This is a genomic window from Rhodococcus sp. 27YEA6, assembly GCF_044908235.1.
Lineage (GTDB): Bacteria > Actinomycetota > Actinomycetes > Mycobacteriales > Mycobacteriaceae > Rhodococcus_F > Rhodococcus_F qingshengii.
The window spans coordinates 912102-966598 of the sequence record NZ_JBIYCY010000001.1 but is presented as its reverse complement, the minus strand read 5'-3'; the positions used below and the strand labels follow the sequence as shown (position 1 = coordinate 966598).

The window sequence follows — 54497 nt, the reverse complement described above, 5'->3', positions numbered from 1 at the left end:
GCAGCGGTGTCGCCGTCTCGGCCCTGCATTTCTACGAACGAGAAGGCCTCATCGTCAGTCGCCGGACCAGCGGAAACCAGCGCCGATACCAACGAGACACGCTTCGACGCGTCGCCTTCATCAGAATCTCGCAACGCGTCGGCATTCCGCTGTCGGAAATCAGAGAGGCCCTCGGCACACTTCCTGAAGGCCGTACCCCGAACCGCGCAGATTGGGAAAGATTGTCGACCGGGTGGCGGCGCCACCTCGATCTACGCATCGAGCAACTGGAACGTCTACGGGACAACCTCACCGGTTGCATCGGTTGCGGGTGCCTCTCGTTGGAGGGGTGCGCCCTCGCCAACCCGCACGATCAACTCGCATCCGCCGGCCCGGGTGCGCGCGTTCTGGAAGTAGATTTCGGTGCAGGCTCAGGCGAGAAATGACTCGACGGCGTCCCGATCGCGCCCCAGCAAGTCCTCGACGGTCTTCTTCAGCAACTTCTCGATCTGGCCGCCGATGATCGGCATCTTCACCTCAGCCGTTCCGTCGACGACCAACCGCGTGCAGGACTCGGCGGCGGTGAGATCGAGCGTCGTCTCGATTCGGATCGGCAGTCCCCGCGCGATTCCGGTGACCGACCCTGCTGCACGCCCGTCTGACAGAGGTCCCCACCGATCGACCCGTTTCAGACCGAGCCGACTCGGCGCAACCTTGGCGACCAGGCTCGGGAGGGAGGCGGAGTCGATTTCCTCGGACACGGATACTTCGATCGATCCGTCTCGAACTTCGATGTCCGAGGTGGCATAAAGGTCTCCGAGTCTGCCTTTCCAATAATTCGGGTCGGTCAAAGTTCGATGCACGTCGTCGATCGGATATTTGAATTCGATATCGAAGTGAAAACTCTTCGGCATGACTTTGGTCCCTATTCGACTAGATAAAAGTCCCGGCGGAGTTAACGCTCATCGCTTGAGCAATTTACTGAACTGGTCGTTCGCTTTTTGCATCACGAACTCGTAAGGCAGGGCGAATTTGCGCGCCCACCAGTATCCGAATCGGATGTCATTGGACGTATATAAGAGGTACGTATTCTTCTCGATTCCCCGCAGAATGCACGACGCCACCTTCTCCGGGGAGACAGCACGCGCCTCGAACCGGTGCGTGAGTTTTTCGACCCGCGGGTCGTTCCTGTCGATACCCGCTATTTCCACGGTTCCCACCAATGGCGTCTTCACCCCACCCGGCACAACCAGACTGACCCCGATTCCGTGCCGCTTCAGATCGAATCGCAGCACCTCGGACACCCCGCGAAGGCCGAACTTGCTCGCACTGTAGGCGGCGTGCCACGGCAGGGCCAAAAGTCCGGCAGCCGAAGACACGTTGACCAGGTGTCCACCCTTGCCGGCACGAATCATGGGTGGAACAAACGTCTCCATGACATGGATCGGCCCCATCAGGTTGACGTCCACCATGGACTTCCAATGCCGATGTTCGAGGTTCTCGATAGTTCCCCACGCTGAAATGCCGGCGATATTCATGACGACATCCATCGAAGAAAATTGAGTGTGAATCTCGGTACCGAATTTCACGACCTCGTCGTAGTCCGAGATATCGAGTGCCTTCGCCATGCTGACCGTGCCGCCGCCGGCGCCGACCATCGCGACCGTCTCTTCCAATCCGATGCTGTTGATATCGGTGAGAAACAATTCGGCGCCGACCTCTGATGCACGCAGCGCAGTTGCACGTCCAATTCCACTACCGGCGCCGGTGATCAGGCATTTCTTGCCGTCGAGCGACCTTACAGACATGGATGAACACTCCCCCGCACTCGTACTGTGGACATGCAGGAAAGTCTACGCACGCACGGTGCGGCCGCCCTGAAACACGCAAGACGACCAGCGGGGCACGGCCGTCCTCCGCGCAAACACCGCACAGAGACGACCGCAGCGAGCACTAGAGACGCTGCATCATCTGCTCTTGATAGCCCTTGACCGTACGGTCGAGTTCTTCCGCCGCTACATCGTCCCCACGCTTGCGTGCGTCGTGGGCTCGATCCTGAATTTCACGGATTGCGCGGCGCAATTCATCATCGCTCATCGTGTGTTTCATGTCACAATTCTGCACCCACTCGGAGAGTTTAGCTAGCACAGATCGCAATCCGGCAAACCGTTCAAGGTTCAACCCCGAGGTGATCCGCATGACATCGCAACCAGCCACCCTGATCGCGACCCCAAACCTTCAAACATCGCTTGAACTGCAGTTTTTCAATCGAAATAGTTGTGAAAAACCAGGCTAACGCATAGCTAATATCGCCAAAACGGGTAAAAGGTTTGATATTGGGCGGATTGGCCAAGTACTGGAAGGTTCGAATAGCGCAGTCGTAGCTGCACATTTCCGTGTGGCGGAAACTCAATGTGCGCTGAGACATAGCTGAGCACTCATTGGCCGGACGAATCGAATCTCGGACACATTTGACAACTAGTCCACTAAACAGACTACGGTGAGCTACCGATCGGTTATCCGCGTGATACCGTAGGATTCACTGAACGGACAATTGCTAGCTAGAGAGGATTACGGGGCGGTTCACAATGGCTGACTTTGCAGAACGATTGAACAAACTGTTCGACAGTGTTCATCCTCCGGGGCGCAAACCCCATACCAACGCCGAGGTTGCGGCAGCGCTCATCGAAGACGGCCATCAGATCTCCAAGCCGTACATCTCGCAGCTCCGCTCGGGACAGCGCACCAACCCCTCAGACGAGACAGTCGCAGCCTTCGCCCGGTTCTTCAAGGTGAAGCCCGACTACTTCTTCAACGACATCTACGCAGCCAAGATCGATCACGATCTCGAACTGCTCTCACAGCTCCAAGGCTACGGGCTTCGCCGCCTCTCGAGCCGTGCATTCGACCTCTCGGAAGAATCGCAGAATCTACTCACCACGATGGCTGAAAAGCTCCGCGCGAGTGAAGGTTTGCCAGAGGTTCCGCCTGACGCGTCACGCTGATGTGAACGTGCTGAAGCACTGACTCGATCTCGAGCACTGCAATGACATGGAGTAGGTCGACTACGAACGTCGACCTACTTTTGTCGTTTCATCGAGTTCTTTCGCCAACAACAACACCCATCGGCGCGCCGACATCTTCTCAGGAGGCGCAATCCACCTGGTGTCCAACACATCCGAGGCCAAGGGATCGGCGATCCACCCCGCCAAAATCCCCGCGTGTGCAGTGACGGCCCGCGGCGGTTCCTGACCACCGACGTCGAACATCCCGGCGCCGGACTGGATGTACATCGCATCCATGATCTGCGCGATCATGTCCGATGCCCGCAGCACAGACGTACTCCCGGCGCTGTCCGCGTCGACTACCTCGGGGAATCGCTTGACGAGAAGCGCGTGCATCCGCCGCAGCCGGTACAGATCTCGTCGCGCACGTAACCAGGTCTCGAGAAGCACCCACGTGATGCCCAGCGCAATCAGAACACTCGAGGCAGCGATGAACCACACCCCTGCGCCCGTCCAGATATCCGATTCGAGTGCGCCGGTGCCACCGATCGATTCGACAAGCATCACGACGACCACGACGAGCAGGATCGACGAACCGGTCACGATCAACGCGATTCCGCGCCCCAACGGCGCCCACGCAACGTGCCGTAGCCCCGTCGAAATGACAAGGGACAGAGCGACGATGATAAAGATCAGAGCCGGCGCCGGGTAGCCGAAGAGAACCGCGATCGCCACCAGGAGCCCCACCGAGTACAGCACGGTGGCGAGGCCGCGCATAGCCGGACGTGACATCACCGGCCACGCAGACACGGCGCCGACTGCACTGGCCGCAGACAACGCTGTCCACAAGACGATGACGATCATCGCGGCGGCATGCTGCTCCGGCGCAATGCGATCGACGATGTCCCATACCGCAGGCACCATGACCGTCGACGACAATGCGACCGAGAAGCCGGCGAAGACCATCGACATTCGCAACGGCGTCGCGGTGCGCGCGACAACTCGACCCAGTCTCGCGCCGGCTGCAACCCAGACGAGAAGGGCCACAGCCCAAAAGATCATCCGATCGCCTCGTCGTACCGCAACACCGACAGCGGTGTCCCACGGCCACTCATCGTTCGCAGACGCATGATCAACATCGACGCAAACGTCTCGGCTTCCCACTCCGCGATGTCGTCCATCGGCACGGGTTCGTCGCGCCGCAGAGAACGTTGACTCAACATGTAGGCGATCAAATCGTCACTGACCTCGAGCGTCGCCTCGGCGATCTCGGCACCCTCGTGGCGAAACACTATGTGCCCCAACTCATGTGCCAGAGTTCGCTCGACATTGGGAAGTCCGGGGGCCAAGACGATGACGTCGTGGTCGTCGTAGGCTCGGCGCTGACCGCACACTCCGGTGGCGAGAGGGGTTTCCAGATCGATCTCGATCGGGCGCCCACGCTCGCGGGCGACTGTCTGCACTACCGTCAGCAGTGACACTGCCTCCGACGACGCTGCTGCGTCGCATACGGCATCCACCGCGGCCAGAACGCGGCGATGTGAACGTCTGTCCGGCACGACTCACGCACCTCCCTGTGATCCGGGTGCCAGGAATTCGGCACGCGCGGCAGCCAATCGTGCCTTCTGCAGCGATGCTCCGCGGAAAGTCAGTGCTCCCGCACCGGCCGCTACCACTGCCATTCCGCCTACACCGCCGGCGACGGCGGCGGCGTTGAGAATCGGCGGAAGCCCTTGAGTGAACGCCGTCGGAAATGCCTGCGGGTTGTCAGTCGGAGCCGCGACGTTCGGAACGTTCGACGGTGCCTGCGGAGCTACGGGTGCGGGTGCGGCCAGAACCTCGGGTGCGGAAGGGGCTGCGACTGCGCCCGGCGCAGCGTTTGCCGGTCCACCGGCAGAGGGTGCAGGCGCTCCGCCGCCCGCTGACGGTCCCTGCGGATCAGACGGTCCAGCCGGCGGAGCCGCTACCGCGGACGACTGCTCGGAACTCGGCTGCGATTCGGAAGGAGACTGTGTCTCGGAGGGTGCTTGGCTCGAAGGACTCTCGGTCTGCGAAGTTGCGTTGGTCGCGGGGGAAGCGCTGCTGCTCGGACGTTGCGACGCCGAAGGGTTGGTCGTGGGCTCAGTCGTCGTGGTCGGCTCAGTCGTCGTGGGCTCAGTCGTCGTGGTCGGCTCAGTCGTCGTGGTCGGCTCAGTCGTCGTGGTCGGCTCAGTCGTGGTCGGCTCAGTCGTCGTGGTCGGCTCAGTCGTGGTCGTCGGCTCAGTCGTGGTCGTCGGCTCAGTCGTCGTGGTCGGCTCAGTCGTGGTCGTCGGCTCAGTCGTGGTCGTCGGCTCAGTCGTGGTCGTCGGCTCAGTCGTGGTCGTCGGCTCAGTCGTGGTCGTCGGCTCAGTCGTCGTCGGCTCAGTCGTCGTCGGCTCAGTCGTCGTCGGCTCAGTCGTGGTCGGCTCAGTCGTCGTGGTCGGTGTCGGAATTACGGTCGTGCCGCAGTTGTGACGGTGACAATGCCAGCCATAGTTGCCGTTGCCGTTGTTGCCGCCACCGTTGCCGTTGTTGCCGCCACCGTTGCCGTTGTTGCCGCCACCGTTGCCGTTGTTATTGCCACCGTTGTTGCCGTAATTGCCGTTTCCATTGCCGTTGTTGCCACCACCGCTGTTGCCGCCAGGTTGGGCGGCGACGATGGCGGGGAAGACCGATACGGCAAGGACGCCGATACCCATCAGGCACATCACAGCAACAAGCATCATCGCTAGCCGTCGTGGCTGGCTCATCGACATTCCTCCCCGACACATACGTCCGACCTGCGGAAAACTGCGGCAGACTCACCGTGCCTATCGCACCGGACACACCCTCGTTACATTTCCGGCAAACATGTATCCGCCCAAGGATCATCCCTCACTTGGAAGCTCAACGGTCCGGATCAGCGGTCGCAATCGTATGAAACGGCGCACACTCAGATCGAATCTTCGCAATTCGGGCAGGCCCTGAAAATGCAGGAAAGGGTCGTTCAACTTTCGTTGAAAGACCCTTTTCGCTGGTACTTCTTGGTGGAGCTGAGGGGAATCGAACCCCTGACCTCTTCGATGCGAACGAAGCGCGCTACCAACTGCGCCACAGCCCCGTGCCACCGCCTCAGCGGTGCTCGGCAACTCTAACAGGAACGAATACTCCCGTTGGAATCACCCGACACGAACTTTCGGCCCGACAAGATCGGCCCAGAAGATCACTGACCGGACGCGCGACGCATCTCGGTGTGCCTGATCTCTTCTTCGTAGTGATCCAGGTGATCGAACACCGGATCTTCGTCGTCGACCTCGAGGACAACCGCTCCTGGCCGACGCAGTCGCGCCGGAATCAGGCGAAGCTCTTCGTCGGTGTGCGATTCGACTCCGAGTCGCGATCGGTTGAGGCGTTCGGTACGACGGCGGCGAATCTCTTGCTCGATCCGAACCTGCCGACGCAAGTACGCCATGTACCCGCCGAGGCCGCACACGGTCAGCGCAAACAACCACCACACCATCGGCGAGATGATCAATGCGAGAGCGCCCGAGAGAATCGCGACGAACGCAAGTCCCAGCAATGTCCGCTGACGGAATGCATACCGCGCCTCCCGGGCGATGGCATCCGCTTCGGGGTCGAATCCGCCTCGGCCGCGCCGAACCGGAACAAATTCTCCGACCGGTGCACGACCGCCGGCGTAGTCGTCTTCTGCGTGAGTGTCCATCTGGTCCTCCGCGTCGTAGCTGCTGCGCACTGGTTCTGGTTGCCAGTTCGGATCGCTTCGATGTCCTGCTGCCGGCCCGCGCTGAACAGGGTTGCTGTCGCCGCGGTGGAGTACTCGAGTCGCGAGTGCCGCGTCACTCGTCTGCCGGATCCTGGGGCGCTTGTTGACAAGCATCGGCACCAGGACGAACAGCCACACGGCCACCAGCCCGATCCACACGAATGAGCTAGGCATGCCGCGGCCTCCTCCCGATCACCTACCAGCACCTATGCCAGCCGTTGACGAGTCAAGGTTAACGGCCGACGCCCTCGCATCGTTGCCGACGCGCCGAACCCCACCATACTCATGTGTCACACGCGTACCGAACTGAACTTCCGGTTCAGTCCCAAAAGTCTCAAGTTCTGGTTGAATCAAAAACCACATTTTCCCGCCCGAAAGTAGGACTACTCAGCGGTAACTGCTGTTTAGCTCGCGTTTCTCACGCTTCTGGCGCCGTCTTCGTCACACCCACGAAGCACGTCCGGACCGCACCAATCTGTCGACGACGGTGGTGGGTACTTCCTCGATGGTCATTCCGACCAGAAGATGATCACGCCATTGGCCGTCGACATCGAGGTAGCGCTTGAGAAGACCTTCCTCCCGGAACCCCACATTTCGTAGGACTGCGCGACTCGACGCGTTCTCCGGCCGAACAGTGGCCTCCACTCGATGCAGACCGACCTTCGAGAATGCGTGATCGAGTGTGAGTGCAACGGCAGCTGTGGCTACGCCCCCACCGGTCACGTGCGAGGCGACCCAATAGCCCACCCAGGCGGACCGCAGAGCGCCGCGCACCACATTTCCGATGGTGACCTGCCCGCAGTACTTCCCGTCGAGTTCGATCACCAGGGGAAGGATCCTGCCCTTGCGCGCTTCGGAGCGAAGGTTTCCGCACAGGGACGGCCAGACGGTGATGTGGTGGCGAGCATCCCAGGGCGATTCTCCGGTGGGCTCCCACGGCTCGAGGTGCTCGCGATCGCGAATGCGGAGACGACTCCACACAGCAGCGTCACGGAGCTTCACGGGGCGGACGGTCACCACTCCCGCGGGCACTCGCAGCGGGCCGAGATCTTCCGGCCATCCTGGATGGACTGACATCACACCCCACTCGGGTCGGCGTTACCCACGTTGGGCGAGAAAAGCTACGTCGACTTCTTCACCGATGTGCACTTCGGTGACGTCTCGATCGACCAGAACCAAGCAATTGGCTTCCGCCAAGGTCGCGAGGAGATGTGAGGACGCACCGGGCGCACCCCCGAGGGCCTGCACCAGGTACTCCCCTGTCGCTTCGTCACGCATCAGCTGACCACGCAGAAAACCCTTGCGATCGGCAATCGACGTGATCGTTCCCACTGTCCGCGCCTTCACTACTCGCCGCATCGGCTGGCGGCGTCCGAGCGCGATTCTGATCAGCGGGCGAACCATGACTTCGAATACCACCAGTGCGCTGACCGGGTTGGACGGTAGGAGAAAGGTCGGAACCTCGTCCCTTCCCAGCTTTCCGAAGCCTTGCACCGATCCCGGATGCATGGCAACGCGCTCCACCTCGAGTGTCCCCAGGTCGGCAAGCGCCTCACGAACCTCGTCGGACGCTCCGCCGCCCACGGCACCGGCGATGACAACGATTTCCGAGCGAATCAGCTGTCCCTCGACTACTTCGCGAAGACGACGAGAGTCGTTGCCTGCGATTCCCACACGATTGACGTCGGCGCCGGCATCGCGCGCTGCGGCGGCGAGGGCATACGAATTGACGTCGTAAACCTGACCAGGCCCCGGCGTGCGATCCACGTCGACGAGTTCTCCACCGACGCTGATGACGGAGAGGCGCGGACGCGGATGGACGAGTACTTTGTCGCGGCCGACCGCGGCAAGCAACCCGACCTGTGCGGCTCCGATGATGGTGCCTGCCCGAACGGCCACGTCGCCCGGCTGGACGTCGTCGCCTGCACGGCGAACGTAATCGCCCGAACGCACCGGCTCGAAGATCCGAACGCGAGCGCGACCGCCGTCGGTGTTCTCGAGCGGAAGAACTGCGTCGGCCAGCGTGGGCAAAGGCGCGCCGGTGTCGACTCGGACGGCCTGGCGAGGTTGCAAGCGGATCGGTTGGCGTGAGCCCGCCGTCACCTCACCGACCACCGGCAAGCTGAGGTCGGTAGGCTCGCCGTCCTCGCCTCGGAGGTCGGCTCCGGCGCCGGCGACATCGACACTGCGAACCGCGTAACCGTCGATGGCAGCTTGATCGAATCCCGGCAATGGGCGTTCGGTCACCACTTCCTCGGCACACAGCAGTCCCTGCGCCTCCGAGATGGCGACCCGAACCGGACGGGGTGCCACTGCAGCAGCGGTAACCCTGGTCTGCTGCTCCTCAACCGACCGCATCTGGTCCGCGTCCTCCTGTGTCTGGAAATTCGGTGATATCCGTCAGCTCATGATGCCTTGCCGCCGAAAAGGGACAAGCACATTGATACTGCGTTATCGGGCGATCAACCACCGTGGCGACACGCTCAGCGGTCGAGCCGATCCGCGAGCCACTTACGCAAGGACGGGCCGTAATCGTCACTGTCGAGTGCCAGGTCCACCGAAGCGCGGAGGTACCCGCCGGGGTTGCCCAGGTCATGACGCGTTCCGCGGTGCACCACCACGTGAACCGGATGGCCCTCGGAAATCAGGAGAGCGATGGCGTCGGTGAGTTGCAACTCACCGCCGGCTCCCGGCTCGATGCGACGAAGTGCGTCGAAGATCGCACGATCGAGCAGATAGCGACCTGCAGCGGCAAAGGTCGACGGCGCGTCTTCCACAGCCGGCTTCTCGACCATGCCGACGACCTTGAGGACGTCGGGATTGACCGCGTCGGGAACGATCTCGACGTCGAAGACGCCGTAAGCGCTGACTGCGTCTTTCGGGACGTCGATTGCACAGAGAACGGACCCGCCGCGCTTGGCCCGAACTCGCGCCATGATCTCCAGGACGCCACGCGGTAGTACGAGATCATCGGGCAGAAGGACCGCGATGGCATCTTCGTCGTCGTCGAGAACCGACTCGACGCAACCGACTGCATGCCCGAGGCCGAGGGGCTGCTCCTGAATCACGGAGTCGACTTCGAGCAAACCCGGCGCTTTGCGCACCTTCGCCAGGGCAGCGAGTTTTCCGCTTGCTTCCAGCTTGCTTTCGAGTACGAGATCCTCGACGAAGTGTGCAACCACGCCGTCTTTGCCCGGGGACGTCACGATGACGAGCCGCTCGGCTCCCGAGTCCGCAGCTTCACCTGCCACCAGTTCGATACCCGGTGTGTCCACGACCGGCAGCAATTCTTTCGGAACCGTCTTGGTGGCAGGCAGGAAACGCGTACCAAGTCCGGCTGCGGGTACCACGGCCGTACGGAAGGCCCTCGTGCTGCTAGCGACAACGTCTGTCATGCCAACACCTTAGCCGCCGCTTGTTACCGCTCGGTCAGCACGACGAATATCGTTGCGGGGTGACACCTCAGACAAAAGCACAATGGCGACAAATCACACTCGCAGCACGTGATGAAGTCTCCGAGCACACTCGAAACACGGAAACTGCGGCGTTGATCACGCACATACGTTCAGTGATTGTCGACGGCTCGGTCGTCTGTGCGTACGTCCCCACCCGCACCGAACCAGGATCCACCGATTTGCTCGACGCCGTTGCCGAGATCGCTCAGCGTGTACTACTTCCGATCACCGGGGAGCCGGGACCGTTGTCCTGGGTCGAGTACAGCGGCGCGGACGGTTTGCGCTCCGCGAAGTACGGCATTCGGGAGCCTGTCGGACCCGTCCTACCACCGGAAACCCTGTCCGACGTGGAATGCATGCTGATCCCTGCTCTCGCGGTGGATCTTCGTGGAACACGCCTCGGCCGTGGCGCAGGCTTCTACGACCGGACGCTCGGGTCGGTCGGACCACAGACTCGGCTCGTGGCAATTGTCAGAGACTCCGAACTCGTCGAGGCCTTGCCTGCCGACGACCACGACATTCCCATGGGCTGGGCATTGACGCCGCGCGGCGGCCTCACGCAACTCAAAGGCGATTGATCTGCGGGAATAGATCCCTGATTAGCGCTGTTGGCACTGTCACTTGTAGAGTGCTAAAGGCTGCGGTGTAAATACGCGGCTGCTCGAACATCACAGTGCGGAGGAAGCCCGGTGCCCACCTACTCATACGCATGTACGGAATGTGACAACCGTTTCGACATCGTCCAGTCCTTCAGCGAAGATTCGCTGACGGTCTGCCCAGCTTGCTCAGGCAAGCTCCGCAAGCTGTTCAACTCTGTTGGCATCGTGTTCAAGGGCAGCGGCTTCTACCGCACCGACAGCCGCGGCGGCTCCGGGACTGCGAGCGAGCCGGCCAAGAGCGATTCGGCACCCGCTGCGAAGTCCGAGTCCAAGTCGGACTCCTCTTCGACATCGAGTTCGTCGACCAGCACGCCGGCGCCCGCAAAGGCTGCCGCGAGCTGATTTCCACAACCTCCGGGTTGTCCACAGGTTCACATTGTTAGGGCCGGAAGCACCGCTTCCGGCCCTAACGTGCATGAATGCCGTCAGCACGTTCTCGCTCGCCGAGGCGCTCCGATCCACTGCGCGCCCAACTCGATCTCAGCCCGAGCACCTTCGATCGCGTCGTCGAACTGACACGGGGCACACGATTCCGCACGGCGACAGTCCGTAAGATCGCAGCCGTTGTCCTCGCCACACTCGGCGTTGTTCTCTTCTTTCGAGGCGATCCCACGACCGATACGGTCGCCGTAGTTGTCTCGAGCCGCGATCTCACTCCGGGGCAGGTGATTGCGGATTCGGATGTCGAGATGCGAGAGATCGACTCGAAACAACTTCCCGAAGGAGTTGTCTCCGACACCGACCTGGTGGTCGGAAGAACCGTTGCCGGCCCGATTCGCTCCGGAGAAACCGTCACCGACGTGCGCGTTCTCAACCGACGGCTGGCCGGGTTGTCGGTAGGAACCGACGACGCCCGCATCGTCCCCGTCCGATTGGCCGATGCGGCCGTCGCGGACATGTTGCGGAGCGGGGACGTCGTCGACGTCCTGACCGTCGGCCCTGACACATCCCGCCCAGACACGCCCCACCCCGACACACCCAACGAATCAGTTGCAGACAAGGCCCCACAAATTCTTGCGGCAGGAGCGGTAGTCGCGTTGGTCACCACGTCGGAAAGTGCACGTAACCAGCAGGAACAGGTGATTTTGCTGGCCCTGCCGACACCAGCAGCCAACGTCGTAGCCGCGGCATCTCTGTCCAATGCGATCACCGTGACATTCCGCTGACCGCACAAAGCGTCCGAAGCTCCTCTAGGATTTTTCCAGTCGGTTCGGTATCAACGGACCATCTGGCACTTGCCATCGGAGACTCGAGGGGACACCGACATGCTCAAGGGATTCAAGGACTTCCTGCTTCGCGGAAACGTGCTCGACCTGGCCGTCGCAGTGGTCATCGGCGCGGCCTTCACCGCCATCGTGACTGCCTTCACCAGCAATATCATCAACCCACTTGTCGCTTCGATTGGCGGAGCCAACGAATACGGGTGGGGCATTCAGCTGACGGGTGACTCCGCTGAGACGTTCCTGAACTTCGGTGCGGTCGTCACCGCGATCATCAACTTCATCATCATCGCAGCGGTCGTCTACTTCGTGCTGATCGTCCCTGCGAATGCGGCGAAGAAGAAGTTCGTCTCCGAGCCCGAGGACAAGGAAGCCAGCGAAACCGATCTGCTCATCCAGATCCGCGACATCCTCTCGGCCAATGCCGGTGGCGGCGACACGGGAGCGCACGCCAAGTCTCTCGAATAGGCAGTGCCCACAGATCAAATCAGGCCCTCGGACAATTGTCCGGGGGCCTGATTTACTTCTCAACCGCCGTGGTGCGGGGGCCGCTGACTGCGCAGCCAGTCGTCGTCCGAGGACCGCGAGGATCCTTCGGGACCCCGCTCGTCCGACGTCGTCTCGGGAAAGACGTCCCCGAAGATGCGCGCCAGGCGCTTCTTGTCGACTGACGGCTTCTTCGGGGTATCTGGTTGCTCCGACAAGCTGTCTCAGCCCTCGAGGCTGGACAGCTCGGCGATCACGTGACTCGCCAAAGCTGTCAGGGTTGCCATGCCGTCGCGAATTGCCGGCCTGGTCGACGCCAGATTGGCGACCACGGTGCTTCCCGAAACCCCGACGAGGCCGCGGGACAAGCCTGCTTCGAGCGATCCGGCCGAAAGACCGGAAGCACGAAGTGCTTCGGCAATTCCCGGGATCTCGCGATCGAGAACCTCAGCGGTCACGTCAGGAGTGACGTCACGCGGGGATACCCCGGTACCGCCGACCGAGATGACGAGGTCGACGCCACCGATGACTGCGGTGTTGAGAGCGTTGCGGATCTCCACTTCGTCGGCGGCGACGGCGACCGTCGCATCGACGAGAAAACCCGCTTCGTTCAGCAGTTCCGTGACCAGTGGACCGATGGAGTCGGTGTTGTCGCCGTGGGCTGTGCGATCGTCGACGATGACGACCAGAGCGCGGCCGGCCGATGTGGCTTCGAGTTCCATGACTCCTACCGTAGTGTCCGATCCCGACGCCGTTGCGATCTGGCCGAAGATCGGGTCGATCGTCTGCTGATCGCCGAACATCATCGACCGCCCTGCGCTGCCGCGGTTCCCAACGTGACGTCGACGGTCTTGGTCTGCCCGCCGTCGCTGTACGTGATCGAGACCTTGTCGCCAGGAGCATGTGAACGCACTGCCGCGATCAGCGAATCACCATCTGCGACAACACGATCGTCGACCTTGGTGATGACTGCACCCTTCGGGATACCGGCCTTGGCGGCCGGCCCGTCAGCAGTGACATCCATGACGGTTGCGCCGTCGGCGTTGTCCTGCGACGGCACGGTCACGCCGATCATGGCCTGAGTCGCCTTGCCGGTCTTGATCAGTTCGTCGGCGACGCGGCGTGCCTGATCGATCGGGATGGCGAAACCGAGGCCGATCGAACCGCCTTGGGTACCCGACGACGCTCCGAGCGAGGCGATCGCCGTGTTGATGCCGATCAGCTGGCCGTCCATGTTGACGAGGGCGCCACCGGAGTTGCCGGGGTTGATCGCTGCGTCGGTCTGCAGAGCGTCGATGACGGTGTTCTGGTTGCCGGACTCGCCGCTCGTGGAGACCGGGCGATCGAGTGCGGAGATGATGCCTTCGGTGACCGTGCCGGCCAGGCCGAGCGGGGACCCGACGGCAACCACCTGCTGTCCGACCTGGACGTCGCCGGAGTTGCCGAGATCGATGGGCGTGAGGTCGTTGCGACCGTCGACCTTGATCACGGCGATGTCGGAGACGGGGTCGGCACCGACCAGAGTGGCCGAGGCCTTGGTTCCGTCGGAGAACGCAACGCGAAGTTGCGCTCCCTGTGCGCCGGCAACGTGGTTGTTGGTCAGGATCAGACCGTCGGAGGACAGGATGACACCGGAGCCCTCACCCCCCTGTCCCTGCGCGGTGGCTACCTCGATCTGCACGACGCTGGGCACGACCTTCGAGGCAACGGCCTGAACCGAGCCGGCGGGAGCGTTGGACGTGTTGGTCGCAGTGGGCTTCGGAGCGTTCAGAGAGTTGGTGACCGTCGCAGTTCCACCGTTGCGGTCCGCGACGACGGCGCCGACCACGCCACCGACACCACCACTGACCAGGACCAGGGCGAGAGCGCCGGCAACCAGCGCCATGCGTCCCGACTTCGGCTTGGTGGTGGTCGAACCGGAGTTCGGCCCCTGCAGCGGTGCGGGGATCTGGTTGTGGCCGCCGCCCGGGCCGTTCGGACCGCCGGGGCCACCAGGGTTGGGTGCGCCGTACGGGGCGCTCTGCTGGTACGCGGCCTCATGGGCACCGTGCGGGTGGCCGAAAGCCTGCGTGGGCTGCTGCTGCTGCTGCGCCTGCCCGAAGGCTTCGGTGGGCCGGCCTTCAGTGGGTCGGGCTTCGGCGGGTCGGGCGAACGATTCGGTCGGCTGGTACGGCTGCTGAGGCGCCTGCCCCTGAGGCTGCTGCGGCGGCACGGGAGGCTGTGCCTGAGGTGCTGTCGGCTGTGCTTGAGGTGCTGTCGGCTGCGCCTGGGTGGTGGGCTCGCTGTTGGGCTGCTCGGGCCGGGTCGGCCCGACGTTACGGTCCTCGGTCATCGGCTCGCTTTCGTCTACGGTGACCACCGGACGGGCAGTCACAACTGTTCTGCCGACAATGCTGCCTTGCGCTGCTGAGAAGGCGCTGAGACGTGCCTGTCACTTTACCCAGAGTTCGACGTGAAAAACCGGTGTTGTCGGTTCGGCCCGAAAGACTTTCGGGCCGAACGCATTAAGCCGTGACGTCAGTCACCGAAGCGAGGGACCAACGGGTCTACAGAACACACTACTCGGCACTCGGCCCCGGTTCACCGGGAAGCACGATACGAACAAGCGCTCCCCCACGATCGGATTCGTCGATCGCGATGGTGCCGCCGTGCTTGACGACGACCTGACGCACAATCGCAAGTCCCAGACCCGATCCCGGCATCGAACGTGCCGCAGTCGACCGGTAGAAACGATCGAACACCAACTCCCGATCCTCCTCCGGAATGCCAGGTCCCGCATCACTTACGGTCAATTCCAACAATCCTTGACCCACCGGTCGCATTTCGACGCGTACCTGTTCGCCCTTCGGACTCCACTTCGCAGCGTTGTCGAGGACGTTCAGCACGGCACGCGACAGGCCCGCTTGATCTCCGTAGACGTACCACGGAGTGGTGACCGCCTCGAACTCGATTTCGTTGCGCCTGCGCCGCGCTCGTTCGAGCGCACGCTCGACGACGTCGCTGACGTCGACGCGCTCGTACACGGTTTCGGGTGCGTCTTCACGGGCCAGGTCGACGAGGTCGCCGACCAGAGTCGACAGTTCCTCGATCTGCGCGACGACGTCGGCACGAAGTTCTGCCATGTCCTCGTCGGGAATCTGCGGCGCACCGGGGCGACTTGACGCGATCAGCAATTCCATGTTGGTGCGCAACGAAGTCAACGGCGTCCGCAACTCGTGTCCGGCGTCCGCGACGAGGCGCGACTGACGCTCACGGGACTCGGCGAGCGCCCGCAGCATCGTGTTGAAACTCTCTGTCAGGCGCGCCAATTCGTCGCTGCCGGTAACGGGGATCTGCGTCAGATCGTCGGTCCGAGCGACTCGTTCGGTGGCAGCAGTCAGCCTGGCAATGGGTCGTAAACCGGTGCGGCCCACGGTAGTACCCGCCACTGCCGCAAGTATGACGCCACACCCGCCGACCACGAAGAGCACCCAGGCCAGACGGTCCAGTACCGCAACGGTCGGCGCGAGCCGCTGACCGATCACCAAAGTGCTGCCGTCATGGGTTCGTTGAGCCAGCACTCGCTGACCGTCGACGGTTCGCAGCGAGGAATCCGATTCGCCACGCGCTACGGCGTCTTCGGCTTCACCGATCGGCACGTCGGAACCGGGCGGCTGGTACGTGCTCAGGTCCGAGAAGATCAGGGCCACACTGATGTCGGTGGTGTACAGCGTCGCACCGGAGATGTAGCGAGGATCGAATCGCACGACATTGCTGTCGATGAGCACCGCTGCCCTGGTACGCAACTGGTGATCGACGTCCGCGTAGAGCGCACGCGAAACCACCGCGTAGGCAGCGATCGCCATGACTGCGACGGCAATGGCCACCACCGACGCGGCGAGCAGCGTCACACGCCAACGCAATGACACCGAACGGGTCAGTGGCATCGGCGGGCGCATTTCGACGGACGCTTGGGTGGTGGAGGATTTCTTCGGTTCGGCGTTCTTGCCGAACGGAGCGGTGATCACGGAGGCGTCTCCCGCAGGACGTAGCCGACTCCGCGGACGGTGTGGATCAACCTCGGTTCGCCGTCGGCTTCCGTCTTGCGACGCAGGTAGCCGACATACACCTCGAGGGCATTGCCGGACGTCGGGAAGTCGTATCCCCACACTTCTTCGAGAATGCGTCCACGGGTCAGCACGCGGCGTGGGTTGGCCATGAGCATTTCGAGGAGGGAGAACTCGGTGCGCGTCAGGCTGATCGATCGTTCGCCGCGCTTGACCTCACGGGTGACCGGGTCGAGGGTGAGGTCCTCGAACGCCATCATTTCGGAATCGGCGTCCAGATCGGGCGCGGTGCGGCGAAGTAGTGCACGCAACCTGGCAAGCAACTCTTCCAAAGCGAAGGGCTTGGGCAGGTAGTCGTCCGCTCCGGCATCGAGACCGGCCACTCGCTCGCTGACCGAATCGCGGGCGGTGAGCACGAGGATGGGCAGGTCGTCGCCGGCACTGCGAAGACGACGGCACACTTCGAGTCCGTCGAGTCGCGGCATCATGACGTCGAGCACGACGGCGTCGGGCCGGTTGGCGAGGATCTTCTCGAGTGCGTCGAGCCCGTCGACCGCGAGCTCGACCGTGTAGCCGTTGAAGCTGAGCGACCGCCGAAGCGACTCGCGAACCGCCCGGTCGTCGTCGACCACCAAAATACGCATACCGACAGTTTGGACTGAAGTGCTGAGATGCGGCTGAGAGGGTCCGATTCCGGCCTCCGGCGTGTCGCGGTCAGTCCCGGGTTCGCCTCGGCCCGGGCAGGCTCCAATGACGCCATAACGCAAGCAGTCTGAACACCGCGGCGAACGCCGTGCCGCACACCAGCGCGGCGTTAGTGGACAGTCCGGCTTGCGAGACTGTGACCACCAACGCAGCGCCGAGCAGTGCGGGAACCGCGTACAGGTCCTTGTGCAGGAGCAGTGGCACCTCGTTGACGAGAACGTCGCGGATCACGCCGCCGCCGATCGCCGCGGTCGCACCGATCAACGTCGCCGCCAGCGAACTGGCGTTGTTGTCCAGCGCGATGACGGCGCCGGTGCTCGCGAACAAGCCCATCCCCAGTGCGTCGAGCGCCAGGATTTCACGACGCAGTCGATTGAGCGGCTCGTGGAGGTAGAACACGGCGAGTGAGGTGGCGGCGGCGGTTCCGAAGTACGGCCAACTGCTCAGAGAGCTGGGCGGATGGACGCCGAGGAGAACGTCGCGGACGATACCGCCGCCGATGCCGGTGAACACACCGACCGAGCACACCCCGAAGATGTCGAGTCGCTTGGTGACGCCCACCAGGGCACCCGAGGCCGCGAACGCCACGATGCCCACCAGTTCGAGGATCCTCAGCAGCACCGGCCAAGGATCGCACGGTCAGATGCGGCTCGGGTCGATCACCCCGAGCCGAACTGCTTTGACCAGTCGCCGAGGCACCCGGTGGGTCTGGCCGAAGGCCGTGACCTCGACCAGATCGGGCGCCGTCGCCTTCCACTGGGCACGACGGCTGCGAGTGTTGGAACGGGACATCTTCCGCTTGGGAACGGCCATCAGAGTGCCTTGCGCTTTCCGTAGCGCCGCTCGAACTTCTCGACGCGTCCGGCGGTGTCCATCACACGTTGCGCTCCGGTCCAGAACGGGTGAGAGTCGCTCGTGACGTCGACGACCAGCAGCGGGTACGTGCCACCATCTTCCCATTCGACGGTGCGCTCACTCGTCACGGTCGATCGGGTCAGGAAGCTCTTGCCGGTGCTGGCGTCCTGGAAGACCACCGGGTGGTAGTCGGGGTGCATCTGCTTCTTCATTCGTTTCCCTCTCGCGTTGATTCGGTTTCGGCATAAGGTGATTCGGATTCGTCACACGGGTCTTCGTGAAACTCGCCGAACGGGTCTTCCCACGTTGCCCACGACGCTTCGTCCGCCAATTCGTCGTCGGTGACCAAGGCGTGCTGCAGTGTTCGGTCGATCTCGAGCGGGTTCGCACCGCACGTCAGAACGACCATCGAGGTGTCGCGATCACCGAAACGCTCGTCCCATTTCAGGGCCGCGAGTGCACGGCGTTCAGCTGGAACGTGGTCTCGTTCCTCCGGCGTCATCGCGGCAAGCCAGGTGTCCGCGCTGGCAACTCGCAGGCCACCGCCCGCCGATTCGAGCCAGAGCGCTTCACCCGGTTGCGTTGCCACCCAGACTCGTCCGCGGGAGTACACGACGCCTTCGAGCAGGACGTCGATCGCCTCGTGCAGACGACCGGGGTGGAACGGCCGGTTCGCGGTGAACTCGACGAGCATCACTCCGCCGTCGTCGTCGAGCGGCGGCTGGCGACGCAACAGCGGTGAGTGAGCGTCGGCCCGTTCACCGCGTCGCGCATCCGCAGGCACCTCGAGGAGCAGTGCCTCGATGTCGTCTCCCTCATCGAAGACGGGTACCCGTGGAGCGATGCGCGCGAGAACCGCGTTCAAGCGGGACCGCTGCCAGCCGTCGAGCGCATCGGACCCGCGTAGGACGAGCGCGTCGGCGAAGTCGACCTGCCCGACGACGACCTGAGCCAGGGTGCGGTCGTCGTCGAGAGCTTCGTCGCCGGTGGCGTCTGCCAGCCAGGTCGCCGCGTCGATGCACGTCACGACGGCGTCGACGCGGACGTCCCGCTGCGCCGGTCCGTCCAGTTGGCCGACGACGCCGGTTACGACGACGTGCTCGATCGCCCAGCACAGCGCCTCGGGCTCGAGTTGCCGGTCCAACAGCAACACGATCCGCTGCACCGAACTGTGCGAGTGAAGCCGGCGCAGGAGCGGCAGCAAGTCTTCGCGCAGAGTGCAGGAGACGCAGCCGTGCGCGAGCTCGAGGATCGTCTCGCGCTCGGACACAGTGCCGGCAGACCCGGCACTCCCGGTCATCGAGGTGACCGTCCGCCGGACCACCCCTTCACGGACGTGGCTCAGGTCGTGGTGGACCAGAACAGTTCCCGTTCGCAGCAACGCTCGTGCGGTGTGTGGGGTGGATTCGCTCATGCCGGCGACCAGGACCAGCGGAGTCCTGCCGTCCAAGATCGTGTTCACAGCGGGCCTTTCTGGGAATGATTGTCATTACCGAGGTTGAACGGTACATTGATCTCACCGCATTGTCGAAAATGATTGTCATCTGCAAGTTGAAAGGAACACCCATGTCGGCTCACTGCCAAGTGACCGGACGTGTGCCGGGGTTCGGAAAATCCGTCTCGCACTCTCACAAGCGTTCGAACCGTCGCTGGAACCCGAACATCCAGCGCAAGACCTACCTCCTGCCCAGCGAGGGGCGTCGCATCACACTCACGCTCTCGACCAAGGGCATCAAGACGATCGACCGCGACGGCATCGAATCCGTCGTCGCCCGGATCCGCGCGCGCGGCGAGAAGGTCTGAGCAGATGGCACGCAACGAGATCCGCCCGATCGTGAAACTCAAGTCCACCGCGGGCACCGGGTACACGTACGTGACCCGCAAGAACCGTCGTAACGACCCCGATCGACTCGTACTGAAGAAGTACGACCCGGTGCTGCGAAAGCACGTCGATTTCCGAGAAGAGAAGTAGGCATGGCCAAGAAGTCGAAGATCGCGAAGAACAACCAGCGACGGGTCGTCGTCGAGCGGTACGCGGAGCAGCGGTCCGCTCTCAAGGAGACGATCCGCTCCCCGAAAAGCTCGGCAGAGGAGCGCGCGAAGGCCCAAGCGACCCTGCAACGTCTACCACGCGACGCCAGTCCGGTACGATTGCGCAATCGAGACGCTGCGGATGGACGTCCGCGCGGCCACCTGCGGAAGTTCGGGCTCTCCCGGATTCGCGTGCGAGAAATGGCGCACCGTGGGGAACTGCCTGGCGTACACAAGTCGAGCTGGTAAGGAAGTCGGATGGCAGTCAAGCGTTCACCGTCGAAGAAGCCACGCCCCGTAGAGGGTCGTAAGCCCAAGAAGAACCCGTTGTTCGCAGCGAAGATCACGCATGTCGATTACAAGGACATCAACTTGCTTCGCACGTTCATCTCGGACCGCGGCAAGATCCGCAGCCGTCGCGTCACGGGCCTGACCCCGCAGCAGCAGCGTCAGGTCGCCGTTGCAGTGAAGAACGCACGCGAAATGGCGTTGCTCCCCTTCACCGCCGCCCGGTAGTCATACGTGCTCGGTAGTCACACGTAGAAGTACCGAAGAGGTCGCGCAGTCACTCGACTGCGCGGCCTTTTTGTTGCCCTGACTAAGATTTTCCCGAAGTCGTTCATTCCAGTCGAGAGGTGCCCGCAGCGTGTCGGGAGTTGTTGCGGGTTTCACCGTAATTTTTGTTGTCATCGCGGTCGGGTATCTCCTCGGCCGTCTCGGCACCCTCGGTAGCCAAGGACAGTTCGTTCTCGGTCGACTCGTCTTCTTCGTCGCGACGCCTGCCCTGCTGTTCACCACCCTCGCGTCGTCCGATCTTTCGGTGATCTTCTCGCCGACGCTCGCCGTTGCGTCGGCTACTGCCTTTGCCGTCGGCGCTCTGTACGTCGTCGTCGCAAAGATCTGGCTCAACCGGCCGCTACCCGAACTGACCATCGGCGCGCTGTCGGCTTCGTACGTGAATTCGGCCAACCTCGGAATCCCGATCGCGGTGTTCGTGCTCGGCGATGCCACGTTCGTCGCGCCGCTCCTGCTCTTTCAGATCGTCGTGTACTCCCCGATCGCCTTGACGATCCTCGATCTGACGGCCCTTCGCGGCGCGGATGCCGAGAAGCTCTCGTTGATCGACACCGTCACCGCCCCGTTCAAGAATCCGATCGTGCTCGCGGGCGCTGCGGGGTTGATCGTCGCGTTGATCGGTTGGGTACCGCCCCGGCCGCTGATGCAGCCTTTCGAATTGATCGGCGCGACGTCGGTACCCGGTGCGCTGTTGGCATTCGGGCTCTCGCTCTACGGCGTGCGGGTGCTGGAGAAGGGCTCGAGTCCACGCCGCGACGTCGCGCTGGCGTCGACGCTCAAGATCGTGGTCCAACCTGTGCTGGCCTATCTGATGGCGCATTTCCTCCTCGGCATCGACGGTCATCAGTTGTTCGCCATCGTGGTCGTCTCGACGTTGCCGACGGCGCAGAACGTCTTCATCTACGCAAGCCGCTATCGGCGCGGAATGGTCCTCGCCCGAGACAGTGCCTTTGTCACCACTTTGGCGTCAATTCCGGCAATTGCGCTGGTCACAGCGCTACTCGCTTGAGCAGGGTTACGGTGGATTCATGCGTGTACTAACCCTCGCCGTTCTGGCCTGCCTTGCTGTGGCCGGATGCTCCGTCGGGGCCCAGACCACGGGGCCGGTTGCCGCACCGAATCCGATGGCGGCCAACGAAGCAAGTCCCGCCGACTGGTCGCTCGGAACCCCCGTTCCCGACGAGGTCGACGACAGCGAGATGGGCACGGAGTTCGACAGCCGCACCGACATCGTGGGTGCGACGGCCACGATGTTCGAATCGTGGTCCGAGGTCGACGATCACACGGTGGCCGTCCACTTCGTGACCGGCACTCCGGAGTGCTACGGCGCGTACGCAACCGTCGAAGAGACCGATACGACGGTGATCGTCACGCTCCGAACCGGGGCACTGCCCGAGGCCGCGGACAAGATGTGCATTCTGGTTGCCGTGTTCGGCAGCTTGGATGTCCCGCTGAGCCGACCGCTCGGCGATCGTCACGTCATCAACGGCTAGCTGCGCGCCTAAACGGCACAAGTTCGACGATCGAACACGCCGTTTCGTCAGGTGTGGTGTGCGTCTCCTCGGGACAGACTGAAAACCGACACCCGTTCACTCGCTCGTCGGCAGCTTTCGACTCGAGCGGTGCTCAACATGAAGGAGCTCGCAAGTGCCTACTCTCCAGAGAGACGTTGCAATCGTCGGCGCCGGCCCCTCTGGCCTGGCAGCTGCAACCGCGCTGCGCAAGGCCGGTTTGACCGTCGCTGTAATCGAAGCGCGCGACCGCGTCGGCGGCCGCACGTGGACCGACACCATCGACGGAGCAGTTCTGGAAATCGGCGGCCAGTGGGTCTCCCCCGACCAGACCGCCCTGATCGCCTTGCTCGACGAACTCGGCCTGAAAACTTTCGAGCGCTACCGCGAGGGCGAGTCCGTCTACATCTCGTCAGCGGGCGAGCGGACGCGATACACGGGTGATTCCTTCCCCACGAACGACACCACGAAGAAGGAGATGGACCGTCTCATCGACGAGATGGACGATCTCGCAGCGCAGATCGGCGCCGAGGAACCGTGGGCACATCCCCTCGCCCGCGATCTCGACACAGTCTCCTTCAAGCAGTGGCTGATCAATCAGTCCGACGACGCCGAGGCACGTGACAACATCGGTCTCTTCATCGCCGGTGGCATGCTCACCAAGCCCGCCCACTCGTTCTCTGCCCTGCAGGCCGTACTCATGGCCGCTTCCGCAGGCTCGTTCTCCCATCTCGTCGACGAGGACTTCATCCTCGACAAGCGAGTGATCGGCGGAATGCAGCAGGTATCGATCCGCATGGCAGAGGCCCTCGGCGACGACGTCTTCCTCAACGCACCCGTGCGTACGGTGCAGTGGAACGAATCCGGTGCAACGGTGTTGGCGGACGGCGATGTTCGCGTCGAGGCAAGCCGAGTGATCCTGGCCGTACCGCCCAACCTCTACTCCCGGATCTCGTACGATCCCCCGCTGCCGCGTCGTCAGCACCAGATGCACCAGCACCAGTCCCTCGGCCTCGTCATCAAGGTTCACGCGGTGTACGAGACGCCTTTCTGGCGCGAAGACGGCCTCTCCGGCACCGGCTTCGGCGCGTCCGAGGTAGTGCAGGAGGTGTACGACAACACCAACCACGAGGACGATCGCGGCACCCTGGTCGCTTTCGTCTCCGACGAGAAGGCCGACGCGATGTTCGAGCTTTCCGTCGAGGAGCGTAAGGCCACGATTCTGGCCTCACTTGCCCGCTATCTCGGCCCGAAGGCCGAAGAGCCGGTTGTGTACTACGAATCCGACTGGGGCTCGGAGGAATGGACCCGCGGTGCGTACGCAGCGAGCTTCGACCTCGGAGGCCTGCACCGCTACGGCGCGGATTCCCGCACGCCCGTCGGCCCGATTCACTTCTCGTGCTCCGACATTGCGGCCGAGGGGTACCAGCACGTCGACGGTGCCGTTCGGATGGGTCAGCGAACCGCAGCCGACATCATCGCTCGCAGCAAGGCCTGACGGCCGCTTTGCCAAGTCTCGATCATTGCCCGGCAGTCACGATTGCCGGGCAATGATCGAGAGCAGTAGTTCGGCCCGAACCCTGGCCACTTCCAGCCGACAGTCGATCAGGCTCTCCACCTTCGCCATTCGGCTCCGCAGTGTGTGCCGGTGAACGCCCATCGTGATGGCGGCCGCTTCCCAGTGTCCGTTGGCCTCGAGAAATGCCCGCAGCGACGCCAGCAGTTCGGTGCCGTTGTCACGGTCGTAGTCCTCGATCGGTGTGATCATCGTTTCCGCCAGCGTGTTGAGCACTTCACGCGTCGAATCGAAAGACAGCAGCACACTTCCGGTCAGAGCTGCGAATTCCAAAGGCTCGCCACCGATTTCCGCCGCCGACGCACACAACTGGGACTGTTCGACGGCGACCGCCAGCGCAGCGACCACCCGTCGCGCGCTCAAGCCGACACGAAGCGCGCGAAGATCCGACCTCGATACCCCGCCGAGCAGCTCTCGGGCGAACTCGACGTCGTCGGTTCCACGCAGCAGCACCGTGACGCGAGTGTCGTTGATCCGCGAGAACAACTGCCGCCCTGCCTTGTTCATGAACTCGGCAATCTCGGCTCCGACGCGTCCCGCTACGTCGGACGTGTCGGCAAGAACTGTCAATCCTCGGATCATTCCCTCGCCGTCGGCGGCCTGCCTGATCTGTTGCCACGCCGGCGCCGGGTCGCGATCCTCGGTGAGCAGCAGCCCGAGGGCGTGCGAATTCAACTGATCCTGAGTAGCACGCAGGCGCGCAGGTTTCTCGAAGTCCAACGCCAACAACGAGTTCGCGTGACCGAGCAGTATCTGATCGACGTAGCTGAGCGCCGAAGCACTGATCACCGCCAGGTATCCGTACGGCGTTCGCCCGACGCTGATCTGCTGCACCGCGATCGACGCTCCAGACCTTGCGAGCGTCACGCTACTGGAGGCACCGCCCCCGAGGGTTGCTCGCAGTTCGTCGATCACGTCGTCCGTCGGCAGTTGAGGTGAGCTCTCGAGAACTCGTCCGGCGACGTCGAGAAGAAGCACCGTCGCCGAAGTCGCGATCGCCAGTTCACGCACGGTCGCAGCCGTTCCGCCGGAAATGACGGCACGCGTCATCCGCGGTTGCGCCCGCGACGCCCGGAGGACAGCTTCATATTCCTGCTCTGCCAACCGGCTCATTACGCGCTTGACGACGGCAGCAAACGGCGTCGGCAGCGGCACCTCGATCAGCGGGAGTCCGATCTCGTCGGCGACGGCCACCAGATCGGCCGGGACCTCGGGGTACGAGAGCCCGGTTCCGAATCCCACCGCCGCCACACCTGCCGCGTCGAGCATTCGGAGATAGCGGCCGCGCTTTTGCTGAGTGGACGGCAATCGGATGCCGGTGGTGAGGATGAATTCGCCGCCGGTCAACCACCGGAAAGGGTCGAGCAACTCCGTGGCGTGCGCAAATGTGATTTCGCGACCGACGCCCTGGGCGCCGCCTTTGAGTTCCAGCGCGAGGTCCGGCTGCGCCAACATCCACCGCACAGCGATCGTCATGGGCTGGACTGTACAACTCGGCGCGTCGGCGATCAAAGATTTCACCTTTTTGGCAGCTGCCTTTACTTGTGAGTCAGCGCACACTTGCTCACACACGCCCCACAAAGTGCGAGTTCCGTGCTGATCACCTCGGCCGGAACTCGTTCGACCTCGAGAGGAACCGGTACCGATGTCGATCGTCGTACTCGAGAACTACATCAACGGTGAATTCGTCGCCTCAGCCGCGACGGAAACACTTGACCTGATCAACCCCGTGGACGAGAGTGTGGTCGGGCGTACGCCGGTCTCCACGAAGGAAGACGTCGACGCCGCCGTCGAAGCCGCACAGAGAGCATTCGAGACCTGGGGCAAGACGACGCCGAGCGTGCGGCAGGCTGCACTCCTCAAGCTCGCCGACGCCATCGAAGCGCACAGCGACGAAATCGTCGCAGCCGAAAGCGCCAACACCGGCCAGGCCCACCAGATGATCGCCGACGAAGAGGTCAAGGTCGGAGCCGATCAGATGCGGTTCTTCGCCGGAGCCGCACGACTTCTCGAGGGCAAGGCGGCCGGAGAGTACATGGAGGGTTTCACCTCCTACGTCCGTCGTGAGCCGATCGGCGTCGTCGGTCAGGTCACGCCCTGGAACTACCCGTTCATGATGGCGCTGTGGAAGATCGGGCCCGCCCTCGCGGCCGGCAACACGATCGTCCTCAAGCCCAGCGACACCACACCGGGCAGCACGCTGGTCCTGGCGAAGCTCTCGAAGGGCATCCTGCCAGACGGCGTGTTCAACGTCGTGCTCGGCAACGGCGGAACCGGAGCGACGTTGGTGGAGAACCCGGCCCTCGGTCTCGTCTCGATCACCGGTTCGGTGCGGGCGGGCATCGCTGTCGCCGTGTCCGCAGCACAGCAGCTCAAGCGCGCGCACCTCGAACTGGGCGGCAAAGCGCCGGCGATCGTCTTCGGCGACGTCGACATCGAGAAGACCGCCACCGGCATCGCCGAGGCAGCGTTCTTCAACGGCGGCCAGGATTGCACCGCGGCCACTCGCGTGATCGTTCACGAGTCCATCCACGATCAGCTCGTCGAAGCCCTCGTCCGGAACGCCGAGAAGCTGCGCCCCGGAGCGCCTTCCGATCCTGATGCCTTCTACGGCCCGCTCAACAACATCAATCACTTCAACGCCGTGAGCGACAAGATCGCGAACCTGCCGGCGTCGGCCAAGATCGTTACCGGCGGAAAGCGTTCGGGCGAAACCGGATTCTTCTTCGAGCCGACCGTCATCACCGGCGTCGCGCAATCGGACGACATCGTGCAGGAAGAGACTTTCGGTCCTATCCTCACAGTCCAGAGCTTCTCCGACGAGAAGGAGGCGATCACGCTTGCCAACGACGTTCGGTTCGGCCTGGCCTCGAGCATCTGGACCAAGGATCACGGTGTCACGCAACGCGTCTCCGCTGCTCTCGACTTCGGTGCGGTGTGGATCAACTGCCACATCCCGCTCGTCGCCGAAATGCCGCACGGCGGCTTCAAGTATTCCGGTTACGGCAAGGATCTCTCGGCCTACGGAGTCGAGGACTACACCCGTCTCAAGCACGTCATGAGTTCGCACGACTGAGTCGCCGCCCCTCCTGCTGTGCGCCTTTATCAACCCCCCGCGGTTAATAAAGGCGCACAGCAGATTCCTCCAATCCGGAAAAGAGCCACCATGCGCCTTATCGTCGGATACCTCGCCACACCCAGCGGTAAAGACGGGCTGGTCCTCGGGGCCCAGCTCGCGCGCAGTCTCGGCGCGCAACTCGACATCTGCATGGTCCTCCCACCGGATCGGACACTGCCGGCCAAGGTTCCCTCGGAAGCCGGCTACGACGACATCCTCGCCGCGCGTGCACACGACTGGCTCGCCGAGGCGAAAGCGTCGGTGCCCGAGGACATCCAGGTGGAAGTACACCTGAGCTTCCACGAGTCGTTCGCTCAGGGCCTGCTCGACGAAGTGGACCGACTGAATGCGCTCGCGATCGTGGTGGGAGCTTCCGGCGACGGTCTGCTCGGCCGTCACGCGATAGGTTCGGTCTCGACCGAACTGCTTCACTCCGCCCATGTCCCGGTAGCACTGGCGCCTCGCGGAACGCGGCACTCGGCGGCCACTGCTATACGAGAGGTCACCTGTGCACTCGGCACCCGTGTCGGCGCCGACATCGTCTTGAACACCGCCGTGCGCGCCAGCGAACTGATGCAGGTTCCGCTGCGACTGGTCTCACTGGTAGCGCTCGACCCCCAGAACGATCTGCGCGATCATCGCGACACCGCCGAGTCGGCCAGGGAGCGTGCACGAAATCACGCTCAGGACACACTCGACGTCGCAAGAGCCGCGCTCCCCGCGGAGTTCCCCATCGAGGTCATCATCGCCGACGGGTCCACCGTGGAATCGGCAGTGCGTCAACTGGACTGGCAGGACGGCGATCTCGTGATGGTCGGTTCAAGTCGCCTCGCCCAGCCCCGCAAACTTTTCCTGGGCTCGACCGCCGCCAAGATGCTGCGCGTACTGCCCGTACCCATGGTCGTAGTGCCCAAGCACGAATTCACCCAGCCGGAGGCACTGTCATGACCAGCACCGAACTGAGTTCCAAAGGCCTCGCCACCGGCAAGATCGGCATGATCTCCGGCGCGGTGCTCGGAATCTCCTCCGTGGCACCGGGTTACACCCTGACGGCCAGCATCGGATTGATCGTCGCCGCGGTCGGTCTCAAGATGCCCGCCATCTTCATCGCCGGCTTCATCCCGATGTTCCTCACCGCGTACGCGTACCGCGAACTGAACTCCGACACTCCTGACTGCGGAGCGTCATTCACGTGGTCCACCAAGGCATTCGGACCGTACGTCGGCTGGATGTGCGGCTGGGGCATGGTGATCGCCACCATCATCGTGCTCTCGAACCTCGCTGCAATTGCCGTCGACTTCTTCTATCTGTTCATCGCGCGGGTGGCCGACAATCCCTCCATCGCCGACCTGCCGGGCAATAAATTCGTCAACGTCGGCACCACACTGGTGTTCATCGCGTTGGCCACCTGGATTGCCAGTCGGGGAATCACCACCAGCGAGCGCGTACAGTTCGCGCTCGTCGGCTTCCAGATGGTGCTGCTGGTCGTCTTCGCCGTCGTTGCACTGGTTCACGTCGGCGCCGGCGACGCCCCGGCCGGATTGTCCTTCGACCTGAGTTGGTTCAACCCGTTCAGCGGACTCGCCATCGGTGCGTTTGTCATCGGACTCACCGGATCGATCTTCGCGTTCTGGGGCTGGGATACCTGTCTCACGCTGGGCGAGGAGTCGAAGAACCCCAAGAAGACCCCCGGCCGCGCCGGTTTGCTCTGTGTCGCAACCATTCTCCTTACCTACCTGCTGGTCGCCGTTGCCGCGATGATGTACGCCGGCGTCGGCGAGGAAGGCCTCGGCCTCGGCAATCCCGACAACTCCGAGAACGTCTTCGGCGCTCTGGCCGACCCGGTCCTGGGCAACTGGGGCGGAATGCTTCTGTTCCTCGCGGTCTTCGTCTCTTCAGTCGCCAGCCTGCAGACCACGTTCCTGCCCGCGGCACGAACCATGCTCGCCATGGGTGCATACGGAGCTTTCCCCAAGAAGCTCGCCGAGGTCTCGCCTCGGTTCCTGGTGCCGTCGTACGCGACCGTCGTGGCCGGCGCGGTAACCGCAGTGTTCTACAGCGTCGTCACGTTCCTGTCCGAAAGTGCTCTGCTCGACACGATCGCCGCACTCGGCATCATGATCTGCTGGTACTACGGCATCACCGCATTCGCGTGCGTGTGGTACTTCCGCAAGACGCTTTTCGAGAGCGTACGAAACTTCGTCTTCCGGCTCGCGTTCCCACTCATCGGTGGCCTCATGCTGCTTGCGGTGTTCGTCATTTCGGTCCAGGAGAGTATGAATCCGGACAATGCCAGCGGAGCATCCATCGGCGGAATCGGCCTGGTCTTCTTCCTCGGCTTCGGAATCCTCATCCTCGGCGCGGTCCTGATGATGGTCATGCGAGTACGCAATCCCGAGTTCTTCGAGGGCAAGACCCTCAACCGCGACACGGAGGCTCTGCGCGACGAGAACGACCTCAGCGTGTCCTAGGAGACAGTAGATTCGGGGGCCTGCGCGATCAGGCCCGCCATCAACACGCGCAAGCCGAATTCGAAGGCGGCGTCGGCACGTTCGGGATTTTTCCCGGACGTTGCCAACGCCGCCTTCATCGCGTCGTTGGCTTCGGGTCCCGACGCCCACTGGACGTCCGGCGCCGCCAGGTCCAGGGCCGAGCCGAGAACAAAACTGTCGACGGTCGTGATCGCGTGCAGTGTTTCGGTCGGGTCGAAGCCACCATCGGCAAATGCCTGCGCCAATGCGTTGTAGAGGGTGAACGCCACACCGGCCTGCACCGTCTGGGCCGTGAAGAGCGGAATCAGACGAGGATGCGCGGCGTAGCTTCGCCGGTACTCGGCTGCCAGCGCCGCGACGGTCTCACTCCAGGTCCCCGAGGCCGACTCGACGTCGATTCCTGCCATCAACTGCGCCCTCATCAGTTCGACGATCTCGGCTCGTCCGGAAACGTGGTTGTAGAGCGAGGACGGTCGAACCTTCAGTCTTGCGGCGAGTCCCGGCATGGTGAAGTCGCCGGATTCGTCCACCGACTCGATCGCTGCCTCGGTGATGATCGCCGGTGAGAGCAGTCGTTGCGATGGCCGCGGCATATGTCCTCCTGTAGTGATCCACACCGTTCGGGGCGCTGCAAAAAACAATTCCTCGAAAGTCCTTGATCAATCAGCGCTCACCCACCATACTTAACGAATCACATTCGTTTTACGTTGAACGTCGAATACCCGAGCACCGAGGAAACCCCATGCTGACGATCACCGCCCTCACCCCACCCGAGTCACCGGCCGCGACTTCGCCGTCCACGTCCACCCCTCTGCGTGTAGGTCTCGTCCAACATCGCTGGCACGAGGACCAAGACGACCTCCACGCTGAATTGAGCGAAGGCATTGCGTCCGCAGCGAAGCTGGGCGCTTCCGTGGTCTTTCTTCCGGAGCTGACGCTCAGCCGCTACCCCGCCTCCACCCCGGCCGGCGACAATCCCGGACGCGCGGCGGAAGACCTGCTCACCGGACCCACTTTCGCCTTCGCCACCAAAGCCGCTGCGGAGAACCAGGTTCTCGTTCACGCGTCGTTGTACGAGCGCAGCGACGCCGAGGACGGCCTGGGCTTCAACACCGCGATCCTGGTCTCGCCCGGGGGTGAACTTCTCGGTCGTACCCGCAAGCTCCACATTCCGGTGACGGCCGGGTACTACGAGGACACGTACTTTCGCGGCGGTCCGTCCGTGGACGCATACCCCGTTCACGAGGCACTCGGCGCCAAGTTCGGACTCCCGACATGCTGGGACGAGTGGTTCCCCGAGGTCGCACGTGCATACTCCCTCGCCGGTGCCCAGGTCTTGGTGTACCCGACGGCGATCGGCTCGGAACCCGATCACCCGAACTTCGACACCCAACCGCTGTGGCAGCAAGTGATCGTCGGAAACGGTATCGCCAACGGCACTTTCATGGTTGTCCCCAATCGCCACGGCAGTGAAGGTCTCATCAACTTCTACGGTTCGTCGTTCATCTCGGACCCGTACGGACGCATCCTCGTTCAGGCTCCGCGCGACGAATCAGCCGTCCTGGTCGCAGATCTCGATCTACAGCACCGTGAAGACTGGCTTGCGCTGTTCCCGTTCCTGGCCACTCGCCGACCCGACACCTACTCGGGCCTGACCGCACCGGTGAACACTGCAGGAGCCAACCGATGACCTGGCGCATGCCCGCGGAAAGTGAGCCGCACGAACGTACCTGGATGGCGTACCCGAGCGCCGGATACTCCCTCGGGGACACCGCGGAAGAACAACACGAAGCGCGCTCGACGTGGGCGGCCGTCGCCCACGCCGTCGCCGAATTCGAGCCGGTCACCGTCGTCGTCGATCCCGCCGAAGTCGAAGAAGCACGAAAGTACCTGTCCGAGAAGGTCGACATCGTCGAGGCACCTCTCGACGACGCGTGGATGCGCGACATCGGGCCGACGTTCGTCCTGTCCGACGAAGGCCGTCTCGGCGGAGTCGACTGGGTGTTCAACGGCTGGGGTGCACAGGATTGGGCGCAGTGGGACAAGGACTCGAAGATCGGCGCGTTTGTCGTCGAACAATCCGGTACCCAGTTGATCGACTCACCAATCGTCAACGAGGGCGGCGGTATTGCGGTCGACGGTCTCGGCACCGTCTTGGTCACCGAAACCGTCCAACTCGATCCGGGGCGAAACCCCGACCTGACGAAGGCCGACATCGAGGCCGAACTCGCCCGCACCATCGGCGCCAAGCACGTGATCTGGCTTCCCCGCGGGTTGACTCGCGATCAGGAGACCTACGGAACGCGCGGACACGTCGACATCGTCGCTGCCATCTCTTCCCCCGGAGTGGTACTCGTCCATGACCAACGCAATCCGGTGCACCCTGACTACGCCGTCAGCAAGACGATCATCGAGTTGTTCGAAAGCTCGACGGACGTCGGCGGCCGGCCGTGGAAGGTCATTCGGGTACCCGCTCCCGAAATCCTGCGCGACGACGCGGGATTCGTCGACTACAGCTACATCAACCATCTCGTGGTCAATCGCGGAGTGATTGCCTGCAGCTTCGACGATCCGGCCGACGCCGAAGCGGCCCGGATCCTTGCGGCCGCCTACCCCGGGCGCACCGTCGTCACCGTCGACGCCAGACCGCTGTTCGAACGTGGCGGCGGCATCCACTGCATCACCCAGCACCAGCCCGCTGAACAAGACTGACGGCGGCAGAATTAGCGGCGACCTCGCATGTAGTCACTTACGACCGCGGCGCCGAGGCCGTCCAGGTCCGGTGCGATGACGCGTCCACCCACACGGTGCGCCATCCGGTCGACCACCCTGGCCAGACCTGGATCCTCACCGAGGCGGAAGAACGTGACCTTGGCGCCCAGCCTGGCCACCGCGTCGAGTGCTCGAACCGTCAAACCGAGGGTTCGTGCACTCGGCGGGTAGTCGAACCTGGCTTCTCCGTCCGCTTCGAGATGAGCCGTCGGCTCACCGTCGGTGACGATCAGTACCACCGGCTGTGCGTTGGAGTGGCGTCGAAGATGCCTGGCCGCCAACAACAGTGCGTGGTGCAGGTTGGTTCCCTGGTCCCACGCGCCGTCCAAACCAGCGAGCTCCGACGGGCTCAGCACGTGCGCGTGGCGTCCGAAGGCGATCAACTGGAGTTCGTCGCTGCGAAATCGCGTACTCACCAGATGATTGAGTGCCAGAGCGGTGCGCTTCATCGGTACCCAGCGATCTTCCATCACCATCGAGAACGACGTGTCCACCAGGAGAGCAACCGCGGCCTGACTGCGCTGTTCGGTTTCGGCCACCTCGACGTCGACGACGCTCAGCCGCACCGGCATTCGGCCCGGGTCACGCAGGACGGCGTTGGTGATGGTTCTCGTGACGTCCCACGGTTCCGTGTCCCCGAATTCCCATTCGCGGGACGCTCCGGTCGGTTCACCCATCGCACCGGCCCGACGCGTATCGCGTTGACCGGTTCGCGACGACAGTTGCCCGGCGACATCGCGCAGAGCAGTCTGCCCGAGCTGTCGCATGGCTTTGGGCGACAAGCGCCATTGACCATCCGGTGCACGATCGAAGAAACCCTGTTCCTGCAAAGCCTTTTCGAGATCGGCCAGGGTGCGAGCATCAGCGGCGGCTTCGTCGCCGAGTTGCCGCGCGAGTAGCTCGGGGTCGATGTCGTCGAGCGCCGCGCCCGCGTATTGCTGCGACAGTTGATCCGCCAAGGATTCCAGCTCGGCGATGTCCTGCAGGGCACCGGTCCCCTCACCCAACCCCATTCCGTTGTCGCCGCGGAACTGTTGCGAACCTTCCCAGTCCTCACCCGGCCGAGCCGCCTGAAGGAACTGGTCGAGTTGACTCAGCTCACTCATCAGGCTCGGATCACCGAATGCCTGCTGCGCCAACGCATCCAACTCGTCACGCTGCTCCTGCGAGAGCGAGTTCCGCAATCGTTGTGCAGCCGCCGCGCGCTGCGCCAAAGAATCCAGAAGTTCCTCGACGTTGCGCGGGTTGTCCGGGAAATACTGCCCGTGCTTGTCCATGAACTCCGCGAACTGCTCCGCAGTGTCGACGCCGCGAGAGTGCGCGTCGAGCAGTTGATTCAGATCAGCCAGCATCTGGCGTATCTGCTCACGATCCTCGTCGGTGGCGCCCTCGAGTGCCTGCTTCATTCCCGAGAAGCGTTGATCGAGAACCTCACGTCCGAGCAGATCACGAATCTTCTCGTAATCCGCGCGAGCCTGTTCGCTGCGCCAGTTGTAGTCGGCCAGATCTTGCACGGCCTGAGCTGTCGACGGCGGTAACTCCTCGATCCGCATTTCGTTGAATCGTGCGTCGTCGTCGAGAGCACGTGCCAGTTCTTTGCGCTCTTCGAGCACCGCCTTGTCGAGAAGCTTACGAACCTCGTCGAGCGTTCCGTCGAGATTGTTGCGGCGTAGCAACTCACGTCGGCGCCGGTTCGCCTGGGCAGCAAGGTCGTCGAGCCCGCGCATGTCCCGGTTGCCTCGGCGCAGGAGCTCTCGGAGGGCATGGCGCGGCGACGTGCCCGACAACACGTCGTCGCCGATTGCTGCCAGGGCCTCGCGCAGATCCACGGGAGGCGCGAGCGGATCGGGACCACCGTCGTAAGGCCCGTACCGCGGATTGTGGATCATCACTGCCCCTTACGAATATACCGAGCGGCCGCCCGGGTCTTGATCTTTGGAGATCCGGCGCGCGAGGTAAAGCCCTTCGAGGGCAAGTTCGGCACCGGCGGCACGCTCGCCGTCGGATTGCGCACCGAGACGTTCGGCTACTTCGTCCAGGACCTCGAGGTCCGGAAGCTCGTCGAGAAATGCCTTGGCCGTGACAGATTCACCGGTGACGATCGTGTTGCCCATCTCCACCGCAGCAACCAGCATCCCCAGGTCGATCCCGCCGAGACGTACCCGAACCGTATCGGCGGTCGCGCGACGCAGCAGGTGCTCGAGCACCTCCAGTTCCCGTCCCTCTTCACCGGATTCGAACTCGACCTTGCCGCGAAGAACCTCGACCACGGACTCGAGATCGACGGGCCGTGCAACAGGATCGGCTTCGCCGAGCACCGCTGCCCGTCGTACCGCGGCGGCACTGACGGTTTCCGCGCCGGCGACGGCAAAGCGTGCCGACACACCCGATCGCTGGTCCACCGAGGTGGATTCGCGTAGCAAGCGCGTGAATCTGGCAAGAATTTCGAGAAGGTAGTCGGGCACCTCCGCGGCCAGGTGCGCCTCCTGCTCGATCACCGCGATCTCGCCCGCCAGCTCGACGGGGTAGTGAGTGCGGATCTCGGCGCCAAAGCGGTCCTTGAGTGGTGTGATGATGCGCCCGCGGTTGGTGTAGTCCTCGGGGTTGGCGCTCGCGACCAGAAGAACGTCCAACGGAAGCCGAAGCGTGTACCCGCGGACCTGGATGTCCCGCTCTTCCATCACGTTGAGCAAAGAGACCTGGATGCGTTCGGCGAGGTCGGGGAGCTCGTTGATGGCCACGATTCCGCGATGCGCGCGAGGCACGAGGCCGAAGTGAATGGTCTCCGGATCGCCGAGGCTCCGGCCTTCGGCAACCTTGACCGGATCGACGTCGCCGATCAGGTCGGCGACCGAGGTATCCGGCGTCGCCAACTTCTCGGAGTACCGCTCGCTGCGGTGGCGCCAGGCGATCGGGAGGTCGTCGCCCAGTTCCTTGGCTCGACGTATCGAAGCCGGGGTGATCGGCTCGTACGGGTGCTCCCCCAGTTCCGAGCCTTCGATGACGGGCGTCCACTCGTCGAGCAGGAGCCCGAGAGTGCGAAGCAACCTCGTCTTTCCCTGACCTCGTTCGCCGAGCAGAACCACGTCGTGGCCGGCGATCAGCGCCCGCTCGAGTTGCGGGGCGACCGTGTCCTCGAACCCGACTATCCCGGGCCAGGGGTCACGGCCGTCCCGCAACGCGGCGAGAAGATTCTCTCGTAGTTCTTCCTTGACACTTCGCTGTACGTGTCCGGAGGCGCGTAGCTCTCCGAGGGTTTTTGCGACAGTCACCACTCCACGCTACGAGTGTTTGCGGGGTTTCGCCTCTCGCCGAGGAAGTTCGGTCGCTCAGCCCTCGATGTTCTCGGGATTCATCCAGATGATTTCCCAGATGTGGCCGTCGGGATCCTGGAAGCTGCGGCTGTACATGAAGCCGTGATCCTGCGTCGCGTTACCTTCGGAACCGCCGGTCTCGAGCGCCTTGTCGACGAGGGCGTCGACGGCCTCACGGGTCTCGGCCGAGAGACCGAGCAGCGCTTCCGTCGACGTCGAGGTGTCGGCGATGCCCTTGGTGGTGAAGGTCTTGAAGAAGGGCTCGGCCAACAGCATCACAACGATGGTGTCACTGATGACCATCGACGACGCATTCTCGTCGGAGAACTGCGTGTTCTTGGAGTATCCGAGGCCCTCGTAGAAGGTGGTGGCCTTGCCGAGGTCCTTGACGGGCAGGTTGAGGAAGAACATCGGCTGCGGGTTTGTCGCCATGAAAGGTCCTTTCCGAGACTTTGCTGTGCGCCTTTATTAACCGCCGGCGGTTAATAAAGGCGCACAGTAGACCTAAACTCCACCCATGGATACCTGGGTGTTGCCGGCCATGCTCGGCCTCGGACTCGCCGCAGCGTCCGGAATGCGAACCTTCCTGCCCCTGCTGATGCTCAGCGCTGCCGTCCACTTCGAACTGTTCGGGATCACCGTCGGCGAGTCGATGCGGTGGATCGGATCGACCGGCGCGCTGGTGGCATTGGCAATCGCCGCGGTGGTCGAACTGGGTGCCGACCTCATTCCGTTCGTGGACAACGCACTCTCGGTGATCGGGAACGTCACGGGGCCGATCGCCGGAGTGATCGCGGCCTGGGCGGCCTTCAGCCATCTCGACCCTGCGATGGCCGCGTTGGCGGGCATCATCGTCGGAGCGCCGACGGCGTTGACGTTCAGCGCCGCGCAGACCGGCACTCGCGCGGTCAGTACGGCCACTACCGGTGGGCTGGCAAATCCCGTCGTTTCCGTCATCGAGGATGTGCTGACTTTCTTCACTTCCTTGATCGCGATGATCTTGCCGCTCCTGATCATTCCCCTGCTCGCCGCGCTCTTGTGGTTCAGCTGGCGTGGCTGGCGTCGTGTCCGGAGTCTGCGCACCGCCTGACCGCACCGACCTGGTAGACAAGTCGTCATGTCCGACACCGAGATCTCGTTCCAATCCGGCGACGTCACCCTGTACGGGAGTCTTCGCCTGGCCGCCTCACCCGACGCCCCTGCCCCGGCCGCGCTGATTCTGGCCGGCAGCGGCCCCACCGATCGCAACGGCGACAGCGCCCTCCTCGAAGGCGACATCGGAACTCTGCGGTTCACCGCGGATCTTCTTGAAAAACAAGGGATTTCAAGCCTGCGTTATGACAAGCTCGGCAGTGGCGAAACCGCCCTCGGTGACTACGACATCGAGGACATCGCCGATCTCGGCTTCAACACTTTTGTCGACGCCGCCTCCGACGGACTGGACTACCTCGCCGGGCAACCCGGTGTCGATCCCGAGCGCTTGTTCGTGGTCGGACACAGCGACGGCGCCGTAGTCGCACTGGCTCTCGCCACCGCGAAGGAGGGCGCCAGAGTCAGTGCCCTCGCACTGCTCGAGCCACTGAGCGTCAGACTTCTCGATCTACTCACGACGCAGATTCACCGCCAGCTCGATGCGGTCGTCGGCGCCGGTCAGTTGCCGGTCGAACTGGCTGACGAACTGCGCGTCGCGCTCGCCGATGCCGTCGAGTCGCTGCGATCCGAGGGCACTGTTCCGGATGACCTGCCCGAGCCGCTGCAGAATGCGGGACTCGTACACGCCAACGCCAAGGCACTCGCCGAGGAAGACGCATTGGACCCGGTTGCGCTCGTGGCGGCGCTACCGGCGGGCATGCCCGTTCTCACGAGCTGCTCGGACAAGGACATCCAAGTCATTCCCGCCGATGTCGCGGCACTCGACGCCGCGCTCTCCCATACAGCGCTGACTTCCGTGCGGATGCGCAACGCCAACTTCGTACTCAAGGACATCGGCGACGAACAGTCCACCGGTGCCGACTACGTCGCGCCGCTTCCGTACTCGGCAGAGTTCTCGGAGCCCTTCACAGCGTGGGTCCGTTCGTTCTCCTGATCACGTACAGACCGAACGTCCTCTTTTTCAGGTAGAAAGTTCCCTCCGCGAACCATCGCGGAGGGAATTCTGCTTTCTACGCCTGACCTGCAACGCAGACTCTTTCAATCCAGCGAGCCCGGGGACAGAAGTCACCCGGAGTTTACGTTCGCGGCGCTTTTTATTGGTGCGAACCCTCGATCCGTGCTGTACGGTCATCCATTAACCAGCAACGCCACACAGAAGGGAACGGACATCATGTCGCTACACCCGCACGTCGTATCCGTACCTTCGTGGCGCAGCTGCACCGCAGACAAGCACATTTTTTCGGCCGCAATGTCGGCCAAGCACATGGGCAACAAGCGCGGTGTACCCCGAGAATGATCCCCAGTTTCACCGGATTCGTTCTCGGGCACCCAGGGCAAACGCCTCGGGTGCCTTTTCTTTTACCTTTCACACGCAGGAGCACCACATGAAACTTCGAGTCAACCAACTGTCCATCGCGCCGCCGTATGTCGATCTGCCCGGTGACCTCACCGGATACGCCGTCACCCTGGATCTTTCACACTCCGATGCGGCCCACGAAGCTACCCTCGGCGCATTGATCAGCGAGATCCGCAGTCGCGGAGCCTCACGCGTCGTCATCACCGGCTCACCGCGCGAACTCCAGGGCACCCACAGCAGCGCCGCCTGAAAGACCCGGGCGGCCTGAATGCAGAACGGGCCCCGAACTCCCGTTGAGGAGTCGAGGCCCGCTACCGACGTAGGAGTCAGTGCGCGAAGTGGCGCGCACCGGTCAGATAGAGAGTGACACCGGCTTCCTTGGCTGCGGCAATCACTTCGTTGTCGCGAACCGAACCACCCGGCTGCACAACAGCCTTGACGCCGGCGTTGAGCAGCACCTGCAGACCGTCAGGGAACGGGAAGAACGCGTCCGAAGCTGCAACCGAACCTACGACGCGGTCACCGGCTCGCTGAACAGCCAGATGCGCTGCGTCGACGCGGTTGACCTGGCCCATGCCGACGCCGACAGAGGCACCGCCGGAGGCCAGCAGGATCGCGTTGGACTTCACCGAACGGCTGGCGCGCCAAGCAAATTCGAGGTCAGCGAGAGTCTCGGCATCGGCAGCCTCACCGTTGGCGAGGGTCCAGTTGGCCGGGTTGTCGCCGTCGGCGTCCAGGACGTCGCGCTGCTGGAGCAAGGTACCGCCGGAGATCGGACGCAGTTCGATTCCGGTAGCGGTCGGAGCGGCTGCCTTCAGAACACGAATGTTCTTCTTACGCTGCAGAACCTCGACAGCTCCGTCTTCGTACGAGGGCGCGATGACGACCTCGGTGAAGATGTCGGCGATCTGCTCGGCCAGTTCGACGGTGACCTCGCGGTTGGCAGCGATCACACCACCGAAAGCACTGACCGGATCGCATGCATGCGCCTTGCGGTGGGCGTCGGCGATGTCGGTGCCGATGGCGATGCCACACGGGTTGGCGTGCTTGATGATTGCGACGGCCGGATCAGTGAAGTCGTACGCTGCGCGCCACGCTGCGTCGGAGTCCGTGTAGTTGTTGTACGACATCTCCTTGCCGTGCAACTGCTCCGCCTGAGCCAAACCTGCAGGCGCAGCCGGGTTTTCGTACAGCGCAGCGTCCTGGTGCGGGTTCTCGCCGTAGCGAAGAACAGCGCTGCGGTTCCAGGTCGCACCGACCCAGGCCGGGAACAGCGAACCGTCCTCGTCAGCGGCGATCGTGCTCGTCATCCAGCTCGCAACCGCGACGTCGTACGACGCAGTGTGCTGGAACGCCTGCGCTGCAAGCACAGTGCGCTCACGCAAGGTGAATCCGCCACCGGCAACGGCAGTCAGGACGTCGGCGTACCGAGCCGGATCGACCACGACGGCAACCGACGGATGGTTCTTGGCTGCAGCACGCACCATCGACGGGCCGCCGATGTCGATCTGCTCGACGCACTCGTCCGGGCTAGCGCCCGAGGCAACCGTCTCGGTGAAGGGGTACAGGTTCACGACAACCAATTCGAAGGTCGCGATGCCGAGTTCCTCGAGCTGAGCGAGGTGATCCGGCTTGCGGGTATCGGCGAGAACGCCGGCGTGGACGCGCGGATGCAGCGTCTTCACACGGCCTTCGAGGCATTCCGGGAATCCGGTCAGAGCCTCGACCGGGGTCACGGGGATTCCGGCGTCGGCGATCTTCGACGCGGTCGAACCGGTCGAGACCAACTCGACACCGGCCTCGTGCAGGCCCGTGGCCAGCTCGATCAGACCACTCTTGTCGTAGACGCTGACAAGTGCACGGCGCACAGCCTTGCGTTCACTCACTGGGGATCACGGCCTTTCGTCCATCGGAAACCACTCCGCGCGTAGCAACAGCGGCGATGACGTCCGCCAACAACCGTCGCTCCACAATTTTGATGCGTTCATGCAACGAAGACTCGGTGTCGTCGTCATGCACCGGCACAGCTTCCTGCGCCAAGATCGGCCCGGTATCAACTCCGCCGTCGACGAGATGCACCGTGGAACCGGTGACCTTCACGCCGTACGCCAGAGCGTCGGGAACCGCGTGCGCGCCGGGAAAGGCAGGCAGCAACGCGGGATGAGTGTTGATGATTCGGCCGCCGAAACGCTCGAGAAAGCTGGGGCCGAGGATTTTCATGAAGCCTGCACTGACCACGAGATCGGGTTCGTACTCGGCCACTGCTGCTGTCAGCGCCTCGTCCCAGGCGGCACGATTTTCGTAGGTCTTGATCGAGACCTTGAAGGACGGGATCTTCGAATCCGCAGCGTGCTCGGCGGCGAGGCAGTCACGATCTACACCGACGGCAACGATCTCGGCGGGGTATCCCTCGGCATGCGAAGCGTCGATCAGCGAAGTCAGCAGGGTTCCCGCGCCGGAAGCGAGTACGACTACCCGCGCGACAGAGTCGCGAAATTGGACCCTGTCGGGCATTGTCGGCTGCGGATTGTCGGCCGAGGCAGTCAGCGCACTACTCCTGAGAACTGGAAGATGATGCGGCCGGAGTATCGGCCGCATGACAGCCTAGTCGCTGGACTCCTGCGGCTTCGAGGGCAGGTCGGTCTCCGGCTCGGCCCCGGCTGTGGGGTCCGCCTCGGGTGCCGCGACAACCTCCGCGTCGACTACTTCGATCTCGACGGTTTCCTCTGTCACTACCTGCACGGGTTCGCCTGATTCTTCGACAATTTCGGCTTCGACGACCTTGGTCACTACCACCGCAGATTCCTGGGCGAGCACTTCGTCGGCGTTTTCGTCGTCCTCGCCATCCGTTGTGGCCGCGGCCGTGATCGCAAGTTCGGGCTCGGATGCTCGAGCCGGTTCAGCCGTCGGCGGCGCAACCTCGTCCTTCATGTGTCCGCGGTGTGAGAACCACATCGCGAACAGCGCCGAGACGGTTCCGAACAATCCCAGCCACGCAAAAGTCAGAAGACCGAAGCCCCACCACAGGACCTCGACGGTGCCGAACTGCCCGAGGTCTCCCCCCGCAGCAAGGGCAAGCAGAGCCATGACGACGCCGGCACCGGCAGCTGCCGTCAGCACCGCGAGCACACTGTCCTGCCCGGCGATGCGTCGAGCGCAATCACGGCCGAGCATCACACCCACCGCAGCCGGAACGATCAACAGCACCGGCCAGATTCCGCCGGCGACGCCTTCCGGAACCGCTCCGAGAAGGGGCAACGGTGGCAGATCTCCACCGATGTTGCCGAACACGCTGATGGAGACGTTGCCGAAATCGGCCGTCGATCCCGTCATCACCGCGGCTGCACCGACCACCAGGTTCGGCAGATAGAGCAGCGACAACACCGTCAATCCCAGCACGCCGACAAACCCGTTGCCTCGTGCGAGTAGGTCACCGACCGTCGACCACGACACGAGTAGTGACACCACGACGGCCACGGCGCCCGCAGCCAGCAGCGCTGCCGACGCGGCCGCGGCCGGACGAACAGCGGCAGATGCCCACGGCGGAATCTCGGCGACGACGCGATCCCAGTGCGCAGCAGCAACACCGACGGACGCGGCGATCAGGTGAATCCCGGCGACCCAGCCGAAAGCGGCCAACGTGTTGGGGCTCGACAGCGGAATTGCCGCGGAGGCGTCGGCGACAACGGCGAGAGCGATTGCCGTGATAGTCAACGGCCCGGCTACTGCCGCCCCCACCAGGCGGAGGGTGTCGTCACGGGAGTCGGTGTGCACCGCAGTCGACGCGCATCGGCGTGCAACCACCCACATCATGACGGCCGTCGGAAGCAATGGCAGTACACCGAGTTGGACGCCGCTGATAGTCGCCGGCACCTGGTGGATGACCAACCAGGTGGTGGCAATGGCGCCGAAGGTTCCGGTCAGGTCGCTGCTCGCCGATACCAAAGTGACCACGACGACAGCCGCGATCAGCAGCATCGTCAGGCCCGACGGTCGGAAGGCGACGGTCAGCAGCTTGCGCGCCAGGTCCGGGTTCGGTCCCGGGCGACCGCCGCCGACGCGGCCGCTGCCAGTACGACCACGTCCGGGTCGTGAGGACGTGGGACGGGACCGGGTGCCATCAATCAAAGAACTCATCCCCTCGAGGGTTTCACTCGACAGTGCGCCGCGCACTCAGGCGCGCCGTCGGGCTCACGGAATGTGGCCTCCACCCGCAGCGGGTCGGAGGCCACATTCATGTTCGTGAAACGAAGAAGTACTACTGCTGACGCTCGTCGGGGTTCTGCGAGCCGAAGACCTTGGTCTCGGCCGCGGAATCGCTGCTGCCCTGGTCAGGTTCCGCAGACGGCGTCGGCGCTTCGAAAGTGGGCGGCTCGAAGCCCGTCGGCTGCTCGGTCGAGCCAGTCTGCTGCTGGTTGTACGGCTGGCCGTAACCGCGTGGAGCGGTGAACTGATCCGACGAGTAACTCGGGTTCGGCTGGCCACCGGGCTGAGAGGTCAGCGGATAGTAAGACGACGTCGTCGCGGCCGACGAGTCGGTCTGTCCGGGATTTTGCACCGGGTTCTGCCCGTAGGGAGACGCAGTCTGGCCGTAAGGCGGCTGCGAAGCGGTCGGGTCGACGGGGGCGGCGTGCGCTCCCCCGTATCCCTGCTGCTGCGCCTGCCCGTACTGCGGATTCTGCTGGTACTGGCCCGGCTGCTGAGCCTGCTGAGGCTGGCCGTACTGAGCCTGTCCGTATCCCTGTGGCTGACCGGGCGCCTGCCCCGGCGCCTGGCCGTAAGGCTGCTGCTGACCGTACTGCTGAGCTACCGGTCGGGGCGCGGGCGCCTTCAGGATTCCGATCTCGAACAACAACGCGGCGACTGCGACGACGGTCTGCACGAACGAGAGGATCAGCACGATGATCAGGCCCCAACCGAGGCTGATGTCGACGTAGTCGCTGGTACCGACGGAGAACGCGGCGAACACCAAAGCGAAGAAACCCGTGAGGGTGAGCGCTGCGGCAATGCCTGCATACGACTGCTTCGGGAGCAGCGAGACGCCTGCGACCACACCGCCGGCGAAAACGAATCCGAGGCCGTAGATGCTCGATTCGAAGAAACTCGAACTGGTATCCAGGCCGCTACCGATGCCGCTGCTGCTTCCACTGATCGACGTGAAGGGCGCAAAACCGAGCAGGAAATTGATCAGGCCGAGTGCCGCGACGGCGATGAGCAGGATGAATCCGAGATTCTTGGTTCCACCGCCCGCTGCCGGCTGATTCGGTGGCCCGAAGCTGGGCCCTTGCGGCGTGAACGTCATGACTTCTCCTCGTAGACGGTCTTCGATGGTTACCAGCGTATGTGTCTCGACTTCGCACGCTAACACCGACAGGAGACAATGGGCAGATGCCCTTCACCCTCGCGCCCGGCGCCGACCACGTCGTCGAAACCGAGGTGAAGCACTCACGATTCATCGCCGCGCTTCACCGAGTAGACGACGCCGAAGCCGCCACGGAGTTCGTCGCGGAGCAGAAATCGCTGTATCCCGATGCGCGCCATCATTGTTCGGCTTTCGTGATCGGATACGAGGCGAACTCACGCGTCGAACGTGCACACGACGACGGTGAACCGGGCGGCACTGCCGGGGTGCCGATGCTTCAGGTTCTCAAGTCTCGAGATCTGGTCGATGTGATTGTTGTCGTCACGCGCTATTTCGGCGGAATCAAGCTCGGCGCCGGTGGATTGGTCCGCGCGTATTCGGGAGCGGTCTCGGTGGCTCTCGATTCGGCCGAGCTTGTGGCCAGGGAGAGAAAGGTCCTGCGCACTTTGGCGATCCGGCACTCAGAGGCCGGTCGGGTGGAAGCGGAGCTGAGAGCGCGGGGCGTCTCGGTGCTCGGAACTACGTATGGATCGAAGGCGGTGATGACACTCGCCGCCGGTGACGCCGACGATCTCGACTCGATCGTCGCATCCATCACATCCGGTGCGGGGCAGTTGGAACCTGCCGGGTCGATGTGGGTCGATACCACTGTGCGTGGTTAAGGAGTCCGGAGACTCCCTAACCACGCACGGGGGCGAAGCCCCTTACAGGGACTGAAGAATCTCGCGAGCGAGAGCAGCGGTAGCGGACGGCGTCTTGCCGACCTTCACGCCTGCAGCTTCGAGAGCTTCCTGCTTTGCCTGAGCAGTTCCCGAGGAACCGGAGACGATGGCACCGGCGTGGCCCATGGTCTTGCCTTCGGGAGCGGTGAAGCCTGCCACGTAGCCGACGACCGGCTTGGTGACGTTGGCCTTGATGTAATCGGCTGCACGCTCTTCCGCGTCGCCACCGATTTCACCGATCATCACGATGACCTTGGTCTCGGGATCCTTCTCGAACGCCTCGATGGCGTCGATGTGGGTGGTTCCGATGACCGGGTCGCCGCCGATGCCGATGGCGGTGGAGAAGCCGAAGTCACGGAGTTCGTACATCATCTGGTAGGTCAGGGTGCCCGACTTGGAGACCAGGCCGATGGGGCCGGTGCCTGCAATGTTGGCGGGCGTGATGCCGACGAGGGCCTCACCCGGGGTGATGATGCCGGGGCAGTTCGGTCCGATGATGCGCGTCTTCTTGCCCTTGGACTCGTTGTACGCCCAAGCGTAAGCGGAGTCCTGAACCGGGATGCCCTCGGTGATGACCACGAGGAGCGGGATCTCCGCGTCGATGGCCTCGACGATGGCGTCCTTCGAGAAGGCCGGGGGAACGAATGCGATGGAGACGTCTGCGCCGGTCTCCTTGATCGCCTCTTCGACCGTCGCGAAGACGGGGAGCTCGACAGGGGAACCGTCAGCTGCAACGTGCGAGACCGTGGTGCCGGCCTTGCGAGCGTTGACGCCGCCGACGACCTGGGTGCCGGCCTTGAGCATCAGAGCGGTGTGCTTGGTGCCCTCGCCGCCGGTGATGCCCTGGACGATGACCTTTGAATCCTTGGTGAGGAAGATTGCCATTGTTCTGTGAGTCCCTTACTTCGCTGCGTGAGCGAGTTCGGCGGCCTTGTCGGCGGCCTCGTCCATGGTTGCGACGACCGTGACCAGCGGGTGGTTGGCCTCGGCGAGGATGCGACGACCCTCTTCGACGTTGTTTCCGTCCAGGCGAACGACGAGCGGCTTGTTGGCCTCGTCACCCAGGGTCTTCAGTGCGCCGACGATGCCGTTGGCAACTGCGTCACACGCGGTGATGCCGCCGAAGACGTTGACGAACACGCTCTTGACCTGTGCATCGTTGAGGATGACATCCAGGCCGGCAGCCATGACTGCAGCGGAAGCTCCGCCGCCGATGTCGAGGAAGTTGGCGGGCTTGACGCCACCGTGGTTCTCGCCGGCGTATGCGACGACGTCCAGGGTGGACATGACCAGGCCTGCGCCGTTGCCGATGATTCCGACCTCACCGTCGAGCTTGACGTAGTTGAGGTCGTTTTCCTTGGCCTTGAGCTCGAGGGGATCGGTAGCGTCGCGATCCTCGAATGCCTCGTGGCCGGGCTGACGGAACGCTGCGTTCTCGTCGAGGGTGACCTTGCCGTCGAGGGCGAGGATCTGATCGTCAGGCGTACGAACGAGGGGGTTGACCTCGACGAGGAGTGCGTCTTCGCCGATGAAGACCTCCCACAGCTTCTGGATCGTCACGGCCGCTGCGTCGAGCACCTCTGCGGGCAGCTTTCCTGCCTCGGCGATGCTGCGCGCGAACGCGAGGTCGACGCCCTTGACTGCGTCGACGGGGATCTTGGCGAGAGCGTCGGGGTTCTCCTCGGCGGTGACCTCGATCTCGACGCCACCCTCTACCGAGCACATGGCCAGGTAGGTGCGGTTGGTGCGGTCGAGCAGGAAGGAGATGTAGTACTCCTCGGCAATGTCACTTGCCTCTGCGACCAGCAGCTTCTTGACGACATGGCCCTTGATGTCCAGGCCCAGGATTGCCTCGGCGTTTGCCACTGCGGCATCCACGTCGGGCGAGTACTTGACGCCACCGGCCTTGCCGCGGCCGCCTACCTTGACCTGTGCCTTCACCATCACGGGCTTACCGATTTCTTCGGCAATCTCGCGTGCGCCGGCGACTGTGTCTGTAACACGTCCAGCCGAAGTCGGCACTCCGTGCTTGGCGAAGAGTTCCTTCGCCTGGTATTCGAAGAGATCCATCTGCTCACCGTCTCGTCTGCGTTGTCACCCGCTCGAGGGGTAGGAGCGGGTCTGTTCTGGACTTTAACCAGTTGCCGCGTTCGGTTTGCGCCCGCATTGATGCTATGTGGCCCAAGTCACGCGCAATTGCCCGATGAGGCACGCCTCACCGATTCGGCAAGGTGGCCACACCGAATTTGTCAAGCATCAGTCTCACTGATTCTTGCGCTCGAGAACGCTGCAACGAGAAGCAACACTATGCCCGTGGCCGCTGTGATCGCACCCACCCCCACGGTTGCGTCCGATATGCGCGATGACGTGAGTGGCCACTCACCGACGTACACCAGAGCTGCCACGGCAGATCCGATCAGCAATGCCGCGCCCCGCGACGGCCGCGCGGACGCTGCGATCACAGCGGCGATCACGACGGTGACGCCGACGAGCAGTTGACCCCAGACGTCAATTCCCCACGGCCACTCCAGAACTGAGGCCGCCGTATAGGTGTCGCCCTGATAGAGGGGAAGCGCGGTTCCGATCAGGACAGCGACGGCGCCGATCCCACCGACGAGAAGCACCAGCCCTCTCGAACCGCCACCTACCGACGTGTCGACATCCTCACGCTCGGCGCTTCCCGCCAGCCAGACGAGCAGTCCCGTCGCCGCAGCGAGGAAAGCCGCGCCGCAGAGCACGAAGGCACCGGCCCCCAACCCGACACCCGGCACGTCCGTGGCGATGACAGCCGACTGCATGACAGCGGCGACTCCCATCACGACCGTGGTCCACAACACGCCGACGGCCGGCCGCACCACCGCGGCGCGGCCCGGGGCGAACAGGCCCAGACCGGCGACCAGCAGTACAGCAGCCGCAAGCAGGACAACTCGAGACGAAAGCATGGACGGTTCGGGGATGTTCTCCGGCAACGACAGGACCGGAAGTGCCACCCCCAGGGCTGCCACTGCTGCGGTGACAACTGCGCCGATACCGGCAACGCGGTGAAGTCTGTTCACCCGCGCTTGCGCCGCCCGGGACTGAGCCACCATCGCCGCTTTCAGCGCACCCTTTGTCGTCTTCGCGGGTGCGCGAACCACACTTTCAGCGGGAATCGCATCTTTTTCACGCCTGGAAGCGAGGTAGGGAACTGAAACGCCGATCACGGCGATGACCACGGCGGCCAGTGCCCCGACCACCGATCCCGAACCGACGCCGATCCGATCGCCGGCCGCGAACCCAGCCATCACCCTGGTTCCACTGACTGCGAGTGCGCCGAGACCGACACCGATCAGGGCGCCGCAGCCCACCGGTAGCGAGATGGACGTCAATGCCGCCGCGACCGCAACGAGTACCGCGACGCCGACCAATCCCGTACCGACGGCGGTAGCCGCCGCCGAGTCGACGAGCGGTTTGACCAGAAAGATCGGATCCTGCGAACTGAAGGAAGGACCGAACAGGGAGAGCACGAACACCACCGCGGCCAGAATCAGCAGCGCTGTCGGCCACCCACCGATCCGCCCGCCAACCGATCGCCCGTCGAATTCCGCGGCGCGAGCACTGCCGTATCCGTCCCGCTCTGATTCACGATGGACGACCATGAAGCCGAGGACACCAGACACCACAAGAAGTCCGTGGCCCGCGAGCGCGAGATAAGCGCCCGGACCCGCATCGATCGAACCCGCCGAAATCGGACGGAAAAGGTCCAAGCGGTTTGCATCGATTGCGTCGACGAACAACTGAACGTCGAGGATCGCCGCGCCGAGGGACACCGCGCCGATACCTGCCAGGAGTCCACCTGCGAAGGCGGGCCTGCGCCCCGAGGTGAGCACCGCAACCAGCGGCACGACGATCGTGCAGACGGCAGCGAAGAGAGCGGCGGAAGCAAGAGCCCCCGTCGTGTCGACCCCGCGGCCACTCCCGACTCCGACGACGGGACTGGCTGCCACTCCGACGGCACCGAGCAGTCCGATTACCGCCGCGAGTGGCGCCCCGGACTTCACTCCGGGGTCGTCGAAACGCGCCTGCGACGTAGTTCCAGGTGTTGTGGACACTCGATCGACGGTAGTGCCTGAATGGACCGGTGATCCGGTTGTGACACGCGTGATCACGAAACGAGATGATTCGTCCGTTTTGCCCGGATCGACATATTCCCAGGTCAAGCTGTGAGGCACGTCACATAATCGGACAGGTTTCCGCTACGGCTTGCGCCCATCGCAATCATTTCGTTACCGTCAGTCGGTCTAAGTCACGGGCTGATCACGAACTCGAGGAGAGAACCGGCATATGCATCACCGCAGCCAGTTCACCGCTAGTAGGTTCTCGAACTCAGCTCCAGACGAGGTCACGACCACTTATCCAACGCACTCGGCCAGGCGTTACACCGAGACCAAAAGTTCTGAGATCTCTACCGATATGTTCACTCGAAATTCATCCTCCACGTCGTCAGATTCCGACTCTCACGAGTTCGTCGAGTCCGACGTGATCAGCACCCCCACTTACGCCACCTCCGCACCGACAGTCGATGTCGAATCTCCGGTTCGCCGCAGCGGTGCTCACCGACTCCCCACCCCTCCCTCCGCTCTCAAGGGCCGCGCCGCCGTTCTGGCAGTTGCAGCCGGCGCGGTTGTCGCCGCGGGCCAGGCAGTTGTCAACGACGGTTCCTCTTCTGCCGCCGACCACTCGGAAGTTGCACTCGCCAACGAGTCCTCCGCGATCGGTACCACCGCAGAACCGCAGGCCGCTCAGTTCGCTCCGGCCACCTCCACGGCAGCCACCACCGAGGCCGACGCTCCGCAGGTCCTCAACGTCGCAGCGCCGACCGACCTCTCCCAGTTCAGCAACCTGCTTGCCAAGGGCCAGCGTTTCAGTGACGAGCGCGCAGCACGCGAAGCCGCTGCCCGTCGCCCGCTGTTCGTCCTGCCGGCAGTGGGCACGTTCACGTCCAACTTCGGCACCCGCTGGGGCACCCTGCACGCCGGCGTCGACATCGCCGCCCCGATCGGGACGCCCATCGTCGCCGTCGCCGACGGCAAGGTCATCGATTCAGGTCCGGCTTCCGGGTTCGGCATGTGGGTACGCCTACAGCACGCAGACGGAACGATCACCGTCTACGGCCACATCGACACGTCCACCGTCACGGTCGGTCAGCAGGTCATGGCCGGCGACCAGATCGCCACTGTCGGCAACCGCGGCTTCTCCACCGGCCCGCACCTTCACTTCGAGGTTCATCTCGCCGGCGAGAACAAGATCGATCCCCTCCCCTGGCTCGCCTCACGCGGCATCAGCCTCGGCGTCGAGCAGGACTGATCGCAAGCCCAACGCTTCTGATGAAAAACTTCCGGCCCGTACCTTTCCAGGTACGGGCCGGAAGTTTTTGCCTGTCTTCTACAGCTTGACCATCGGCACACCGCCGATGAGCATCAACCGCACCTTGCCCGCGCTACCGAAGTCGATGGTGACCGTCGCGGTGGGGCCAGTGCCCTTGGTTTCCAACACGGTGCCCAGACCGTACTTGTCGTGACTGACGCGGTCACCCGTGGCGAGGACCAGAACGTTGTTGCGGCCACGCGCGGCACCGAAACTGGGAGTCGACGCGGCCTTGCCGGACCCTCCCCCGTAGTTCTGCCCGCCGCCGTATCCCTGGCCGCCCTGGCTGCCGTAGCGGCTTCCGCTGCCGTAACCCGGCCTGCCGCTTCCGAATCCGCCACCGGTGCCCGGATCCTCACGGCGCCAGTTGATCAGGTCCTCCGGGATCTCCTGGATGAACCGCGACGCCGGGTTCTGGATCGGTTGCCCCCACGCCGAACGCATGATCGCGCGCGTCAGGTACAGGCGCTGCCTGGCACGGGTGATGCCGACGTAAGCAAGTCGACGCTCTTCGGACAGCTCCGCCGGATCGCCGAGGGCGCGCATGTGCGGGAACTGCCCGTCCTCCCAACCGGTGACGAAGACGACCGGGAACTCGAGGCCCTTGGCGGTGTGAAGCGTCATCATGGTCACGACGCCGTCGTCGGAGTCCGGCAGTTGATCGGCGTCGGCGACAAGCGATACCCGTTCGAGGAAGGCGGCAAGCGAACCCGGATCGGGTTCACCTTCACGCATTGCTGCGGTTTCCTCGTCGTCCGGATCGATCAGCCCGGCCGCGTTTCGCGCGTCGGAACTGAATTCCCTTGCCACGCTGACGAGTTCGTTCAAGTTGTCGAGTCGCGCGCCATCCTGCGGATCGCTGCTCGCCGCAAGCTCGGCGCGGTAGCCGGTGCGCTCGAGCACCGCCTCGGCAACCTCACCGATGTCACCGAGCTCGAACGGTTCGTCCTCGTCGGCGGCCGCTGTCGGTAGCAGGGCCCGCAGCCCGTCCATCATCTCGAGGAACGACGCGATGGCCTTCTGTGACCGCGTATTGAGCAGCGCCACTTTGCCTTCCGCGCCGTCACGGAGAGCGGCGGCGAAGCTGATGTTGCGATGCTCGGAGTGCACGGCGACGCAGGCTTCGGCTCGATCACCGATACCGCGTCGGGGCGTGTTGAGAATGCGTCGCAGGCTCACGGTGTCGTCCTCGTTGGCGAGGACGCGCAGATACGCGACGATGTCCCGAACTTCCTTGCGCTCGTAGAAGCGAACGCCGCCGACCACCTTGTACGGCACTCCGAGTCGAATGAAGATCTCCTCGAGCGCGCGCGAGGAGTTGTTGGTCCGGTAGAACACCGCGATGTCGGCGAACTTGGTCTCGCCCTGGTCCACCAGCCGATCGATCTCCGAGGCGACAAACGATGCTTCGTCGTGCTCGTTGTCTGCAACGTAGCCGACGATCAGTTCGCCTTCACCCGAATCGGTCCACAGACGCTTTTCTCGTCGGCCGGTGTTCTTGGAAATCACGGAGTTGGCCGCAGACAGAATGTTCTGCGTCGAACGGTAGTTCTGTTCGAGAAGGATGGTCCGAGCATCCGGGTAGTCGCGTTCGAACTCTTCGATGTTGCGGATAGTGGCTCCGCGGAACGCGTAGATCGACTGATCGGCGTCACCGACGACGCACAGTTCGGCCGGGGCAACGGCGTGGTCGGACTCGCCGGCTCCACCGACCAGTTCACGCACAAGCATGTATTGCGCGTGGTTGGTGTCCTGGTACTCGTCGACGAGCACGTGACGGAAGCGGCGGCGGTAGTACTCGGCGATCTGTGGAAACGCCTGAAGAAGCGCGACGGTCTCACCGATGAGATCGTCGAAGTCGAGTGCGTTCGCCGCACGCAGCCGCTGTTGGTAGTGGCCGTAGACCTTGGCGATCAGTCGCGGAAGTTCGGCCGGATCCTGATCGGCTGCGACAACCGCCTCTTCCGGTCCGACGAGTTCGTTCTTCAGGTTGGAGATGTGAGTGGCGAGAAGCCGCGCGGAGAATCGTTTGGTGTCGAGCTCGAGGTCCTTCGAGATCATCGTCAGCAGTCGACGCGAATCGTCGGAATCGTAGATCGAGAAATTCGAGTTCAAACCGGGCAGGAGCGCCGCCTGTGCTCGCAGGATCCGCACGCAACTGGAGTGGAACGTCGATACCCACATGGCGTTGGCACGCGGTCCGACAAGAGCTGCCACACGCTCGCGCATCTCGGCCGCAGCCTTGTTGGTGAACGTGATGGCCAGGATCTGACCGGGGGTGACACCCCGTTCGGCCAACAGATAGGCGATGCGACGCGTCAGCACTGCAGTCTTGCCCGAGCCGGCTCCCGCGACTATCAGCAACGGCGAACCGGCATGGACCACGGCCTCGCGCTGTTGCGGGTTGAGACCCTCGAGGAGGGCGTCCGAACCCGCGTCGTGTCCCCGCGCGCCGCCCCCGTCGTGCTGGGAATGTCCGTCGTGCTCACCGAGTGCTGGGTACGTGTTCATCGCCTGTCCACGCTACCGGCGTCCGCCGACACGGTCGTCAGTGCGTCCACCTGCTGGTAGAGGCACTTGGATTACCTGTGTCGAGCATGGCAAACTGGACGCTATGTTCAGCATTTCCGTTCGCGACAACACGGCCGACCCCGTCGGCCCGCTGTGGCGTTACTTTACGTGCCCCGGACCTCGGTGCACGTGATCTGAACAGCTCACCCGCCCCTGGTCCGAATCGGATCCGGGGCATTTTCGTCAGTGTGCCTGGATCGGTAACGACCCGAGCCGAGACCACGATCCACGCAGTAGGAAGAGGAGACGAATAGCAATGAGCACCCAGGCTGCAGCCCCCCATGGAAATACTGTAAATACTGCTCCGACAGACGTCGAGATCCCCCAGAGTGAGGCGGAGATCGACGAACTACGGAAAGAAATCGACCGTCTCGACGCCGAGATCCTCGCGGCCATCAAACGCCGCTCCGAGGTCTCCCAGATCATCGGCCGTACCCGGATGGCATCGGGTGGTCCGCGTCTGGTGCACAGCCGCGAGATGAAGGTCCTCGAACGATTCAACGAGCTGGGCCAGGAAGGCCACACCCTCGCGATGCTGCTCCTGCGCCTGGGCCGCGGACGCCTGGGCCACTAGCGCACGACCTGTTCACTTGCGAACGGCCACATCGGATGCCTCTGGCAGTCCCGATGTGGCCGTTCGCGTGTGTATCAGCTCTCGAGCGCGATGTACTTCGTGTTCAGGTATTCCTCGATCCCCTCGGTCCCGCCCTCGCGGCCGAATCCGGATTCCTTCACGCCACCGAACGGCGCTGCCGCGTCCGAGATCACTCCGCGGTTGACGCCGATCATTCCTGATTCCAGTGCATCGGAAACCCGAAGCGCACGGTCGAGATCCCTTGTGAAGATGTACGCGGCCAGTCCGAACTCGGTGTCGTTGGCGGCTGCGATTCCCTCGGCTTCGGTGTCGAAGCCGGTGATCGCGGCGACGGGTCCGAACACCTCTTCTTTCAGAATCCGCGCGCTGGCCGGAACGTCTGCCAACACCGTGGCTGGATAGAAGTACCCTTCACCACCCGGCGCTTCGCCGCCCAGTCGCACCTTCGCCCCGGCATCCACCGCATCTGCAACCAACTCCGCGACCGTGTCGAGTTGGTTCTGGTTGATCAGCGGGCCGAGCTTCGTCTCCGGGTCGGTACCGGGTCCCATCGTGAAAGTCGCCATCTTCTCGGTCAGCTTGGTCGTGAACTCTTCACGCACGGCGTTGGCGACGTGGAACCGGTTGGCGGCGGTGCATGCTTCGCCACCGTTGCGAAGCTTCGCCAGTACCGCGCCCTCGACTGCCTTGTCGACGTCCGCGTCGTCGAACACCACGAAGGGTGCGTTGCCACCCAATTCCATCGACGTGCGGAGCAATCGCTTCGCGGACTTCTCCACCAGCATCTTGCCGACGCCGGTGGACCCGGTGAAGGTGAGCTTGCGCAGTCGAGGGTCATCGATGAGAGGGCCGGTCACTTCACCGGATTTCGATGTCGGCAACACCGAGAGGACTCCGTCGGGCAACCCGGCTTCGGCCATGAGCTGAGCAAGCAACAACATCGTCAACGGGGTCTCCGAGGCGGGCTTGACGATGATCGTGCAGCCGGCGGCCAACGCCGGGCCGATCTTGCGGGTACCCATCGCCAACGGGAAATTCCAGGGAGTGATGGCCAGACACGGTCCGACCGGCGCTTTGGTGACAAGGATCCGGCCGTTGCCCGCCGGGGCCGGCGTGTAGCGCCCGCCGATGCGAACGGCCTCCTCGCTGAACCACCGGAAGAACTCAGCCCCGTACTTCACCTCGGCGCGACTTTCGGCGAGTGCCTTGCCCATTTCGAGGGTCATCAGCAGCGCCACGTCCTCCGCTCGCTCGGTGATCTTCTCGAAGACGGCTCGCAGGATTTCACCACGCTCGCGCGCAGGTGTGCTCGCCCACTTCGACGAGACGGCGACGGCTTCGTCGAGAGCGCGCAGCGCGTCCGCGGGGCTCGCATCGGCGACATCGGTCAACGATTTCCCGGTCGCCGGATCCGCCACCGGGAAGGTCGCGTTGTTCTCCGCGGGCACGAACCGACCGCCGACGAACAACTGGGTGGGAACTGATCGAATGAATTCGAATGTGTCCATGGGTTCCATGATGCTCGTCGGAGCCGCGTCCGTCTGCCCGCGAGCGAGACTCACGCGGAAGTTTCCAGCTTGTGCCACTAAAGTCGATGATCGTGAGCACTGACATCACCGGAACCTCAGCCTGGCAGAAACTGCGCGCTCATTACGCCGACATCGAAGGCGTTCACCTGCGAGAACTCTTCCAGGACGATCCAGCCCGCGGGCGAGAGCTGACGATCGACGCCGGTGATCTTCACATCGACT

The 54497-nt window shown here is 63.5% G+C and carries 59 protein-coding genes and 1 tRNA gene (2 of these 60 cut by a window edge); 27 read left to right on the top strand and 33 right to left on the bottom strand.

Going from position 1 to position 54497, the window contains the following annotated elements; all coding sequences use genetic code 11:
- Positions 1–425: the 3' portion of a redox-sensitive transcriptional activator SoxR gene (gene soxR / locus ABH939_RS04795; RefSeq protein WP_003946250.1), read on the top strand. It extends 55 nt beyond the left edge of the window; only the last 425 of its 480 coding nucleotides appear in the window; the start codon falls outside the window, past its left edge; the stop codon is at positions 423–425.
- Here soxR and ABH939_RS04790 read toward each other — a convergent pair.
- From ABH939_RS04790 to ABH939_RS04780, 3 genes are all read right to left on the bottom strand, one after another.
- Positions 411–893: a DUF2505 domain-containing protein gene (locus tag ABH939_RS04790; protein WP_030536322.1), complete on the bottom strand. Its 483-nt coding sequence runs from the start codon at positions 891–893 to the stop codon at positions 411–413. The genes soxR and ABH939_RS04790 overlap by 15 nt on opposite strands.
- Before the next feature lie 48 nt (positions 894–941).
- Positions 942–1787 (bottom strand): SDR family oxidoreductase, encoded by an 846-nt coding sequence (locus ABH939_RS04785; RefSeq protein ID WP_404649394.1) that lies wholly within the window; start codon positions 1785–1787, stop codon positions 942–944.
- A 145-nt stretch (positions 1788–1932) separates the two neighbouring features.
- Positions 1933–2076 carry a hypothetical protein gene (locus ABH939_RS04780; RefSeq protein WP_007729030.1) on the bottom strand — a complete coding sequence of 48 codons (144 nt, stop codon included), beginning with the start codon at positions 2074–2076 and terminating at the stop codon, positions 1933–1935.
- A 491-nt stretch (positions 2077–2567) separates the two neighbouring features.
- On the opposite strand from ABH939_RS04780, the gene ABH939_RS04775 reads away from it, so the two are divergent.
- Positions 2568–2984 carry a helix-turn-helix domain-containing protein gene (locus tag ABH939_RS04775; protein ID WP_003946231.1) on the top strand — a complete coding sequence of 139 codons (417 nt, stop codon included), beginning with the start codon at positions 2568–2570 and terminating at the stop codon, positions 2982–2984.
- Positions 2985–3044: 60 nt separating this feature from the next.
- Here ABH939_RS04775 and ABH939_RS04770 read toward each other — a convergent pair whose 3' ends face one another.
- The gene (locus ABH939_RS04770) at positions 3045–4046 is read right to left on the bottom strand and encodes a hypothetical protein (RefSeq protein WP_003946245.1); all 1002 of its coding nucleotides are present in this window, start codon (positions 4044–4046) and stop codon (positions 3045–3047) included.
- Positions 4043–4543, bottom strand: a complete 501-nt coding sequence (locus tag ABH939_RS04765; protein WP_404649393.1) for an ImmA/IrrE family metallo-endopeptidase — start codon at positions 4541–4543, stop codon at positions 4043–4045. Before ABH939_RS04765 ends, ABH939_RS04770 begins: the two co-directional genes overlap by 4 nt.
- A 178-nt stretch (positions 4544–4721) precedes the next feature.
- Between ABH939_RS04765 and ABH939_RS04760 the strand changes: the two genes are divergently transcribed.
- Both ABH939_RS04760 and ABH939_RS04755 read left to right on the top strand, forming a co-directional pair.
- The gene (locus tag ABH939_RS04760) at positions 4722–5477 is read left to right on the top strand and encodes a hypothetical protein (RefSeq protein ID WP_404649391.1); all 756 of its coding nucleotides are present in this window, start codon (positions 4722–4724) and stop codon (positions 5475–5477) included.
- 2 nt (positions 5478–5479) lie between these two features.
- A complete protein-coding gene (locus ABH939_RS04755) occupies positions 5480–5734 on the top strand; it encodes a hypothetical protein (RefSeq protein ID WP_156665934.1) in 255 nt (84 codons plus the stop codon).
- Between the two features lie 292 nt (positions 5735–6026).
- On the opposite strand, the gene ABH939_RS04750 is transcribed toward ABH939_RS04755, so the two are convergent.
- The 5 genes from ABH939_RS04750 to ABH939_RS04730 all read right to left on the bottom strand — a co-directional run bounded on the left by ABH939_RS04750 (position 6027) and on the right by ABH939_RS04730 (position 10160).
- Positions 6027–6102 (bottom strand) — tRNA-Ala (locus tag ABH939_RS04750).
- Between the two features lie 102 nt (positions 6103–6204).
- Complete coding sequence (glpR, locus tag ABH939_RS04745) at positions 6205–6939, bottom strand: gephyrin-like molybdotransferase receptor GlpR (RefSeq protein ID WP_007727521.1); 735 nt, start codon at positions 6937–6939, stop codon at positions 6205–6207.
- Positions 6940–7206: 267 nt separating this feature from the next.
- Positions 7207–7842, bottom strand: coding sequence for a GNAT family N-acetyltransferase (locus tag ABH939_RS04740; protein WP_007727523.1), 636 nt, complete (start codon positions 7840–7842; stop codon positions 7207–7209).
- A gap of 21 nt (positions 7843–7863) precedes the next feature.
- Positions 7864–9123 (bottom strand): gephyrin-like molybdotransferase Glp, encoded by a 1260-nt coding sequence (gene glp / locus ABH939_RS04735; protein WP_003946353.1) that lies wholly within the window; start codon positions 9121–9123, stop codon positions 7864–7866.
- A gap of 125 nt (positions 9124–9248) precedes the next feature.
- Complete coding sequence (locus ABH939_RS04730) at positions 9249–10160, bottom strand: UTP--glucose-1-phosphate uridylyltransferase (protein ID WP_003946415.1); 912 nt, start codon at positions 10158–10160, stop codon at positions 9249–9251.
- A 59-nt stretch (positions 10161–10219) separates the two neighbouring features.
- Between ABH939_RS04730 and ABH939_RS04725 the strand changes: the two genes are divergently transcribed.
- The 4 genes from ABH939_RS04725 to mscL all read left to right on the top strand — a co-directional run bounded on the left by ABH939_RS04725 (position 10220) and on the right by mscL (position 12567).
- The gene (locus ABH939_RS04725) at positions 10220–10798 is read left to right on the top strand and encodes a 5-formyltetrahydrofolate cyclo-ligase (protein WP_007727530.1); all 579 of its coding nucleotides are present in this window, start codon (positions 10220–10222) and stop codon (positions 10796–10798) included.
- 111 nt (positions 10799–10909) lie between these two features.
- Positions 10910–11221, top strand: a complete 312-nt coding sequence (locus ABH939_RS04720; RefSeq protein WP_003946378.1) for an FmdB family zinc ribbon protein — start codon at positions 10910–10912, stop codon at positions 11219–11221.
- A 77-nt stretch (positions 11222–11298) separates the two neighbouring features.
- Entirely contained in the window at positions 11299–12045 is a 747-nt protein-coding gene (locus ABH939_RS04715; protein ID WP_404649390.1) for an SAF domain-containing protein, read from the top strand.
- A gap of 99 nt (positions 12046–12144) precedes the next feature.
- On the top strand, positions 12145–12567 hold the full coding sequence (gene mscL, locus ABH939_RS04710; RefSeq protein WP_404649388.1) for a large conductance mechanosensitive channel protein MscL: 423 nt from the start codon (positions 12145–12147) through the stop codon (positions 12565–12567).
- A gap of 59 nt (positions 12568–12626) precedes the next feature.
- Here the strand turns inward: mscL and ABH939_RS04705 are convergent, their stop codons facing one another.
- The 9 genes from ABH939_RS04705 to mrf form a co-directional block, all read right to left on the bottom strand.
- Positions 12627–12803, bottom strand: coding sequence for a hypothetical protein (locus tag ABH939_RS04705; RefSeq protein WP_003946347.1), 177 nt, complete (start codon positions 12801–12803; stop codon positions 12627–12629).
- A 6-nt stretch (positions 12804–12809) separates the two neighbouring features.
- Positions 12810–13307, bottom strand: a complete 498-nt coding sequence (locus tag ABH939_RS04700) for a molybdenum cofactor biosynthesis protein B (protein WP_176720912.1) — start codon at positions 13305–13307, stop codon at positions 12810–12812.
- An 80-nt stretch (positions 13308–13387) separates the two neighbouring features.
- Positions 13388–14917 (bottom strand): S1C family serine protease, encoded by a 1530-nt coding sequence (locus ABH939_RS04695; protein WP_404649386.1) that lies wholly within the window; start codon positions 14915–14917, stop codon positions 13388–13390.
- 226 nt (positions 14918–15143) lie between these two features.
- Positions 15144–16523, bottom strand: coding sequence for a HAMP domain-containing sensor histidine kinase (locus ABH939_RS04690; RefSeq protein ID WP_020908630.1), 1380 nt, complete (start codon positions 16521–16523; stop codon positions 15144–15146).
- 65 nt (positions 16524–16588) lie between these two features.
- Positions 16589–17275: a response regulator transcription factor gene (locus ABH939_RS04685; RefSeq protein WP_003946387.1), complete on the bottom strand. Its 687-nt coding sequence runs from the start codon at positions 17273–17275 to the stop codon at positions 16589–16591.
- Positions 17276–17345: 70 nt separating this feature from the next.
- A complete protein-coding gene (locus tag ABH939_RS04680) occupies positions 17346–17957 on the bottom strand; it encodes a trimeric intracellular cation channel family protein (RefSeq protein ID WP_003946409.1) in 612 nt (203 codons plus the stop codon).
- Positions 17958–17975: 18 nt separating this feature from the next.
- Positions 17976–18149 carry a 50S ribosomal protein L32 gene (gene rpmF / locus ABH939_RS04675; RefSeq protein WP_007727540.1) on the bottom strand — a complete coding sequence of 58 codons (174 nt, stop codon included), beginning with the start codon at positions 18147–18149 and terminating at the stop codon, positions 17976–17978.
- A complete protein-coding gene (locus ABH939_RS04670; protein ID WP_003946367.1) occupies positions 18149–18403 on the bottom strand; it encodes a type B 50S ribosomal protein L31 in 255 nt (84 codons plus the stop codon). The genes rpmF and ABH939_RS04670 overlap by 1 nt, the downstream gene beginning before the upstream one ends.
- Positions 18400–19653 (bottom strand): ribosome hibernation factor-recruiting GTPase MRF, encoded by a 1254-nt coding sequence (gene mrf, locus ABH939_RS04665; RefSeq protein WP_387480195.1) that lies wholly within the window; start codon positions 19651–19653, stop codon positions 18400–18402. The genes ABH939_RS04670 and mrf overlap by 4 nt, the downstream gene beginning before the upstream one ends.
- 104 nt (positions 19654–19757) lie before the next feature.
- Between mrf and rpmB the strand changes: the two genes are divergently transcribed.
- The 7 genes from rpmB (at position 19758) to ABH939_RS04630 (ending at position 23807) form a co-directional block, all read left to right on the top strand.
- Complete coding sequence (rpmB, locus tag ABH939_RS04660) at positions 19758–19994, top strand: 50S ribosomal protein L28 (protein WP_003946346.1); 237 nt, start codon at positions 19758–19760, stop codon at positions 19992–19994.
- 4 nt (positions 19995–19998) lie between these two features.
- Positions 19999–20163, top strand: a complete 165-nt coding sequence (gene rpmG, locus ABH939_RS04655) for a 50S ribosomal protein L33 (RefSeq protein WP_003946358.1) — start codon at positions 19999–20001, stop codon at positions 20161–20163.
- A gap of 2 nt (positions 20164–20165) precedes the next feature.
- Positions 20166–20471, top strand: coding sequence for a 30S ribosomal protein S14 (rpsN, locus tag ABH939_RS04650; protein ID WP_003946379.1), 306 nt, complete (start codon positions 20166–20168; stop codon positions 20469–20471).
- 9 nt (positions 20472–20480) lie between these two features.
- Positions 20481–20738: a 30S ribosomal protein S18 gene (gene rpsR / locus ABH939_RS04645; RefSeq protein ID WP_003946414.1), complete on the top strand. Its 258-nt coding sequence runs from the start codon at positions 20481–20483 to the stop codon at positions 20736–20738.
- Between the two features lie 130 nt (positions 20739–20868).
- Positions 20869–21807 carry an AEC family transporter gene (locus tag ABH939_RS04640; RefSeq protein WP_003946401.1) on the top strand — a complete coding sequence of 313 codons (939 nt, stop codon included), beginning with the start codon at positions 20869–20871 and terminating at the stop codon, positions 21805–21807.
- 19 nt (positions 21808–21826) lie between these two features.
- Positions 21827–22291: a hypothetical protein gene (locus ABH939_RS04635; protein ID WP_007727550.1), complete on the top strand. Its 465-nt coding sequence runs from the start codon at positions 21827–21829 to the stop codon at positions 22289–22291.
- Between the two features lie 154 nt (positions 22292–22445).
- A complete protein-coding gene (locus ABH939_RS04630) occupies positions 22446–23807 on the top strand; it encodes an NAD(P)/FAD-dependent oxidoreductase (protein WP_099698243.1) in 1362 nt (453 codons plus the stop codon).
- Between the two features lie 36 nt (positions 23808–23843).
- Here ABH939_RS04630 and ABH939_RS04625 read toward each other — a convergent pair whose 3' ends face one another.
- Positions 23844–25361, bottom strand: coding sequence for a PucR family transcriptional regulator (locus tag ABH939_RS04625; RefSeq protein WP_003946355.1), 1518 nt, complete (start codon positions 25359–25361; stop codon positions 23844–23846).
- A gap of 169 nt (positions 25362–25530) precedes the next feature.
- Between ABH939_RS04625 and ABH939_RS04620 the strand changes: the two genes are divergently transcribed.
- From ABH939_RS04620 to ABH939_RS04610, 3 genes are all read left to right on the top strand, one after another.
- Positions 25531–26961 (top strand): gamma-aminobutyraldehyde dehydrogenase, encoded by a 1431-nt coding sequence (locus ABH939_RS04620; protein WP_003946421.1) that lies wholly within the window; start codon positions 25531–25533, stop codon positions 26959–26961.
- 90 nt (positions 26962–27051) lie between these two features.
- The gene (locus tag ABH939_RS04615) at positions 27052–27951 is read left to right on the top strand and encodes a universal stress protein (protein WP_007727555.1); all 900 of its coding nucleotides are present in this window, start codon (positions 27052–27054) and stop codon (positions 27949–27951) included.
- Complete coding sequence (locus ABH939_RS04610) at positions 27948–29474, top strand: APC family permease (RefSeq protein WP_003946397.1); 1527 nt, start codon at positions 27948–27950, stop codon at positions 29472–29474. Before ABH939_RS04615 ends, ABH939_RS04610 begins: the two co-directional genes overlap by 4 nt.
- Here ABH939_RS04610 and ABH939_RS04605 read toward each other — a convergent pair.
- Entirely contained in the window at positions 29471–30088 is a 618-nt protein-coding gene (locus ABH939_RS04605; RefSeq protein WP_030536334.1) for a TetR/AcrR family transcriptional regulator C-terminal domain-containing protein, read from the bottom strand. The genes ABH939_RS04610 and ABH939_RS04605 overlap by 4 nt on opposite strands.
- 149 nt (positions 30089–30237) lie before the next feature.
- Here ABH939_RS04605 and ABH939_RS04600 point away from each other — a divergent pair, with 149 nt between their 5' ends.
- Entirely contained in the window at positions 30238–31185 is a 948-nt protein-coding gene (locus ABH939_RS04600; protein WP_404649385.1) for a nitrilase-related carbon-nitrogen hydrolase, read from the top strand.
- Positions 31182–32207, top strand: a complete 1026-nt coding sequence (locus ABH939_RS04595; protein ID WP_404649384.1) for an agmatine/peptidylarginine deiminase — start codon at positions 31182–31184, stop codon at positions 32205–32207. Before ABH939_RS04600 ends, ABH939_RS04595 begins: the two co-directional genes overlap by 4 nt.
- Positions 32208–32218: 11 nt before the next feature.
- Here ABH939_RS04595 and ABH939_RS04590 read toward each other — a convergent pair whose 3' ends face one another.
- Genes ABH939_RS04590 through ABH939_RS04580 form a run of 3 tightly spaced genes read right to left on the bottom strand, consistent with a single transcriptional unit; the run spans position 32219 to position 36013 of the window.
- Positions 32219–34156, bottom strand: coding sequence for a VWA domain-containing protein (locus ABH939_RS04590; RefSeq protein WP_058226066.1), 1938 nt, complete (start codon positions 34154–34156; stop codon positions 32219–32221).
- A 9-nt stretch (positions 34157–34165) separates the two neighbouring features.
- Positions 34166–35542 (bottom strand): ATP-binding protein, encoded by a 1377-nt coding sequence (locus ABH939_RS04585; RefSeq protein WP_404649383.1) that lies wholly within the window; start codon positions 35540–35542, stop codon positions 34166–34168.
- A 54-nt stretch (positions 35543–35596) separates the two neighbouring features.
- Entirely contained in the window at positions 35597–36013 is a 417-nt protein-coding gene (locus ABH939_RS04580) for a VOC family protein (protein WP_003946398.1), read from the bottom strand.
- A gap of 85 nt (positions 36014–36098) precedes the next feature.
- Between ABH939_RS04580 and ABH939_RS04575 the strand changes: the two genes are divergently transcribed.
- From ABH939_RS04575 to ABH939_RS04565, 3 genes are all read left to right on the top strand, one after another.
- Positions 36099–36671: a DUF4126 domain-containing protein gene (locus tag ABH939_RS04575; protein WP_007727593.1), complete on the top strand. Its 573-nt coding sequence runs from the start codon at positions 36099–36101 to the stop codon at positions 36669–36671.
- Positions 36672–36698: 27 nt separating this feature from the next.
- The gene (locus tag ABH939_RS04570) at positions 36699–37667 is read left to right on the top strand and encodes an alpha/beta hydrolase family protein (RefSeq protein WP_404649382.1); all 969 of its coding nucleotides are present in this window, start codon (positions 36699–36701) and stop codon (positions 37665–37667) included.
- A 451-nt stretch (positions 37668–38118) separates the two neighbouring features.
- Positions 38119–38340, top strand: a complete 222-nt coding sequence (locus ABH939_RS04565; RefSeq protein ID WP_003946391.1) for a hypothetical protein — start codon at positions 38119–38121, stop codon at positions 38338–38340.
- Between the two features lie 76 nt (positions 38341–38416).
- On the opposite strand, the gene purH is transcribed toward ABH939_RS04565, so the two are convergent.
- From purH to ABH939_RS04545, 4 genes are all read right to left on the bottom strand, one after another.
- On the bottom strand, positions 38417–39976 hold the full coding sequence (gene purH, locus ABH939_RS04560; RefSeq protein WP_003946407.1) for a bifunctional phosphoribosylaminoimidazolecarboxamide formyltransferase/IMP cyclohydrolase: 1560 nt from the start codon (positions 39974–39976) through the stop codon (positions 38417–38419).
- The gene (purN, locus tag ABH939_RS04555) at positions 39969–40688 is read right to left on the bottom strand and encodes a phosphoribosylglycinamide formyltransferase (RefSeq protein WP_030534875.1); all 720 of its coding nucleotides are present in this window, start codon (positions 40686–40688) and stop codon (positions 39969–39971) included. Before purN ends, purH begins: the two co-directional genes overlap by 8 nt.
- Positions 40689–40694: 6 nt before the next feature.
- On the bottom strand, positions 40695–42227 hold the full coding sequence (locus tag ABH939_RS04550) for a DUF6350 family protein (RefSeq protein ID WP_007727603.1): 1533 nt from the start codon (positions 42225–42227) through the stop codon (positions 40695–40697).
- Positions 42228–42348: 121 nt separating this feature from the next.
- A complete protein-coding gene (locus ABH939_RS04545) occupies positions 42349–43392 on the bottom strand; it encodes a DUF5336 domain-containing protein (protein ID WP_064074026.1) in 1044 nt (347 codons plus the stop codon).
- Between the two features lie 86 nt (positions 43393–43478).
- On the opposite strand from ABH939_RS04545, the gene ABH939_RS04540 reads away from it, so the two are divergent.
- Positions 43479–44114, top strand: coding sequence for a YigZ family protein (locus tag ABH939_RS04540; RefSeq protein WP_003946418.1), 636 nt, complete (start codon positions 43479–43481; stop codon positions 44112–44114).
- Between the two features lie 42 nt (positions 44115–44156).
- Here ABH939_RS04540 and sucD read toward each other — a convergent pair whose 3' ends face one another.
- The 3 genes from sucD to ABH939_RS04525 form a co-directional block, all read right to left on the bottom strand.
- Positions 44157–45059, bottom strand: coding sequence for a succinate--CoA ligase subunit alpha (sucD, locus tag ABH939_RS04535; protein ID WP_003946432.1), 903 nt, complete (start codon positions 45057–45059; stop codon positions 44157–44159).
- A gap of 15 nt (positions 45060–45074) precedes the next feature.
- Positions 45075–46244, bottom strand: coding sequence for an ADP-forming succinate--CoA ligase subunit beta (gene sucC, locus ABH939_RS04530; RefSeq protein WP_003946426.1), 1170 nt, complete (start codon positions 46242–46244; stop codon positions 45075–45077).
- A 179-nt stretch (positions 46245–46423) separates the two neighbouring features.
- On the bottom strand, positions 46424–48265 hold the full coding sequence (locus tag ABH939_RS04525) for a hypothetical protein (protein ID WP_404649381.1): 1842 nt from the start codon (positions 48263–48265) through the stop codon (positions 46424–46426).
- A 232-nt stretch (positions 48266–48497) separates the two neighbouring features.
- Here ABH939_RS04525 and ABH939_RS04520 point away from each other — a divergent pair, with 232 nt between their 5' ends.
- On the top strand, positions 48498–49520 hold the full coding sequence (locus tag ABH939_RS04520) for a M23 family metallopeptidase (protein ID WP_054828357.1): 1023 nt from the start codon (positions 48498–48500) through the stop codon (positions 49518–49520).
- Between the two features lie 78 nt (positions 49521–49598).
- Here ABH939_RS04520 and pcrA read toward each other — a convergent pair whose 3' ends face one another.
- Positions 49599–52091, bottom strand: a complete 2493-nt coding sequence (gene pcrA / locus ABH939_RS04515; RefSeq protein WP_003946394.1) for a DNA helicase PcrA — start codon at positions 52089–52091, stop codon at positions 49599–49601.
- A gap of 316 nt (positions 52092–52407) precedes the next feature.
- Between pcrA and ABH939_RS04510 the strand changes: the two genes are divergently transcribed.
- Positions 52408–52725: a chorismate mutase gene (locus ABH939_RS04510; protein ID WP_007727611.1), complete on the top strand. Its 318-nt coding sequence runs from the start codon at positions 52408–52410 to the stop codon at positions 52723–52725.
- A gap of 74 nt (positions 52726–52799) precedes the next feature.
- Here the strand turns inward: ABH939_RS04510 and ABH939_RS04505 are convergent, their stop codons facing one another.
- Positions 52800–54254 carry an NAD-dependent succinate-semialdehyde dehydrogenase gene (locus tag ABH939_RS04505; RefSeq protein ID WP_007727613.1) on the bottom strand — a complete coding sequence of 485 codons (1455 nt, stop codon included), beginning with the start codon at positions 54252–54254 and terminating at the stop codon, positions 52800–52802.
- 92 nt (positions 54255–54346) lie between these two features.
- Here ABH939_RS04505 and pgi point away from each other — a divergent pair, with 92 nt between their 5' ends.
- Positions 54347–54497: the beginning of a glucose-6-phosphate isomerase gene (gene pgi, locus ABH939_RS04500; RefSeq protein ID WP_118603670.1), read on the top strand. The gene runs 1505 nt beyond the window's last position; 151 of the gene's 1656 nt are visible here — the first part of the coding sequence; it begins with the start codon at positions 54347–54349; its stop codon lies off the right edge, out of view.

What these genes read in the sequence shown, in the direction of transcription:
- rpmF (WP_007727540.1), bottom strand. Translation starts at nt 18,149, where the DNA reads ATGGCCGTTCCCAAGCGGAAGATGTCCCGTTCCAACACTCGCAGCCGT.
- ABH939_RS04670 (WP_003946367.1), bottom strand. Translation starts at nt 18,403, where the DNA reads ATGAAGAAGCAGATGCACCCCGACTACCACCCGGTGGTCTTCCAGGAC.
- ABH939_RS04600 (WP_404649385.1), top strand. Translation starts at nt 30,238, where the DNA reads ATGCTGACGATCACCGCCCTCACCCCACCCGAGTCACCGGCCGCGACT.
- ABH939_RS04695 (WP_404649386.1), bottom strand. Translation starts at nt 14,917, where the DNA reads ATGACCGAGGACCGTAACGTCGGGCCGACCCGGCCCGAGCAGCCCAAC.
- ABH939_RS04700 (WP_176720912.1), bottom strand. Translation starts at nt 13,307, where the DNA reads ATGGAACTCGAAGCCACATCGGCCGGCCGCGCTCTGGTCGTCATCGTC.
- ABH939_RS04595 (WP_404649384.1), top strand. Translation starts at nt 31,182, where the DNA reads ATGACCTGGCGCATGCCCGCGGAAAGTGAGCCGCACGAACGTACCTGG.
- ABH939_RS04785 (WP_404649394.1), bottom strand. Translation starts at nt 1,787, where the DNA reads ATGTCTGTAAGGTCGCTCGACGGCAAGAAATGCCTGATCACCGGCGCC.
- ABH939_RS04780 (WP_007729030.1), bottom strand. Translation starts at nt 2,076, where the DNA reads ATGAGCGATGATGAATTGCGCCGCGCAATCCGTGAAATTCAGGATCGA.
- purN (WP_030534875.1), bottom strand. Translation starts at nt 40,688, where the DNA reads ATGCGGCCGATACTCCGGCCGCATCATCTTCCAGTTCTCAGGAGTAGT.
- ABH939_RS04605 (WP_030536334.1), bottom strand. Translation starts at nt 30,088, where the DNA reads ATGCCGCGGCCATCGCAACGACTGCTCTCACCGGCGATCATCACCGAG.
- ABH939_RS04520 (WP_054828357.1), top strand. Translation starts at nt 48,498, where the DNA reads ATGCATCACCGCAGCCAGTTCACCGCTAGTAGGTTCTCGAACTCAGCT.
- mscL (WP_404649388.1), top strand. Translation starts at nt 12,145, where the DNA reads ATGCTCAAGGGATTCAAGGACTTCCTGCTTCGCGGAAACGTGCTCGAC.
- ABH939_RS04540 (WP_003946418.1), top strand. Translation starts at nt 43,479, where the DNA reads ATGCCCTTCACCCTCGCGCCCGGCGCCGACCACGTCGTCGAAACCGAG.
- ABH939_RS04740 (WP_007727523.1), bottom strand. Translation starts at nt 7,842, where the DNA reads ATGTCAGTCCATCCAGGATGGCCGGAAGATCTCGGCCCGCTGCGAGTG.
- rpmB (WP_003946346.1), top strand. Translation starts at nt 19,758, where the DNA reads ATGTCGGCTCACTGCCAAGTGACCGGACGTGTGCCGGGGTTCGGAAAA.
- ABH939_RS04715 (WP_404649390.1), top strand. Translation starts at nt 11,299, where the DNA reads ATGCCGTCAGCACGTTCTCGCTCGCCGAGGCGCTCCGATCCACTGCGC.
- rpsN (WP_003946379.1), top strand. Translation starts at nt 20,166, where the DNA reads ATGGCCAAGAAGTCGAAGATCGCGAAGAACAACCAGCGACGGGTCGTC.
- ABH939_RS04610 (WP_003946397.1), top strand. Translation starts at nt 27,948, where the DNA reads ATGACCAGCACCGAACTGAGTTCCAAAGGCCTCGCCACCGGCAAGATC.
- ABH939_RS04505 (WP_007727613.1), bottom strand. Translation starts at nt 54,254, where the DNA reads ATGGACACATTCGAATTCATTCGATCAGTTCCCACCCAGTTGTTCGTC.
- ABH939_RS04690 (WP_020908630.1), bottom strand. Translation starts at nt 16,523, where the DNA reads ATGCGCCCGCCGATGCCACTGACCCGTTCGGTGTCATTGCGTTGGCGT.
- ABH939_RS04730 (WP_003946415.1), bottom strand. Translation starts at nt 10,160, where the DNA reads ATGACAGACGTTGTCGCTAGCAGCACGAGGGCCTTCCGTACGGCCGTG.
- glp (WP_003946353.1), bottom strand. Translation starts at nt 9,123, where the DNA reads ATGCGGTCGGTTGAGGAGCAGCAGACCAGGGTTACCGCTGCTGCAGTG.
- pcrA (WP_003946394.1), bottom strand. Translation starts at nt 52,091, where the DNA reads ATGAACACGTACCCAGCACTCGGTGAGCACGACGGACATTCCCAGCAC.
- ABH939_RS04545 (WP_064074026.1), bottom strand. Translation starts at nt 43,392, where the DNA reads ATGACGTTCACGCCGCAAGGGCCCAGCTTCGGGCCACCGAATCAGCCG.
- rpmG (WP_003946358.1), top strand. Translation starts at nt 19,999, where the DNA reads ATGGCACGCAACGAGATCCGCCCGATCGTGAAACTCAAGTCCACCGCG.
- ABH939_RS04615 (WP_007727555.1), top strand. Translation starts at nt 27,052, where the DNA reads ATGCGCCTTATCGTCGGATACCTCGCCACACCCAGCGGTAAAGACGGG.
- ABH939_RS04770 (WP_003946245.1), bottom strand. Translation starts at nt 4,046, where the DNA reads ATGATCTTTTGGGCTGTGGCCCTTCTCGTCTGGGTTGCAGCCGGCGCG.
- ABH939_RS04620 (WP_003946421.1), top strand. Translation starts at nt 25,531, where the DNA reads ATGTCGATCGTCGTACTCGAGAACTACATCAACGGTGAATTCGTCGCC.
- ABH939_RS04580 (WP_003946398.1), bottom strand. Translation starts at nt 36,013, where the DNA reads ATGGCGACAAACCCGCAGCCGATGTTCTTCCTCAACCTGCCCGTCAAG.
- ABH939_RS04550 (WP_007727603.1), bottom strand. Translation starts at nt 42,227, where the DNA reads ATGAGTTCTTTGATTGATGGCACCCGGTCCCGTCCCACGTCCTCACGA.
- ABH939_RS04775 (WP_003946231.1), top strand. Translation starts at nt 2,568, where the DNA reads ATGGCTGACTTTGCAGAACGATTGAACAAACTGTTCGACAGTGTTCAT.
- rpsR (WP_003946414.1), top strand. Translation starts at nt 20,481, where the DNA reads ATGGCAGTCAAGCGTTCACCGTCGAAGAAGCCACGCCCCGTAGAGGGT.
- glpR (WP_007727521.1), bottom strand. Translation starts at nt 6,939, where the DNA reads ATGCCTAGCTCATTCGTGTGGATCGGGCTGGTGGCCGTGTGGCTGTTC.
- ABH939_RS04790 (WP_030536322.1), bottom strand. Translation starts at nt 893, where the DNA reads ATGCCGAAGAGTTTTCACTTCGATATCGAATTCAAATATCCGATCGAC.
- ABH939_RS04685 (WP_003946387.1), bottom strand. Translation starts at nt 17,275, where the DNA reads ATGCGTATTTTGGTGGTCGACGACGACCGGGCGGTTCGCGAGTCGCTT.
- ABH939_RS04635 (WP_007727550.1), top strand. Translation starts at nt 21,827, where the DNA reads ATGCGTGTACTAACCCTCGCCGTTCTGGCCTGCCTTGCTGTGGCCGGA.
- sucD (WP_003946432.1), bottom strand. Translation starts at nt 45,059, where the DNA reads ATGGCAATCTTCCTCACCAAGGATTCAAAGGTCATCGTCCAGGGCATC.
- ABH939_RS04570 (WP_404649382.1), top strand. Translation starts at nt 36,699, where the DNA reads ATGTCCGACACCGAGATCTCGTTCCAATCCGGCGACGTCACCCTGTAC.
- ABH939_RS04565 (WP_003946391.1), top strand. Translation starts at nt 38,119, where the DNA reads ATGAAACTTCGAGTCAACCAACTGTCCATCGCGCCGCCGTATGTCGAT.
- ABH939_RS04625 (WP_003946355.1), bottom strand. Translation starts at nt 25,361, where the DNA reads ATGACGATCGCTGTGCGGTGGATGTTGGCGCAGCCGGACCTCGCGCTG.
- ABH939_RS04590 (WP_058226066.1), bottom strand. Translation starts at nt 34,156, where the DNA reads ATGATCCACAATCCGCGGTACGGGCCTTACGACGGTGGTCCCGATCCG.
- sucC (WP_003946426.1), bottom strand. Translation starts at nt 46,244, where the DNA reads ATGGATCTCTTCGAATACCAGGCGAAGGAACTCTTCGCCAAGCACGGA.
- ABH939_RS04510 (WP_007727611.1), top strand. Translation starts at nt 52,408, where the DNA reads ATGAGCACCCAGGCTGCAGCCCCCCATGGAAATACTGTAAATACTGCT.
- ABH939_RS04575 (WP_007727593.1), top strand. Translation starts at nt 36,099, where the DNA reads ATGGATACCTGGGTGTTGCCGGCCATGCTCGGCCTCGGACTCGCCGCA.